At 41.1% G+C, this 57671-nt stretch carries 48 protein-coding genes (1 of these 48 running past the window's edge); 25 read left to right on the forward strand and 23 right to left on the reverse strand.

What is annotated here, in order from left to right:
* Positions 1–393: 393 nt before the first annotated feature.
* Together H6541_02895 and H6541_02900 are read left to right on the forward strand one after the other, a co-directional pair.
* Positions 394–585: a hypothetical protein gene (locus H6541_02895; protein ID MCB9014716.1), complete on the forward strand. Its 192-nt coding sequence runs from the start codon at positions 394–396 to the stop codon at positions 583–585.
* Between the two features lie 58 nt (positions 586–643).
* Positions 644–1258, forward strand: a complete 615-nt coding sequence (locus H6541_02900) for an ABC transporter ATP-binding protein (GenBank protein MCB9014717.1) — start codon at positions 644–646, stop codon at positions 1256–1258.
* 983 nt (positions 1259–2241) lie between these two features.
* On the opposite strand, the gene H6541_02905 is transcribed toward H6541_02900, so the two are convergent.
* Entirely contained in the window at positions 2242–3084 is an 843-nt protein-coding gene (locus tag H6541_02905; GenBank protein ID MCB9014718.1) for an MBL fold metallo-hydrolase, read from the reverse strand.
* 75 nt (positions 3085–3159) lie between these two features.
* Between H6541_02905 and H6541_02910 the strand changes: the two genes are divergently transcribed.
* Positions 3160–4257 carry a gamma-glutamyl-gamma-aminobutyrate hydrolase family protein gene (locus tag H6541_02910; protein ID MCB9014719.1) on the forward strand — a complete coding sequence of 366 codons (1098 nt, stop codon included), beginning with the start codon at positions 3160–3162 and terminating at the stop codon, positions 4255–4257.
* A gap of 115 nt (positions 4258–4372) precedes the next feature.
* Here the strand turns inward: H6541_02910 and buk are convergent, their stop codons facing one another.
* Positions 4373–5449 (reverse strand): butyrate kinase, encoded by a 1077-nt coding sequence (buk, locus tag H6541_02915; protein ID MCB9014720.1) that lies wholly within the window; start codon positions 5447–5449, stop codon positions 4373–4375.
* A 26-nt stretch (positions 5450–5475) separates the two neighbouring features.
* A complete protein-coding gene (locus H6541_02920) occupies positions 5476–6381 on the reverse strand; it encodes a bifunctional enoyl-CoA hydratase/phosphate acetyltransferase (GenBank protein MCB9014721.1) in 906 nt (301 codons plus the stop codon).
* A 482-nt stretch (positions 6382–6863) separates the two neighbouring features.
* Between H6541_02920 and lnt the strand changes: the two genes are divergently transcribed.
* Together lnt and H6541_02930 are read left to right on the forward strand one after the other, a co-directional pair.
* Positions 6864–8492, forward strand: coding sequence for an apolipoprotein N-acyltransferase (gene lnt, locus H6541_02925; protein MCB9014722.1), 1629 nt, complete (start codon positions 6864–6866; stop codon positions 8490–8492).
* A gap of 495 nt (positions 8493–8987) precedes the next feature.
* Positions 8988–10133, forward strand: coding sequence for an acyl-CoA dehydrogenase (locus tag H6541_02930; protein MCB9014723.1), 1146 nt, complete (start codon positions 8988–8990; stop codon positions 10131–10133).
* Between the two features lie 133 nt (positions 10134–10266).
* On the opposite strand, the gene H6541_02935 is transcribed toward H6541_02930, so the two are convergent.
* The 5 genes from H6541_02935 to H6541_02955 form a co-directional block, all read right to left on the reverse strand.
* Positions 10267–12807 carry a PKD domain-containing protein gene (locus tag H6541_02935; protein ID MCB9014724.1) on the reverse strand — a complete coding sequence of 847 codons (2541 nt, stop codon included), beginning with the start codon at positions 12805–12807 and terminating at the stop codon, positions 10267–10269.
* A gap of 104 nt (positions 12808–12911) precedes the next feature.
* The gene (locus tag H6541_02940; protein ID MCB9014725.1) at positions 12912–13787 is read right to left on the reverse strand and encodes a GNAT family N-acetyltransferase; all 876 of its coding nucleotides are present in this window, start codon (positions 13785–13787) and stop codon (positions 12912–12914) included.
* A gap of 56 nt (positions 13788–13843) precedes the next feature.
* Positions 13844–16108 carry a PKD domain-containing protein gene (locus tag H6541_02945; protein MCB9014726.1) on the reverse strand — a complete coding sequence of 755 codons (2265 nt, stop codon included), beginning with the start codon at positions 16106–16108 and terminating at the stop codon, positions 13844–13846.
* A 12-nt stretch (positions 16109–16120) separates the two neighbouring features.
* A complete protein-coding gene (locus tag H6541_02950) occupies positions 16121–17473 on the reverse strand; it encodes a hypothetical protein (protein ID MCB9014727.1) in 1353 nt (450 codons plus the stop codon).
* Positions 17470–18036: a sigma-70 family RNA polymerase sigma factor gene (locus H6541_02955; GenBank protein ID MCB9014728.1), complete on the reverse strand. Its 567-nt coding sequence runs from the start codon at positions 18034–18036 to the stop codon at positions 17470–17472. The genes H6541_02950 and H6541_02955 overlap by 4 nt, the downstream gene beginning before the upstream one ends.
* 469 nt (positions 18037–18505) lie before the next feature.
* Between H6541_02955 and H6541_02960 the strand changes: the two genes are divergently transcribed.
* From H6541_02960 to H6541_02980, 5 genes are all read left to right on the forward strand, one after another.
* Complete coding sequence (locus tag H6541_02960; GenBank protein ID MCB9014729.1) at positions 18506–19438, forward strand: hypothetical protein; 933 nt, start codon at positions 18506–18508, stop codon at positions 19436–19438.
* A gap of 110 nt (positions 19439–19548) precedes the next feature.
* A complete protein-coding gene (locus H6541_02965) occupies positions 19549–21039 on the forward strand; it encodes a T9SS type A sorting domain-containing protein (protein ID MCB9014730.1) in 1491 nt (496 codons plus the stop codon).
* Between the two features lie 438 nt (positions 21040–21477).
* A complete protein-coding gene (locus tag H6541_02970; GenBank protein ID MCB9014731.1) occupies positions 21478–22680 on the forward strand; it encodes a T9SS type A sorting domain-containing protein in 1203 nt (400 codons plus the stop codon).
* 12 nt (positions 22681–22692) lie between these two features.
* The gene (locus tag H6541_02975) at positions 22693–23928 is read left to right on the forward strand and encodes a T9SS type A sorting domain-containing protein (protein MCB9014732.1); all 1236 of its coding nucleotides are present in this window, start codon (positions 22693–22695) and stop codon (positions 23926–23928) included.
* Between the two features lie 11 nt (positions 23929–23939).
* Entirely contained in the window at positions 23940–24287 is a 348-nt protein-coding gene (locus H6541_02980) for a hypothetical protein (protein MCB9014733.1), read from the forward strand.
* Between the two features lie 358 nt (positions 24288–24645).
* Here H6541_02980 and H6541_02985 read toward each other — a convergent pair whose 3' ends face one another.
* The gene (locus tag H6541_02985; protein ID MCB9014734.1) at positions 24646–25122 is read right to left on the reverse strand and encodes a hypothetical protein; all 477 of its coding nucleotides are present in this window, start codon (positions 25120–25122) and stop codon (positions 24646–24648) included.
* Positions 25123–25458: 336 nt separating this feature from the next.
* On the opposite strand from H6541_02985, the gene H6541_02990 reads away from it, so the two are divergent.
* Complete coding sequence (locus H6541_02990) at positions 25459–26121, forward strand: T9SS type A sorting domain-containing protein (protein ID MCB9014735.1); 663 nt, start codon at positions 25459–25461, stop codon at positions 26119–26121.
* Positions 26122–26234: 113 nt separating this feature from the next.
* Positions 26235–26798 carry a phosphoribosylglycinamide formyltransferase gene (locus tag H6541_02995; protein MCB9014736.1) on the forward strand — a complete coding sequence of 188 codons (564 nt, stop codon included), beginning with the start codon at positions 26235–26237 and terminating at the stop codon, positions 26796–26798.
* Positions 26799–26899: 101 nt separating this feature from the next.
* Here the strand turns inward: H6541_02995 and H6541_03000 are convergent, their stop codons facing one another.
* Positions 26900–28189: a tyrosine--tRNA ligase gene (locus tag H6541_03000; protein ID MCB9014737.1), complete on the reverse strand. Its 1290-nt coding sequence runs from the start codon at positions 28187–28189 to the stop codon at positions 26900–26902.
* A 130-nt stretch (positions 28190–28319) separates the two neighbouring features.
* Here H6541_03000 and H6541_03005 point away from each other — a divergent pair, with 130 nt between their 5' ends.
* Positions 28320–29342 carry an NAD-dependent epimerase/dehydratase family protein gene (locus H6541_03005; GenBank protein MCB9014738.1) on the forward strand — a complete coding sequence of 341 codons (1023 nt, stop codon included), beginning with the start codon at positions 28320–28322 and terminating at the stop codon, positions 29340–29342.
* A 12-nt stretch (positions 29343–29354) separates the two neighbouring features.
* Here H6541_03005 and H6541_03010 read toward each other — a convergent pair whose 3' ends face one another.
* The 13 genes from H6541_03010 to H6541_03070 all read right to left on the reverse strand — a co-directional run bounded on the left by H6541_03010 (position 29355) and on the right by H6541_03070 (position 43497).
* Positions 29355–30794 (reverse strand): transporter substrate-binding domain-containing protein, encoded by a 1440-nt coding sequence (locus H6541_03010; protein MCB9014739.1) that lies wholly within the window; start codon positions 30792–30794, stop codon positions 29355–29357.
* 236 nt (positions 30795–31030) lie between these two features.
* On the reverse strand, positions 31031–32137 hold the full coding sequence (locus H6541_03015; protein ID MCB9014740.1) for an ABC transporter permease: 1107 nt from the start codon (positions 32135–32137) through the stop codon (positions 31031–31033).
* Between the two features lie 15 nt (positions 32138–32152).
* On the reverse strand, positions 32153–33247 hold the full coding sequence (locus H6541_03020) for an ABC transporter permease (GenBank protein ID MCB9014741.1): 1095 nt from the start codon (positions 33245–33247) through the stop codon (positions 32153–32155).
* 11 nt (positions 33248–33258) lie between these two features.
* Positions 33259–33993 (reverse strand): ABC transporter ATP-binding protein, encoded by a 735-nt coding sequence (locus H6541_03025; GenBank protein ID MCB9014742.1) that lies wholly within the window; start codon positions 33991–33993, stop codon positions 33259–33261.
* A gap of 62 nt (positions 33994–34055) precedes the next feature.
* A complete protein-coding gene (locus tag H6541_03030) occupies positions 34056–34997 on the reverse strand; it encodes an ABC transporter ATP-binding protein (GenBank protein ID MCB9014743.1) in 942 nt (313 codons plus the stop codon).
* A 7-nt stretch (positions 34998–35004) separates the two neighbouring features.
* Positions 35005–35493: a DUF2147 domain-containing protein gene (locus H6541_03035; GenBank protein ID MCB9014744.1), complete on the reverse strand. Its 489-nt coding sequence runs from the start codon at positions 35491–35493 to the stop codon at positions 35005–35007.
* 40 nt (positions 35494–35533) lie between these two features.
* Complete coding sequence (locus tag H6541_03040) at positions 35534–36424, reverse strand: HlyD family efflux transporter periplasmic adaptor subunit (protein MCB9014745.1); 891 nt, start codon at positions 36422–36424, stop codon at positions 35534–35536.
* 33 nt (positions 36425–36457) lie between these two features.
* Positions 36458–37735 (reverse strand): TolC family protein, encoded by a 1278-nt coding sequence (locus H6541_03045; protein ID MCB9014746.1) that lies wholly within the window; start codon positions 37733–37735, stop codon positions 36458–36460.
* Entirely contained in the window at positions 37732–38343 is a 612-nt protein-coding gene (locus tag H6541_03050; protein ID MCB9014747.1) for a TetR/AcrR family transcriptional regulator, read from the reverse strand. Before H6541_03050 ends, H6541_03045 begins: the two co-directional genes overlap by 4 nt.
* 126 nt (positions 38344–38469) lie before the next feature.
* Complete coding sequence (locus H6541_03055; GenBank protein ID MCB9014748.1) at positions 38470–39474, reverse strand: DUF4837 family protein; 1005 nt, start codon at positions 39472–39474, stop codon at positions 38470–38472.
* A 137-nt stretch (positions 39475–39611) separates the two neighbouring features.
* On the reverse strand, positions 39612–41459 hold the full coding sequence (locus H6541_03060) for a LysM peptidoglycan-binding domain-containing protein (protein ID MCB9014749.1): 1848 nt from the start codon (positions 41457–41459) through the stop codon (positions 39612–39614).
* A gap of 207 nt (positions 41460–41666) precedes the next feature.
* Positions 41667–42905, reverse strand: coding sequence for a TonB family protein (locus H6541_03065; protein MCB9014750.1), 1239 nt, complete (start codon positions 42903–42905; stop codon positions 41667–41669).
* 4 nt (positions 42906–42909) lie between these two features.
* Positions 42910–43497: a sigma-70 family RNA polymerase sigma factor gene (locus H6541_03070; protein ID MCB9014751.1), complete on the reverse strand. Its 588-nt coding sequence runs from the start codon at positions 43495–43497 to the stop codon at positions 42910–42912.
* A gap of 234 nt (positions 43498–43731) precedes the next feature.
* Between H6541_03070 and H6541_03075 the strand changes: the two genes are divergently transcribed.
* The 12 genes from H6541_03075 to H6541_03130 form a co-directional block, all read left to right on the forward strand.
* On the forward strand, positions 43732–45600 hold the full coding sequence (locus H6541_03075) for a mechanosensitive ion channel (protein ID MCB9014752.1): 1869 nt from the start codon (positions 43732–43734) through the stop codon (positions 45598–45600).
* Between the two features lies 1 nt (position 45601).
* The gene (locus H6541_03080; protein ID MCB9014753.1) at positions 45602–46504 is read left to right on the forward strand and encodes a mechanosensitive ion channel family protein; all 903 of its coding nucleotides are present in this window, start codon (positions 45602–45604) and stop codon (positions 46502–46504) included.
* A 297-nt stretch (positions 46505–46801) separates the two neighbouring features.
* Positions 46802–47479, forward strand: coding sequence for a TonB family protein (locus tag H6541_03085; GenBank protein MCB9014754.1), 678 nt, complete (start codon positions 46802–46804; stop codon positions 47477–47479).
* A gap of 169 nt (positions 47480–47648) precedes the next feature.
* Positions 47649–49970, forward strand: a complete 2322-nt coding sequence (locus H6541_03090; GenBank protein MCB9014755.1) for a TonB family protein — start codon at positions 47649–47651, stop codon at positions 49968–49970.
* Positions 49971–50315: 345 nt separating this feature from the next.
* Entirely contained in the window at positions 50316–50726 is a 411-nt protein-coding gene (gene mce / locus H6541_03095; protein ID MCB9014756.1) for a methylmalonyl-CoA epimerase, read from the forward strand.
* Between the two features lie 86 nt (positions 50727–50812).
* Positions 50813–52372: an acyl-CoA carboxylase subunit beta gene (locus tag H6541_03100; protein ID MCB9014757.1), complete on the forward strand. Its 1560-nt coding sequence runs from the start codon at positions 50813–50815 to the stop codon at positions 52370–52372.
* A 10-nt stretch (positions 52373–52382) separates the two neighbouring features.
* Positions 52383–53285 (forward strand): lamin tail domain-containing protein, encoded by a 903-nt coding sequence (locus tag H6541_03105; GenBank protein ID MCB9014758.1) that lies wholly within the window; start codon positions 52383–52385, stop codon positions 53283–53285.
* Between the two features lie 43 nt (positions 53286–53328).
* Positions 53329–53772 (forward strand): biotin/lipoyl-binding protein, encoded by a 444-nt coding sequence (locus H6541_03110; protein MCB9014759.1) that lies wholly within the window; start codon positions 53329–53331, stop codon positions 53770–53772.
* A gap of 3 nt (positions 53773–53775) precedes the next feature.
* The gene (locus H6541_03115; GenBank protein ID MCB9014760.1) at positions 53776–54939 is read left to right on the forward strand and encodes a sodium ion-translocating decarboxylase subunit beta; all 1164 of its coding nucleotides are present in this window, start codon (positions 53776–53778) and stop codon (positions 54937–54939) included.
* A gap of 169 nt (positions 54940–55108) precedes the next feature.
* Positions 55109–55723 (forward strand): uridine kinase, encoded by a 615-nt coding sequence (udk, locus tag H6541_03120; GenBank protein MCB9014761.1) that lies wholly within the window; start codon positions 55109–55111, stop codon positions 55721–55723.
* A gap of 197 nt (positions 55724–55920) precedes the next feature.
* On the forward strand, positions 55921–56352 hold the full coding sequence (locus H6541_03125) for an Hsp20/alpha crystallin family protein (GenBank protein ID MCB9014762.1): 432 nt from the start codon (positions 55921–55923) through the stop codon (positions 56350–56352).
* Between the two features lie 576 nt (positions 56353–56928).
* Positions 56929–57671 carry the 5' portion of a GIY-YIG nuclease family protein gene (locus H6541_03130; protein MCB9014763.1) on the forward strand. It continues 601 nt past the right edge of the window, so only the first 743 of its 1344 coding nucleotides appear in the window; its start codon is at positions 56929–56931; its stop codon lies off the right edge, out of view.

A 57671-nucleotide genomic window follows, 5' to 3' on the forward strand; every position in this document is an offset into this window, starting at 1 on the left:
ATACTTTATCCAACTCAATACCCTTTTCTGCTATTACCTTATATAATATTTGGTAAAGAGGCAGTGCATAAAAAAATGAACATCCTTGTCTTTAATTTATCCTTGTGCATTTTTCTATTAGAATTTTCGGGTTGTTTTGATTTTATAAATAGCTTAAGTGAATATCAATCTTATATCTAACATTTACGATATAATTATTTAAATTTCGAAAAATCGGAAAAAACCATTTATATTAGCAGCTCTATTTAATATAGCTATCAAAGTTACTTGTTAATATCTTAATATTATGACAAAGCGCTTATCCCCCCCCTTAACATAGGAGGACAAAGACACTTCTACCTGAATAATTTAAACTTGCAGCTATCTAATTGTATCATTGAATAAATGAGACTTATGGGCTATATTGAAAAGTCGGAAAAACTAGATTTTCTACTTGAAATAATAAAGAAAGGTAATTGTGGAAATGCTGCCTGTATGGCTGATCCAGAATGTGCTTTATTGTGCATGATTCTTGGCCCGGAGTGCGCAGCATCTGTTGCCATAGGTTGTTATATTTCAGTTAATAATGGAACTGCAGGTCATTGATTATCATTAAATGTGAAATCGGGTGGAGGCTTAACTCCTCCCTAAATTTTGGCCGATTATGATTAGAATCGAAAGCTTATCAAAGTCGTATGGATCGAAGAAGATATTTAGTCAATTATCTTTAGAAGTAAAAAAAGGTACCTTGGTGGTGATTTCTGGTTCAAATGGATGCGGAAAATCAAGCCTGCTTCTTTTAATTGCAGGGTTAACAACAAAGGATTGTGGCAGCATTTCTGTTTGTGGGTCAGACAACCCAATTGATTATAATGCTTTTTGTTCCTATCATTTTTCTGAAAGTATTTATTTTGATAACCGATCCGTTATTACGAACATCAAATTAATAAGCATATTATCCAAAACACCCTTAATAACTTTCATTAAAGAATTAGAAGATTTTGGGGTAATCGATTTAAGGAAAAAAGTTACAGAATTGTCTTCAGGAATGAAGCAAAAAATGAAGATAGCTATTGCTATCTGTAAAAAAGCAGAAGTTTACTTTTTTGATGAACCTACCTCAAACCTTGATGAGCATTCAGTTTTCGTTTTTATTGAAAAGATTAAAACCTTGATAAGAAACGGGTCAACCGTTGTAATAACAAGTCATAATATTGAACATTTTTTGTCTTTAAATCCCAAACATTTAGAATTTAATAACATCGCAAAGTTAAAATAGTATGAGGTACGCGTTCATTAAATATTTTGACAAATCAAAAGTTGTAATATTAATAGTTTATTGCATTTATTTATCATTTACCTTGATTTCAATTTACATACCTTTTAGTTTAGATGTAAAAATGTTTAAAGGTACTTTGACAGACCAGTCGATATCATCCCTCATCTCTATTCTTTCATTTACAATGTCTATATTGATATTATATCAATATACAAATGAGATAAAAGACAATAATTTCAGTTTATATATATGCTATAGCAAGAGCCCAAAATTTGTTTTAACTGACTTTGTCCTGACTTATACTTTATCACTGTTTATATTTATGCCTCCTGGTATATTGTTGGTGGGTGGATTACACACAATAACCAATACTGAATATTTATCGTCATACACCATTCTTGAGATAATGTATTCTGGCATAACGAGTACTTTTTTTTATTCCTTGCTTTCATTCCTTTTATGCTTCATCATTGAAAAATACCTTGTCTCATTCATACTTATTGTAATTATTAAAGTGATTGAAAATATTGTATACTTAAGATACTTCATCAAAACATCTGAGGATATTATTTTATATCTTCCTTTAAATGGAATAACAAAAGTCAAGTATTTTCATCAACATATGGAGTGCATATTGCCCTTAGTTTATATTATAATTATTTCTATATTTTTATACTTAATTGTTATAAAGCATTTCAAAAAACCTGAAATAAGGATAGATAGAGCAGGAATCTAATAATAATGAATTTTAAATTCCATATAAAATCCTGAGCCAATGATAAAGAACCTTCTTGGTTGTGAAGCTGGCATATTATTTAACAATGCTTTTTAAATAAACACCAGCACTTTACTAACTTATTGATTCTATAAAGCTCCTCCCATTTTTCCTGCATGGTTTAAGCACATTTGTATGATCGCATCTTCTCGCAAAGGTGATGATGGCATAAACAGCCTGACAGAATTAACAACTAAACCCCAATAGGTTAATATAGATCCGCCAATTTCATGGCCTTATCCACTTTTATCCCCTTTTCCGTTCTGACTAAAGTGCAGCATTCTGTATATAAATCATGTTCAAAAAACAATACATAGCCTTTGTCAACTGCTTCTTCCAGAAAACTTTCCTTTTCATCTAATGTAATCAGCGGGCGGGTATCGTAACTCATCACCCAGGGCAGGGGTAAGTGGGCCGTGGTTGGCAGCAGGTCGCTGGTAAAAACAATGGTTTTGCCTTTATAACTGATAAGCGGAATTGCCTGTCCTTCAGTATGCCCGTTGTAAAATCGCACTTCAATACCAGGGAATAATTCGCCCGGATAGTCAAAAACCTTTAGTTTTCCGCTTTCTTCAATAGGCCTGATATTTTCTTTCAGAAATGAAGCACTTTCGCGTCGGTTGGCATGCATGGCCCATTCCCATTGTGATGCACTAATCCAGTATGTTGCATTAGGGAATGTTGGCTCAAACCCACTCCGGTCAGAATTGTATTTTACACTTCCTCCGGCATGATCAAAATGCAGGTGTGTAAGAAACATATCCGTAATATCTTCAGGCTTGTAACCCACGGCAGCCAATGATTTAAGCAGAGTATCGTCACCGTTAAGGTTGTAATGACTGAAAAATTTCTCACTCTGCTTATCGCCAATGCCATTGTTGATCAGGATTTTACGGTCTCCATTAACCACCAGCAGGCAGCGCATTGCCAGGTTAATCAGGTTGTTTTCATCGGCAGGGTAGTGTTTACTCCATAATGATTTTGGAACCACACCAAACATAGCTCCGCCATCAAGTTTCAGATTTCCTGTCGGAATTGCAAATAGTTGCATAATTTAATACTTTAGCCTGATTAACAAGCGTAAGGGTGGTTTTGTTGAAATTTTAAGAACATAACAGGCAACATCATGAAGAGGTTAAGGATTGGAATATTTTTGCTGATTTTGAGTTTTACGGCCTCTGCGCAACATTATTTTGAAACACAGGAAGCAAAGCTGAAGCGATGTATTGTGCTGATGAATCCTACGATTAATAATCTGAAAACGATGTTCTTTCTTATTGATAACCGGATTTTTGATTTACCAGATCATTACAATCTTGTAGGGTTTTATCATCAGGCACAGGCCTATGATTTTAATCAATCGCTCGATTTTATCGTTGCTTCAGGCCGGAGTAATGTGTTTTTGCAGGTTTGTGAAGATAATACCGGACCCGCTGTTTATGGCGATAACCCTTGCAGCGATGATTTTCGGGTTGTTTTTACCGGCTCTGACGGTGTTGTTTTTTTTGGCGGACCTGACATCCCTCCCGTTTTGTACGGAAGTAAAACAAATCTCCTTACTGTTGTTTCAGATTATTACCGTCATACTTTTGAGGCTTCGTTTTTGTTTCATCTGCTAGGCGGTTATCAGAGCGAAAGTGTACCGTTGCTCGAACAAAAACCGGAATACAAAATTCTGGGCATTTGTTTGGGAATGCAAACCATAAATGTAGCTACCGGAGGAACGCTGATACAGGATATACCGACCGAAATTTACCATCAAAAAACAGTTGATGAAGTACTGGCCGCCGCTGAAGATAGCCGCCACAGAAATTACTATACAAATTACGGCACCGACGAAGAACTAATTTGGGGCCATTTTCACAAAATTAGTATAACTGCTTCCGGCCGGCTTCAATCAATTCTGAATGGCTCTGATAGCCTGCCTTTTGTGCTGAGCAGTCATCATCAGGGAGCCGACCGGCTGGGTAAGGGGCTTTTGGTCGCAGCTACCAGCACTGACGGTAAAATTGTGGAAGCCCTGATACATGACCGGTATCCGAATGTGCTCGGGGTGCAGTTTCATCCGGAACCGATGTTTCTTTATCAACAGGATTACACATTCAAAAGTGTACCAAATCAGACCGAACCGGACACATATATTGGCCTTTATGGAGGTGAAAAAGGTGAAACATTTAACAGGAATATCTGGAAATGGTTGGCAGATGGTTTATGGCAGGAATGATAAAGCTCAAAGTAAACCAGCGGTTTTCGGCTATGAGTGGTGTTGTAATTGAAAACACATCAAAGCATGAAAACAGTTTACCCTGAGCTTTATACCCCGAAGCTAAAGAAGCTAGTTATTTATATTCTTTCACTTCAACTTCACCATTAAGCACCATAAGGCCATTGATAGCCAGTGCGCGCATTTCATCTTCACCCGGATAAACATGCACGGGAGCGATTTTGTAAACGCGTTCAATTATTTGGTTAACGAACCATTTGCCGTGTGCAATACCACCTGTAATAAGGATGCCATCTACTTCGCCTTTCAAAACGGTGCTCATGGCTCCTATAGCTTTGGCAACCTGATAGGCCATGGCTTCGAAAATAAATTTAGCATATTCATCGCCGGCTTCAGCGCGTTTTTCAACTTCATACGCACTGTTGGTTCCCAGAAAAGCAGTCATTCCACCTTTGCCTTTGATCATCTGCAGAATTTCCTTTTGTGTGAATTTTCCGCTGAAGCAGGTGCGTACCAAATCTGCTGACGGGAGAGTACCACTGCGTTCGGGTGAAAACGGGCCTTCGCCGTCGAGTGCCTGGTTTACATCTACTACCATCCCTTTTTTATGAGCTCCAACGCTGATTCCTCCACCAAGATGCACCACAATCAGATTTAAATCCTCATACCTGCGCATGATCGATTTGGCATGCTGGCGGGCTGTGGCTTTCTGGTTGAGTGCATGAAAAATAGATTTGCGTTCAAATTCAGGGTGACCTGAAATGCGGGCAAGAGGTTCCAGTTCATCAACCACTACTGGGTCGGCAATAAATGCACGTGCATTGGGCAGGCTTTTGGCGATGTCATCGGCAATAAATCCACCAAGGTTGCTGGCATGCTCGCCCATCGGACTGTTGGCCATATCAGCTTTCATGGCTTCGTTTACTTCGTATACGCCTGATGGAATGGGCTTTGTAAGTCCTCCACGTCCAACTACAGCGCGTATATTCTCCAGCTCAATTCCGGCTTCCTCCAGTTGTTTATATATAATTTCTTTACGAAATGCGTATTGGTCAGTTACTTTCTCGAATTTGGAAAGTTCGTCAGTTGAATGCGTAATGGTGCGGACAAAAATCGGGTTGGCGCCACTGAAAACAGCAATTTTTGTGGACGTTGATCCCGGATTGATAGCCAGTATGCGGAGTTCTTCCATTTTTCTGTTGTCTTTTAATTGGTTGATTACTTCGCAATCATTGCTGCCAGGGCAATGCTGTACAATTTGGTCTGGGCACTGTCGCCACGTGATGATAAAACACATGGAACACGTGCTCCGGCAACAAATGCCCCGAGCTCAGCTCCGGCCAGTTTGGTGTTGGTTTTATAAAATACGTTTCCGGCTTCAATATTCGGAAATAGCAGACAGTCGGCGTCTCCGGCTACCGGGCCGCTTAGTTTCTTGATTTCAGCCGATTCTTTATCAATGGCAGCATCCAGCGCAAGCGGACCGTCAACATATGCACCGTTTATCTGACCACGGTCAGCCATTTTTGAAAGCAATGCAGCATCAACACATGAAGGCATGCCGGCAAGAACCTGCTCAGAAGCTGTAATAACAGCTACCTTGGGTTTTTCAATTCCCAGGGCTTTGGCCGTATTAACCAAATAGTTGAGGATGGCAATTTTTTGTTTGAATTCAGGCAATGGGATAATAGCAACATCACCAACTATCAGAAGTTTGTGGTAAAGCGGGTTTTCCATAACCGTAACGTGGCTCAATACTGCTCCCGGATCCATCAAGCCTGTTTCTTTATTCAGAATGGCTCTCATGTATTTATCGGTGCTCACCAAACCCTTCATCAGAAGGTCTCCCTCGCCACTGTTTACCAGTTTAACGGCTACTGCTGCAGCTTTGGCTTCATTGGGTTCGTGTACAAGTCTGAATTTTCCGGCATCTACGCCTAACTCAGTACATACTTTGCGCATGGTTTGTTCATCACCTACAAGTATTCCATCAATAATTCCCTTATCTACTGCTTCGCTTACAGCTTCAATGGTATGTGAATCATTGGCATACGCTGCTACAAGCCTCTTTTTTGTTTTTGATTTAAGGACCTCAAACATTTGGTCCAGTTTAGTAATTGCCATTTTTCCTCCGAAATGTGATTGTGGTTGGTTTTATAAATATCTTGATTATGCGATACTTGCATTTGAATTATGGCTGCAAAATTATTAATTCTGATTTAATTACCCATAAAATAAGTAAAACACGCAAAAATTATCAAACAGTGATTTATCAAACAAGGGTTTAGGTTAGTGTAAAATTTTGTATGTAGCTGTAAAACAGTATTTAATGCTTGTTTTTCTCTTTTTTGTGTGATTGAATTGAAAAGCCTTTCTGAGCTGATTGAAATACCCGGCCAGGTTCTTTATTATTCTGAAAGGATATTTAAGTATAAAGCTCTCTTTCCTTTCATTAATATCTGCTTCCGGGTCACTCTACTCAGGTATTTTTCATCAGCTTACACTTTGAATCATGAGGTTATGTTTTTTAATTTTTGTAATATTAACATGATGCATAAGTTACTATGCAGCATAAATAATAACTTTGTTGCCTATAAATTTCTGTTATGAACAGACGTCTGCTTTTACTTATGCCGGTTATCTCTGGTTTGCTGCTGGCAAGTGCCTGGCCAGCCCGCGGGTTTCCTCCTTTTCTGTTTATCGGTCTTGTGCCTTTGCTTTTTATTGAAGATCATTTGTTGAAAAACAGGCAAAAGCACGGAACATTTTATGTTTTTTTCAGCGTTTTCCCTGCTTTTACTATCTGGAACGCACTGACAACGTGGTGGATATATAATTCTACCCTGTTTGGTGCAGTAGTGGCAACATTGGTTAATGCTATTTGTATGTCGCTGGTTTTCTGGTTATTTCATTTTATACGGCGCAACCTTAAAAATCCTGAGCATGGTTATCTGAGCCTGATTTTTATTTGGATTTCATTCGAGTTTTTGCATCATCACTGGGATTTAAACTGGCCATGGATGAGTTTGGGTAACGGTTTTTCGGCATGGCCTTCGTGGATGCAGTGGTATGAGTATACGGGTATGTTTGGCGGCTCTTTGTGGATATTGCTTGTCAATATTTTGGTATTTAAAATGTTGAAAAAGTGGATGGAAGGTTCTTACCGGAAATGGCCTGTCAGACAATCACTTGAAATTGCCGCTGTTGTTATTGTTCCTGCAATCGTATCTATTACCATGTATTACACCTACACCGAAAAGTATGCTCCGGTTGATGTAGTGGTAGTGCAGCCTAACATCGACCCGTATGAAGAGCAATATGAGCTGCCTGCCATTCAGGTCATCGAAAATGCCTCAAAACTGGCTGAAACTAAAGCCGATAGCCTCACCGATTTTATTGTTTTTCCTGAATCCATGGTGCAGCCCGACTGGTCATCCGGACAGATGATATGGGAAAACGACATTGACGGCAATCCGACAATTCTATACTTTCGCGAGCGTTTGATTAGCAAATTTCCTAAAGCAGGACTGGTGGTTGGCTATTCAACCTACCGCTCTTATGCCGAAGGTGAGCCTGTGAGTAAAACTGCCCGTGAATTTCGCAATGGCGGGGGGTATTATGATGCTTTTAATACAGCGCTGCTCATTCGCAAAACACCTGATTTACAACGTACGCATAAATCAAAACTTACACCAGGTGTTGAACTTATGCCTTTCCCCTGGCTACTGAAGCCTTTGGGTGATTTTGCCCTTGATCTCGGCGGAACCGTTGGCCAGTTGGGGATTGATGCTGAACGCACGCCTCTCACTATCAACGATACGTTAAAAATTGCTCCTGTTATCTGTTACGAATCGGCCTATGGCGAATTTGTGGCCGGTTTTGTCCGCAACGGTGCCAATATGATTTTTGTGATAACCAACGACGGCTGGTGGGGAAACACGGCAGGTCACCGGCAGCACATGCTGTTCTCATCAGTAAGAGCTGTTGAAACGCGCCGCAGCATTGCCCGCTCGGCCAATACGGGCACCTCCTGTTTTGTAAACCAGCGGGGCGATGTGTTTCAGGCTACAAAGTACTGGGAGCCGGCCGCAATCCGTCAGAAATTGAACGCCAACGATAAAGTGACCTTCTATGTAAAGTACGGTGATTATATTGCCCGTGCATCGGTGCTGGGGATGATTTTATTCCTGCTGATTGCCATAAGCCACAGATTGCAAAGAAGAAGAGGGGTGTAGTTTTCAGTTTACCCGACAATAACTGGCCACTGTTAGTAGCTCAGAATTTTTGATTTGCGCCCAATCAGTGAATAGTTCCAATCAGCAGAATTGCAATTTACATAAAATCAATCTGTTGATTGACAAATATTTCCGCTTGTTTTATTGAGGTTGCCATTGCAAACCGGCAACAGGGTTTTTTACTTTGCTGTATTATTTCCAGTAGTATTTGCTGTTTGACAGAAGTCCTTCATTTTTATTATTTGAGCTTTCATGTGCAAGCGTTAGAAAACTATTTGTGCAATCGTTTGCAAAAAATCCTCCACATCGATATAAATATATAAATGAATATGTTATTTTAGCGCCATTATCCTCGTTTGTTTGTTTAAAGTGAGGCTTTTGACTATTTGTTTTTATATAATCTCAAGCAATAAGTACTTTTTTAAGTACATTTAAAGAAGTATTTACTGTAGGAAAGTTAAATCAGATTTATCAGAAATAATAAAACCAGGCATTATGAACTTTGAGTTTACCGAAGAACAGCTGATGATTCAGCAATCCGCCCGTGAATATGCACAGCGCGAACTGATTAAAGATGTAATAGAGCGCGATACTCATGCCATTTATCCGACCGAACACGTTAAAGCGTTGTCGGAACTGGGTTTTATGGGTATGCTTGTCGATCCGAAATACGATGGCGGTGGGATGGATACAGTCTCTTACGTTTTGGCCATGGAGGAGATTTCCAAGGTGGATTCATCGGTCAGCGTAATTATGTCGGTGAATAATTCGCTGGTTTGTTATGGTATTGAAAAGTTTGGCTCGGAAGACCAGAAAGAAAAATTTTTAAAGCCACTAGCCAGGGGCGAAAAAATTGGCGCTTTTCTTCTGTCAGAACCCGAAGCTGGTTCTGATGCTACTTCGCAGCGTACCACGGCCGAAGACAAAGGCGATCATTATTTGCTGAATGGCACAAAAAACTGGATAACCAATGGCCATACAGCCGGCACTTACCTTGTGATTGCACAAACCCATCCTGAAAAAGGACATAAAGGAATTAATGTGTTGATTGTAGACCGGCATTCGCCCGGCATTACCGTGGGGCCTCATGAAGATAAAATGGGAATGCGCAGTTCTGATACTCATTCGGTTATGTTCAACGATGTGAAAGTGCCCAGGGAAAACCGCATTGGCGAAGATGGATTTGGATTTAAGTTTGCCATGAAAACCCTTGAAGGAGGACGCATTGGAATTGCGGCCCAGGCTTTGGGTATTGCATCAGGGGCTTTTGAAAGATCTGTGAAGTATGCCAAGGAGAGGAAAGCTTTCGGAACCGAAATTGCCAACCATCAGTCAGTTGCATTTAAGCTGGCCGATATGGCGGTTAAGATTGAAAATGCGCGAAACCTCTGCCTGAAAGCTGCCTGGCTGAAAGATCAGGGAAAGCCCTACGGATATGCCAGTGCCATGGCAAAATATTATTCAGCTGAAATTGCAATGGAAGTTACTACACAGGCGGTGCAGATTCATGGTGGTTATGGTTATGTGAAGGAATATCATGTGGAGCGCCTGATGCGTGAAGCAAAACTCACCCAGATTTACGAAGGCACTTCCGAAATCCAGCAGATAGTAATTTCAAGGCAGTTGCTGAATGAATTTTAATTTTATCAGATTTGGTTTGGCCGTGTATGAGCAGGCCTGACCATGAGAACCGCTATATAAATAAACGCCAGAGCCCTGAATGTTAAGTTCAGGGCTCTGGCGTTTAAATGAGCAAAACAGCAGAAAAAGAGTGCTATTTTACAAATTTACGTTGAATTGGTTCGCGGCCTTCAGTGCTGACTCTGAGTATATAAGCGCCCTTTTTAAGCGAACCAACGGCTACATTTATACGTTCATTGCCAGTGTTTAGTTCCAGTTTTTCGTTGACAACAATCCGGCCCTGCAAATCCAGAATTTCAACGATGGCATTTGCTGATACGGGATTCATCACATCAAGATAAAGTGTTTCCCCTGCAGGATTCGGGTAAGGATTTCCGGCCTGAAGACCCGGCAATTCAGGTTCACTGGCCCCAAGTGCATAAATTTCGGTTGAAGAAACCACGAAGCTTACACTTGCATTGGCGGCTCCTTCAATCAGAGTTATCATTGTTGTTTCTGTATTCTTGCCGGTCATTTCAGCATGTACGGTATATTCACCCAAAGGCAGGTTATGGAATGCAAACATTCCCTCGTTATCGGAGAAAGTGCAGGCTACGGGCTGTCCGTTACTGTTGAAAAGAACAATTTCAACATCAGCAGCCGGTGTGCCTCCCGATTTAAACGAACCCGCCCAGTTAATGGTGCCGGTAATACTGGCATCACCCTGATTCCAGTTCGTATAAGTAACCAAACTGATGGGATACCATGCATTGGGTTCACCGGTGGTAACAATGGTTGCTCCCTGCCAGGTAAGTGAGTTTGTGTAGTAGGTTGGCAGATATTCAATTGAACCGTTTGAACCCGGAATCAACATCGCATACAAGTAGTATGACCCGGCAGGGATGCCGCCAAAGTTATAAAAGCCGGCTGAATCAATTACAGTAAAGTCGGTGTATGCATTATTGGCACCGATTAAAAGTACAATTCCCTCTGAAGCCGGAATGTTTCCTGCCAGTACTATACCTGACAGGGAATTGTTGCCGGGCATTTCACCCGCATATATTTCCATGCAATAGGAACTCTGACACATGCCTGTCGAATCATGAATGGTAAGGCAAACGGTATAAACACCTTCAGTGGCATAAGTATGCATTGGATTGGCTTCAGTTGATGATAAACCATCGCCAAATGACCACAGCTGACTGGTATAACCTGGCGCCGAGGTGTTGATAAACTGGTAGTTAAGTGAAGTAGGCAATGAATCGGCCGGGAATGCCATAAAAGAGGCCTCACAACCAGGCTGAATTAAATCTATCCAGATTTCCTGGCAGGTTTGATCCCAGCAATTGCTCAGGCTATCGCCGATTGTTAAACAGGCTATATAAATGCCCGGGCTTGCATACATGTGAACCGGATTGGCTTCAGTTGACTGCATTCCATCTCCAAAATCCCACATTCTGAAATTGTGTTCACCAGGTGTAAGATCTGCAAAATAGTAAACATAACCAGTTGAATCAGAAGTGGCTGACATGATGGCTTCGCACCCCGGATTTCCTCCGCCGGTAAAAATCAGCTGGCAGGTGGTTGCCACGCACGAGTCATTCAATAGAGCACCAGCAACAGTCGTAAGACAAACATTGTAAGGGAAGTCTGCATTCTGGAATGTATGACTAACCTGTTGGCCATTTGCTGATGAACCATCGCCAAAATCCCAGAAATAGTCTGCTTCTGCCCCCGAAAGAAGGTATCCGGCAAAGTTGAAAGTACTTCCATCGTTGCTGATAGCTTCAAAGTAATTTTCGCAGGGTGAAGGATTATAAATAAAAACATCCTGACATGAAATGGCTGTACATTGCAGGCTGTCGCCGTTGGTTCCAGTGGTTGTCAGGCAAACATGATAAATGGTGTTGGGGTCTGTATATAAATGTGTAACTACCTGACCGCTGCCGGTTGTGCCATCGCCAAAATCCCATGTCCATGCATCGGTTTGAACATTCAATGCCCAACCCTCAAAAGTTAAAGCACCTGCAGAGTCAGGATAGTAGGAGAAAAAGTTTACACATGAATCGGGCAATATAAATCCTGCTTCAACAGGTATACAAAAGCTGCTGCTGCAGGCACTGTCGTTGCTGCTGATGTACAGGCAGGTATTGTATAATCCCTGTTCAATGTAAGTGTGGGTAGGATTTTGCTCTGTTGAAGTGTTCCCGTCGCCAAAATTCCAGAACCAGTTATCGATTGATGCTCCCGGAGCTGTGCTGCTTTCATCAATAAAACTGAAGGTGAGCATATCGTTTGAAGCGGGAATAAATCTGAAAGCAGAAACACATGATGATGAAGAATTTCCACAAATATTAAAATCGAGTACTATTTGCTGAATGCCCGGATAAAATGCCGCTGAAGCGGATATAATGCTACCATTGCAATCATAGGTATAAACCATGATTAGACCTTGAGTGGCTATGGAAGCATAGGGGATTGAGTCAGTGTAAAATCCCGATTCATTGGTGGTTACCTGATTAAAATAACCCGGCGAATTGAGGCTGTCGATGACAATAAACATGGGTTGGCCAGCCATGGGAGATCCGTTTTCCTGATGGGTAACCATTCCCGATAGTACCATAAATGGCTGTTGGGCTGCCGCATATGCAAACAAAGCCAGTACCATTACCCAGGTAGTGAGTAGTTTTTTCATTGGTGTCCTTTCTTAATAGTTTCGATAAAAGTGTTGTTTATAAAAAGAAGACACGCAAAAATTAAATGGTTGCCTTATTCGGCCAGGAACAGCCCCGAAATTTTTTATCCCAATTCAAAACTTGTAACGCTGTAAACCTTTTCTGATTCAGTTTCGGGGAAACGGCCTGTGTACATTCTTGCGGTTTCAAAAACCTTCTGCATGCCAGTTTTTGCAACCATATTCAGGGCCTCGTGGTTATATTCCGGCACATCAATATAAAAATCGGTTCCGGTCGCCAGCTGGTTGAGTGCATAATGCAAAAGGCTTTCGGCTATTTCAGGTGAGTTGGCAAACAGAGGGCCTGTTTTATATCCCGATCTGCATCTGCGCAATACAATATATCCCTTGATTTGGTTATGCTCAACAAAAGTATATGCGTGGCTTTCGGGTTGAAACAGCCACTTTTTTAAAAACTGCTGCCTCACAGCCGGAAATATTTTTGCATCATATTGCAGAATGGCTGGGAAATTTTGCTGATTGATTGGATTTATATGATTGCTTTTAAAGGTATTTTTTTCACTTTTCCCTTTGTAACGGATGTTTCTGTAAGCTAAGCTGAATCCCGATTTTTTGTAATTTTCCTGCTGGTCAACCACGCCATCGAGGCCGATATTTGCTGAACCGGCATACGCGATGGCTTTTTCCCAAATCTCATAGCCATAACCGCAACCCCTGAATTCGGGCCGAACTATGTAGAAACCCAGAAATGCAAAACCGGGGTTGTATTTTACTACAGAGATACAGGAAACAGGCTTATCATCTAAAAACCCGATGAAGAAACCATGAGGGTCTGCTGAATAAAAGCTTTCGGAGTCATAAAGACCTGGATTCCAGCCCTCACTGTCAGCCCACTCCAACATGATCTGTTCTGTTTCAGCTTGGCTTGCCTGCCTGATTATCTGTTCTTTATGTGTTGTTTTCATCTCCAGCTGATTCATTAGCTAAATATAGCAATAATAGCTAACCTGACGATTTATCCGGTTGGGGAATCAGCTTATTTTTTCAGTAAACGAACGGTTGAGTAATCTCCGGGGATTTCAGTGGTACACATGATTAAATATAATCCGGAGGTGAGATTTTGGGTGTTATAGCTGAGGCTGTTGTCACCAGGCTGAAGCCTGATGCTGAGTTCTGAAACGACTGAGCCGCTTGCCGAAACAATTTTCAGATTGCAGGTTTCAGCTCTCAGTGTGCCAAGGTAAATGGTAATTTGATCTGTAGCGGGGTTGGGCGAAACAGCCAGTTTCAGATGGCTGTTTTCTTCAATTTCCTCAATGCCATAAATGCCCGATGCCGAAATCTCCACTTGTTGAAGCAATGCATTCATGTTGTTTTCCGATAAGGATACCGGAAGTGAACTACTGAAAAATCCGGCTATTTCGGCAACGATGGTGTAATTGCCATATGCTAAATTTGCAAATGAGAATGTGCCGTTTATATCGGTATAGGTCATACCGGCCACATTTCCTGCCGTTTTCAGAAAAACGAGCCTGTTGCTCAAATCGGTGATTGAATTGTCTATACAAACCAGGTTTCCATGAATACTTCCGCTGCCGTAAACATTATCAGGCAGCTGCTGCATATGCAGATTTGCTTCAAACAAGTCGATTCCTGAAAGCTGAACGATTTGTGCTTCCTGCCAGAATGGCGTTTCACCTGAATAAGCCGGAATATAATTGTTAAAGGCGCTGGATGTTTTTGTTAAAGCTGCATGTACTATATATTGGCCTTCAGGCACATCAAGAAAGTAGTAGTACCCGTATTCATGAAAATAACCCGAGGCAACCTGGCAGAGATGATTTCCCGATTTTCTGTACAAACTTACCAGTGCTGTATCGCCTGTATTGACAGGGTTGTTTATAGGAAAATTTCCTGCAAATATCTGGCCTCCCAGATGGCTATAGGCCGGTGTGGTGATGGTTTTGCATATGGTGCTTGTGCAAAAGCCGCCAGGGTCCTGCCCGCTGATGGTCAGGCAAACTTCGTAACTTCCACTTTCGCTGAAAGTTACTTCAGGGTTTTGAGCAAATGAAATCATGCCATTGCCAAAATCCCAAAACCAGCTGCTGATGTTATTTCCTTCAGACGCATCGTTAAACCAGTAATGATTCACATTTCCGGGAATTGAATCTAAATGGAAATTGAAGTTTGCCTGGCAGCCAGCGATGGTATCACCTACCATGATATTTTTGCAAATAACATCCTGACAATTGGTGTAATTGCTGATGATGACGAGGCAAACCTGATAAGTGCCGGCCTGCTGCCAGGTGTGAACAGGGTGTGTTTCATTTGAAAAAGGGGAGCCATCACCAAAATCCCAGATGGTCTGATCAAAGTTGCCGGTTGAAAGATTGGTGAAAGCAACTGTTAAATCCTGCAGGTTTTCATAAGTGTAATTGGCCTGGCAAACAGCAATGCTGTCGTTAACAGATATGGTGTAGCACGTGGTGCTTTCGCATTGGGTGTTGCTGTTCAGAATGGTTAAGCATACCGGAAAATAGCCCGACTGCGGCCAAATATGTACCGGGTTGGATTGTGTAGAAAAGGTACTGTCACCAAAATCCCAGAAGTATTGATCAGGCGAGCCTGTGGAAATATTGTTGAATTCAGTTGCAAAATCAGCCGTGTTCCAGGTAAAATCAGCATGGCAGCTTCCTGTAGAGTCAATCAGTATATCTTCACAGTAGGTGTTGACGCAATTGTTCAGACTGTCGGTCATAGTTAAACATACTGTATAAACCCCTGCTTGTTGAAATTCATGTGTTTCTTCAAATTCAGGGGAATCTGTTCCGTCGCCAAAATCCCAAAACCATGTGGTGGTATTGCTCACCGGATAACTCATATTGGCAAAGTAAACCAGTTGAGGGTTAAGTGGATCATAAAAATAATGAAAACCAGCCAGGCAGTTTGTTGCGATGGTACAGATTTCAAAATCGGCCCGTATCTGAAAGGCACTGTCGGTCGGAAATGTGCGGATTACAGGTTGTTCATTGCAATCGAACACCATCACCATCAGATTGGTTGCGGTATCGCTGGTGTTGTAGTGAAACTGCACGGCGTAATATCCGTTGGTGTCTGTTGTGGATATGGTGGGCTGTGAACCATCTTCAGTTCCGATAATCACCTCTTTGTACGATACCGGTGAGCCGTTTTCAATCGATAAAACAAATCCTTCAATAAAAACGGTTTGTTGTGCCGACACAAATGTTGAAATGAGTGAAAGCAATGTCAGAGACAGTATATTCCTAAGTTTCTTCATCTTCATGCATTTTTAAAACCGGTAAAGCAGGCCGGCTTTGATTCCGATGCTTTGAGGTTTTGTACGGTTATTTTGGTAAACAGGGCGCAGATAACTTTTATAAGTGGGTTCGGCCGTAAAAGTAAACCGGCGTGAGAGGTGCAATCCCATGCTCAGCCCTGCGGCAATTTGCCAGTTAGTCGAAATCCTGTCAGGGCTCAGGCTTTCAATAGATTGAAGGTTGGCTCCTTCTTGATGGAAGCTTACTGAAGGTTTATTTTCATTCAGCATCACTGAGAAAACCGGACCTGCTTTGAGGCTAACGGTAATCAGGCGATTACTGTAAATATGGTAGCCAATGGCGAATGGAATCTGCAGGTATGTGTAGCGGTTAAGGGTACTGGTTTCAAGATTGTGATCAATAGAATCAAATACACCGGTTGCTTCAGTGTTGAATTGAATTGTACCCGGATTGCTGGGGTTAGGACTAAATGAAATCACCCTGTTGTAAAAGCCAATACTGTCGAAAGAATTGTAATTGACCATAAAACGTCCGTTATCATCACTCAGGCAATACGCTGCACCGGTTTCAAAAAGCCAGGGTCCTGAAGAAGTTAAAAAGCTAAACCCAATAGCCTTGCTTTGTTTTTTAAAACCCTTGCCATAGTCAATAAGATCAAAAGCTGCATAAATACTGCCGATAACAGGTAAGCGCAGGCTTTTGGGTAAAGCCGGTTTTTGCGAAATTTTTAACCGCATGCTGAAATCCGATGCAGCATTTGCCGGTGCGAAAAATGCGGGTTGTGTACTGAGCCAGTTTAAGAAATCGCGGCGAAGGTTTTCAAGGCTTTGTTTATTTTGAAAAATCTGAGGTGAACCGTCAGAGGATGTGATGTTGTTTTCGTGAAGCGTATTACCGATGGCTGCCATGCTGCCTTCAGAAGTTTTTAAAGTTTTATTGGCCACTGTATGTGCCGCAGATTCAATAGATGGTTTGAATTTTATCAATGTTTCCGGTATGTTTACAATTGGTTGGGCAGATGTGGTCGTAGCAATTGTTTTGTCAGATTTATGGCTTTTGTTCAATTCCTCTGTTACATAGGGTGTAGATTGCCATTCCTCAGATTGCTGATTGGATTCCGGAAGCACTTGTTTATGAGCAGTTTGAGCAGAAAAATACCAAAGCACGGCTAAGCCTGATATTACAACGGCCGAAATTACAGCAATCATCCAGTAGGTTGAAGCAGAACCAGAAGTTTTCATTGTTTTTCCGGAGGGGGGGGAGGCTGCGTCAATCCGGCTCCAAAGCTCAGGCGGAGGTGTTGGGCTGTAATTGCCCAAACTATCGCTGAAAAGCTTATCAATATTTTTTCGTTCGTCTTTCATGACTTCACGCTTATATTTTGGGTGGCCATTTCGGCTTGAACCATTGCTCTTAATTTTTTCCTGGCCTTCATCAGCTGTGTTTTTGAGGTGTTTTCACTGATTTCAAGCATTTCGCCAATTTGCTGGTGAGGCAGGTTTTCAAAGACATACATATTAAAAACCAGGCGGTAACCATCGGGTAGCGATTGAACCATCTGCAACAACTTCTCCTTTGGGATTGCTGCATCAAAAAAGGAAGTCGTTTCTTCCTCAGGCGAAGGTTCCGGCGGCTCGGCGTAGCTGTTCACAAATAAGTGCTTCAGGTTATCACGCCTGAAATTGATCGCCTGGTTTATCACCAGTCTTTTTAACCAGCCTTCCAGTGAGCCTTTAAATTCAAAAGATTCCAGTTTTGTAAATATTTTTATAAATGCTTCCTGCAACAGGTCTTCCGCCTCGGCCCGGTTGCGGGTGTAACGAAGACAAATACCAAAAAGTACCCCCGAAAACCGTTGGTACAATTCGTACTGTGCCTGTTTATTACCTGATAAACAGTCTTTTACTAATTTGTCGTCATTCCGCATCCATTCCTTTATGTTAAGGAAGACACAAAAATACAGGTTGGGTTGCCTGCTGATGTAAAATATCAAAATAAATTATTGGACTTCAAGAAACAATGCGATTAATTGTAGGGACACGACATTTCGTGCCCCTACTTATAAACTTCCATTTGCTCATCTGAAATTGTCAGACAACCCTAAATATATTAATTTTCAATTTCAGCCAAACGGGCACAATATTGTTGTTATATTTGTGTTCTTAAATTAAAAATAATTGAATACTTGAAATATAATATGCAATATATATATGAATTTTACGAAGACCGGTTCAAGCCGCCTTAGTTAAGCAGATTCAAGCGGACATTAATAAATACTTTTATCAACAATAAATTACTATCATGAAACCCACATGAATTGCGTTCGCTAACACATATGAAATTAGTTTTCAAACATGAGGGTTCCATCAGACCTTTAAAATTAAAATTATTTACTGATGAAAAAATTACAGCATTTCTTAACTCTTTTCTTATTATGTGTCTTTGTGTTTACATCGTGCCAGAAAGATAAAGCAGAAATAAAAGACGAATCAACAAAAAACGAAGTTGCCAAAATAACCAGGCAATTGCAAATATTTAAACAAAACCTGCAATTAAAAAGTGGCGAAACCTTGCCTGCCGACAGTGCTGAATGGTATCTGGAAGGCTTGTTAAATTATGAGCAGGCTAATAATACCCATGAATTCATTCAGATTGAGTTTTTATACGATACATTGGTATGGCCAGCAAGCAATGGAGATATAAGCTATGAAGGCCTTCAACAGCTTTATGCATCGGTGAATGAGCTTACCCAAGCCGTGGTTCAGCAGAACGGAAATCCTGACTATACCTTCAATGTTATAGACCTTCAGTTAATTGAGCCAGAACATAAGAGCAGTGGCAAGCAACTTATAGTTGCACTTTCAGGTGGCCTTCCTGGTACCACACCAACTTATATTGGGTTTGCGACTGATGATTATTGGACAAGCGGAGGACTACAGGGAAAGTGTGATATGTATGAAGGACAATGCATTGGCCGCGATGCCACCACTGAACTTGAGTATCATTTTACATTTGCAGAAACTATCCCCGGTTATTATGTCTCGGTTAGTACTGTATCTGCCCATGCTATTGACTATGAAACAGATGATAATCCATACGGTTATTATATGATGTGGGTTGAAAATGAGAATCATTCTAATAATTGCCTTAGCCCCGGTGAATTAAACTACTACCTGAGCAAGTGGGATTATATTAAAAACATAAATAAGCCTGCGAACAAAACATTTATTACTGTTAATGTCATAAATAATTGCATTGTTGGTTCAGGCAATAACTTTTATACCTATGAATTAAAATACGGTGTAAATATTGGAAGTAACCCCAACTAAATTCACAATACATCCAGGAGCTATAATTATAGCTCCTGGATGTTGTTTTGAAACCTCCAGGCAAAAATTAAGTTCACCTCAATTAATCCGACATTTGAATAATTTACAAAATGAAACACAACTCTTTGTTCATTACAACGCTATTATTTCTCTTTTTTTTACAAGCGGTCAAGGCTCAGGAAACATTTTTAAAGAAATATATTTCACCTGATGATACACACATATACAGTATTATAGAAACTGACGACAACCATCTGATTTTTTGTGGTGTTATATGGCCTAATCCCGGTAGTGGAGCAGAAATTGGGACGATGATGAGAATTTCCAATAATGGTGAATTCGTTAGCGCCAAAACCTATGATTTGGTAAATGGAAATTCGCGTTTTGCAGAATTAATAAATTCTCCATTAACAACAGGACGCTACTTTTTAGCGGGTTATGAAGACTCAGTGTCCAGCCATAAAACATTCAATAAAGTATTTATTCATACCATTGATAATCAAATGAATATTGTAGAAAGGCGAAACTATGGTATGTGGTCGGAAAGTGCAAATTCTCCCTGGGATTTTGAAATAGTTGGTGATACCACTGCTTATATTTTATCTTTTTTCAAATACCATACATCACCGAGAGAAAACTACTCATTAATTAAGGCTGACCTATTGAGTGACAGTTTCGTTTTTTACAAGCCGGATGACAGTATTTACAGAGCTCCTTCAAGCCTTATAATAGACGAAATCAATGAGTTGGTAAAAGTCAATTACTGTGTATTTAACCTTACAATGTACCCATGGAACCCGGTTGCGAATATAAGTTATGATTTAACAAACGTTGAAGTCGTTATGCCAGATAATGATTTCTTTTCTCAAACAAAAATTGGTAAAAAAGACGATTCGACATATCTATTGTCAGGTGCCTTTATAGAAGATGTAGGCGTTCAAAGAGATTTGGGCGTTGCAGAATATAATTTGCAGGATTCACTTCTTCGACAAATAAGGTTTCCTGGTGGTGCTGATTCTACAACATACCCGGGAGCTGGCAGGAAAAATATACTTGTTACATCTGATTATATCTGGGTAATGGGATGGTACAATACGCTTGAATCTGGTTTCCCATGTCAAATGGAACAAACTTTTATTGTTTTAAACAAATTGAATTTCAACCTCGATCTCCAGGAACAGTTATTTTATGGTGGAGATGGAATGTACTGGCCCCGGGATATTATTGAAACCAGCGATCACCATATCGTGGTAGCCGGTGAGGTTTTAGATAATCTGACTGTTCCATTTGATTGCCATTTTGATCCTTTTGTTTTGAAAGTCAATGCTGAAGGCTTAATCGTAAGCACTGATAATCCTGACCAACCGATAGCGCAGGAAGCGATCGTATTTCCTAATCCGGGTAGCGATTACCTTCAGGTAAAACTGGCTATTCAGCATAAGTCAGCCCAGATTCAACTGTTTGACATTGGAGGTCGCCTGGTGCTTGAAACTGACCTTACCAGTGATTTGCAAAGAGTTGAAACCAGCCAGCTTGGCCCCGGCACGTTTATTTACCGCATTACTGTTTCAAACCGGATTATTGGCAGCGGAAGTGGGTGAAACAATAGCCTGATGGTGTATTTTTTTGCGGGGGCACGATATTTCGTGTCCCTTTCACTTTCTTACGTAATAACTATTTAATTCACTTTCAGCCAAACATGCACAATATTGTTGTTATATTTGTGTTCTTAAATTAAAAATCAATGAATAAATGAAATATAATATGAAATATATAAATATATAAATATAGACTTCCTGAAGACCGGTTCAAGCTCCCATAACTATACATTATAGAGTGGACAATTATTAAGATTTTATCATATTTTTGGTAAGCCAATCAGAAACTTTAACATTTCAGGCAAAAAAAACCAAACATGGGACGGTACCAATAGCAATGGCATTAGGGTTAAAGATGGTTTTTATCTGTACAATATAAGTTGCGAAAATTATTTTTCAAAGTTCAATAAATTATTAATCATTGATTAAAAACGAGTGGTTATGAAAAACATTGTGTTTTTTCTTATACTTTCCTTTCTTTTTGCACCAACGGCAAAGGCTCAAATAACGCGGGGTGCTGTATCTGGCGAACTCTTTATCTCCGGCGAATGGTATGTTGAAAACAATAGCAATCTACATTATGCCATCTTCCACTCCTATGACAATGGGAAAAACATCTCACTTAAATACCAAAACATACCCGGCGAAATGCTAGTTGGTAATGTTATTGGCGACGCTACTCCCGGGGCAATATACAATTATGGTAATTATGAATTGTGGGTGAGTTTTGATTATGGGGAGAGTTGGACGTACAGAGAACATTTAGGCAATACCAATTATTTGAGTGGCCAAAATAGTGGAACAATTTTGAGACGAATTGGAGCAGAACTCTCAATAAGCAATGATTATGGAAGTAGTTTCGCAATTATTACAAATCCCATAAATTGTCCAATTCGAGAACCTGGTTATAATCAAGGAGAATTTTATGGTATTAATGGAGATATCGGTATTGGTTTATTCTTAAATCATACTCTAGATTATGCTAATACATGCACAGAAATTCCAATAGATAGCACTATAGCTTTTTGGTCTCCCAGTGGCCAGTACCCTCAATTAAGTCGGGGGACATCACCTGGTGAAATTTATCTGATCTCCTGGACACCCGAACTGCACTACAAAATATTTTATAGCGCTGATACCGGAAATACCTGGACTGAACATTTTGAATCGGATTATATCGATATTTATTACTGGGGTGTACAATTTACCGCCGGAAGGGAACCAGGATCATTTTATGTGAAGCGTGCCCGTATCAATCCTGAAGGCGACCATGTTTGGCTTTATATTGATTACAGCCATGATTACGGGAAAACTTTTACCACATTCTTCCACGACCTTGACTCAACAATAACAGGTACAATCACTCATGTATCAGATAATATTGAATTATCAAATTATCCTAATCCATTTACTGATTATACCACCATTTCATTTGATGTTTCAGAGAACTACCGGACCCCAATGCTGAATATTTATGATATTTATGGTAAGCCCATCAGAAACTTTAACATTTCAGGCAAAAAGACTCAAATATGGGACGGTACCAATAGCAATGGCATTAGGGTTAAGGATGGTTTTTATCTGTACAATATAAGTTGCGAAAATTATTTTTCAAAGTTCAATAAATTATTAATCATTGATTAAAAACGGGTGGTTATGAAAAGCATTGTATTATTTCTTTTGCTTGCCTTTCTTTTTGCACCAACGGCAAAGGCTCAAATAACTCGGGGTGCTGTATCTGGCGAACTCTTTATCTCCGGCGAATGGTATGTTGAAAACAATAGCAATCTACATTATGCCATCTTCCACTCCTATGACAATGGGAAAAACATCTCACTTAAATACGAAAACATAGAAACCCCGCCACCCAGCGAAATGACAGTTGGTAAAGTTATTGGAGACGCTACTCCCGGGGCTTTATACAACTATGGTAATAATAAACTCTGGGTAAGCTTTGATTATGGGGTGAGTTGGCAATTTATGGATGGACCTTTTTCAATGCTTTATTATTTCTCAGGTTTTGCAAATGGAGAAGTATTTAAGACATGGACAAATGAATCCCTTTGGCAAGTAGAATTGTATAGAAGTGAAAATTTTGGATTGTCTTTTGAATTAATAAATGAGTCTATAGATGTTGGTTTATTAGAAGTTGGCAATTTTGATGGTGAAATTTATGGACTATCAGGAAGTGCAGGGACTGGATATAATTTACATTTTAGCACTAATTATGGTGTAAGTTTCATTGAAACTCCAATTGATAGTACTGTTGCATTTTGGGCACCAAGTGGTCAATTTCCAGAAATCAGCAGAGGGACAGCGCCAGGTGAAATATATCTGGTCTCATGGACGCCCGAACTGCACTACAAAATATTCTACAGCGTTGATACCGGTAATACCTGGATAGAAAAATATGAATCGGATTATATCGATATTTATTACTGGGGTTTACAATTTACCGCAGGTAGGGAACCCGGCTCATTTTATGTGATGCGTGCCCGTATCAATCCGGAAGGCGACCATGTTTGGCTTTATATTGATTACAGCCATGATTACGGGAAAACTTTTACCACATTCTTCCACGACCTTGACTCAACAATAACAGGTACAATCACTCATGTATCAGATAATATTGAATTATCAAATTATCCTAATCCATTTACTGATTATACTACCATTTCATTTGATGTTTCAGAAAACTACAGGAATCCAATGCTGAATATTTATGATATTTATGGTAAGCCAATCAGAAACTTTAACATTTCAGGCAAAAAGACTCAAATATGGGACGGTACCAATTTTAATGGTATTAAGGTTAAGGATGGTTTTTATCTTTACAATATAAGTTGCGAAAATTATTTTTCAAAGTTCAATAAATTATTAATCATTGATTAAAACGAGTGGTTATGAAAAACATCGTGTTTTTTCTTGTACTTTCCTTTCTTTTTGCACCAACGGCAAAAGCTCAAATAACCCGAGGAGCTACTGCGGGAGAAATCTATATCTCTGGCGAATGGTATCTTGAAAACCACAGTATTTTACATTATGCAATTTTCCATTCCAATGACAATGGCCAAAACATCTCACTTAAATACGAAAACATAGAAACCCCGCCACCCAGCGAAATGACAGTTGGTAAAGTTATTGGAGACGCTACTCCCGGGGCTTTATACAACTATGGTAATAATAAACTTTGGGTAAGCTTTGATTATGGGGTGAGTTGGCAATATATTGAAACTGTTAAGATGGTCTAATCCTTTTGGACAGTATTTTATACAAATATAATTGTTATTATTACGAGGTCAGACCATAACTCCCATGATTTGTTGATAACTCATGCAACCTCCTGAAGCCTTATTTGGCGCACATCCCCGATAGAGGAATGGTCCGTTTTGGTATAATATGAATAAACTGTTTACAAACATTGTGTAGTTCACCACCAGTTTCAGGCCCAAGTAAATCTTATCATATTTTATGGTGCGGAAGACGTTCAATCAAAACATTATCTGTGGCTCTCCTTTTCCATCCATTGATAGATGAACTGTTTCGGCCCTTCACGAAATTCACGTATTCATCAGAGGTAAACTGGCTACCCTGGTCGAATTGATAATCTCAGGCTTGCCATATTCTGCTACCATGCGCTAATGTATTACAACCATTCCGCTTCCATGGTATTCGTAAGCTCCAGCCTACAATAAATCGGCTATAAATATCCATGATTGCCAACAATACACCTTTAGGCATAGGTATGTAGTGATATCCAGTGACCATACCTGATTGGGTCGGTAATTTTTCAGATTGCGCAACAGATATGGGTATTTGTACTAAGGATCTGATATCGTTGTACGTGGCAGGCAATAAACCGTTTTCAAGCGCATGATACGCATTAAACTCCGGACATGAGCGACCAATTGTAAACTTCGGCTCTTGGCCATTCTGGGTTCGGTTGGTCTTCAGTATCGTTCCTGCATAATCCCAAGCAAGATCATGAAGCTTTTGTGGGTCTATAATAAGCGTACTGCACAACAACCATGAATACTCATCGACTGTCACCGGTTTCTTACTCCTTGGCATTTCCAACGGAATCATAGTACCTTTTTTTAACCAGTTATTATCCACCGTCAATTGGTCGCTGAATAAGTTCTTCCTTTTCCTTTTCGAGCTTTCTGATTTGGTTCAGTTTCTTCTTTGCCACTATCAAATACTTTGGTGGCATTCAACAAAAACTCCTTCTTCAGAGACCTATCAGGTTGGGATGAATCTGTAAATTTGAGCCAGCTCAGAGGTAGGTTTTATCTTTAATCGCTTCAATACACTTTGGTTGATTCAGCACTAAATGTTCTTCTTGATCTTTTCATAGTACAGAAATTTTAAAGTTAGTAATTTCGTCCAGTTTACTAGACCATCACAGAGGATCAAAGAGATTTGGGTATTGCAGAATATAATTTGCAGGATTCACTTCTTCGACAAATAAGGTTTCCTGGTGGTGCTGATTCTACAACATACCCGGGAGCTGGCAGGAAAAATATACTTGTTACATCTGATTATATCTGGGTAATGGGATGGTACAATACGCTTGAATCTGGTTTCCCATGTCAAATGGAACAAACTTTTATTGTTTTAAACAAATTGAATTTCAACCTCGATCTCCAGGAACAGTTATTTTATGGTGGAGATGGAATGTACTGGCCCCGGGATATTATTGAAACCAGCGATCACCATATCGTGGTAGCCGGTGAGGTTTTAGATAATCTGACTGTTCCATTTGATTGCCATTTTGATCCTTTTGTTTTGAAAGTCAATTCCGAAGGCTTAATTGTAAGCACTGATAATCCTGACCAACCGATAGCGCAGGAAGCGATAGTATTTCCTAATCCGGGTAGCGATTACCTTCAGGTAAAACTGGCTATTCAGCATAAGTCAGCCCATATTCAACTGTTTGACATTGGAGGTCGCCTGGTGCTTGAAACTGACCTTACCAGTGATTTGCAAAGGGTTGAAACCAGCCAGCTTGGCCCCGGCACGTTTATTTACCGCATTACTGCTTCAAACCGGATTATTGGCAGCGGGAAGTGGGTGAAACAATAGCCTGATGGTGTATTTTTTTGCGGGGGCACGGGATGTGGTGCTCCTGCAAAAAAAGCACCTGTGTCAGGGTGAACCATCATTTCTCCTTAACTTTGCAGTTGAATTTCCTGCAAATGAAAAAAATTGCCATTTTCGCCTCAGGCAGCGGAAGCAATGCCGAACATATAGCTAATTATTTTGCCAAAGGCAACATAGCGAGGGTAGAAGTCATTTATTGCAACAACCCAAAGGCTTTTGTGATTCAGAGAGCTGCCAACCTCCGCATTCCGTTGGTGCTCTTTGACCGTGAAAAGTTCTATGCAACCGAAACCATACTTCGCGACCTTAATGCCCGTAATATTGATTTGATTGTTTTGGCCGGTTTTCTATGGCTGATTCCCGAAAATATTACCCGTAATTTCAGTGAACGGATTGTAAATATTCACCCCGCTCTTCTGCCTTCCTATGGTGGCAAAGGGATGTATGGAATGATTGTTCACAAGGCTGTGATTGATGCCGGTGAAACAGAGTCGGGCATAACCATTCATCTGATAGATGAGGTGTATGACAAAGGTAAGACCCTGCTACAGGTGAAATGCCCGGTAACCATTGACGATACGCCCGAAAGTCTGGCCCAAAAGGTGCATCAGCTGGAGTATGAACATTTTCCGAAAGTTATCGAAAAGCTTCTTCAGTAAGGGAAGGTTTATCGCATATACGCACACAAATCTCCCTGAACTCAAAACAGATTTTTAACTTTTTGAATTCTCCATAAACCAACCCAGATATTCAGGATAAACTATCGGGCAATCAATAGATAATAGTTTTTCTTTCCTTTTTGAACCAGCATATATTTCCCGCTGAGCAGGTGCTGTTCATTTGCGCCAAAATCTTCACCCACTTTGGCTTTGTTTACTTGAACTCCGCCATCTTTCAGCATACGGCGGGCTTCACCTTTTGATGGGAAAATGGCTGTTTTTTCAGCCACCAGTTCAACAATGCCAATACCCTGGTTCAGTTCGTCAAGGCTGATTTCAAATTGAGGAACGCCCTCAAATACCGAAAGCAGTGTATCTTCATCAAGTTTATGCAAGGCTTCGGCGGTACCTTTTCCAAAAAGAATTTCTGAAGCTTCTACTGCTGCCTGAAAATCGGCTTCGGAATGCACGCGAATAGTGATGTCTTTGGCCAGTGCTTTTTGCAACACGCGCAAATGTGGTGCGGTGAGGTGTTCGGCAATCATAGCCTCAATTTCTTCTTTTCCGTAAAGCGTGAAAATACGGATATATTTTTCGGCATCGGCATCGGAAGTGTTTAACCAGAACTGATAAAACTTGTAGGGCGAAGTTCTTGCAGGGTCGAGCCAAACATTGCCCGATTCAGTTTTGCCAAATTTTCCTCCATCGGCTTTGGTAATGAGCGGACAGGTAAGCGCAAATGCTTCGCCTCCCGTTTTTCGGCGGATCAGTTCAGTACCGGTAGTAATATTTCCCCACTGATCGGAGCCGCCCATCTGTAATTTGCAATTGTTATGCTGATATAAATGCAAAAAATCGTAACCCTGAACCAGCTGGTAGGTAAATTCAGTAAACGACATGCCATCGCCGGCTTCACCGGTCAGGCGTTTTTTTACTGAGTCCTTGGCCATCATGTAGTTAACTGTAATATGTTTCCCAATGTCGCGGATAAACTCAAGAAACGAAAATTCCTTCATCCAGTCGTAATTGTTCACCATCTCAGCTTTATTGGCATCGCTGGTGTCAAAATCGAGCAGTTTCATCAACTGGGTTTTCAGGCACTCCTGGTTATGGCGCAGGGTAGCTTCATCGAGCAGGTTGCGTTCTTCTGATTTTCCTGAGGGGTCGCCAATCATACCGGTAGCTCCGCCAACAAGTACAATGGGTTTGTGGCCGCAACGTTGCAGATGTTTGAGCATCATTACACCAACAAGGTGACCAATATGCAGAGAATCGGCAGTGGGGTCGATGCCCACATATGCCGATATCATTTCTTTTTGCAATATCTCTTCAGTTCCCGGCATCATGGTGTGAATCATACCACGCCAGTTCAGTTCTTCAACAAAATTCATAGGTTTGATTTTTTGCAAATTTACGCTTATCCGTTCAATTGACCAAAGGTGGAAGTAATTACAGGGTCAGTCATTACAAAACTGAACTGCAGAAACCTGAATCTTTTGTGTATTTTCTTAGCTTTGCATTATGATATTAGTTACAGGAGCCACAGGCCTGGTAGGTTCTTACCTGCTTCACGAATTACTTAAATCAGATGAGCCGGTGCGTGCTTTGCTGCACAATCCATCGAGCCTGAGCCATACCCGTAAGATTTTTGCCAGTCTGGGTGCAAATCCTGATGAACTCGTCGGCCGCATTGAATGGATGGATGGCGATGTACTCGATTATTTTTCTCTGGCCGATGCTATGAAAGGCGTTCAGAAGGTGTACCATTGTGCGGCCATTGTTTCCTTTGATCCGCGCGACCATGAGTTAATGATGAAAATTAATGTGGAAGGTACTGCCAATGTAGTTAACGCTGCTCTCGAGGCTGGCGTTGAAAAACTTTGCCATGTGAGTTCAATTGCTTCTCTGGGCCGGACCGAAAACAGCAATATCATTGATGAAAAATCGCAGTTCAGGACCTCATCCTACAATTCAAAATATTCTTTGAGCAAATTTGCCGGCGAACGTGAAGTATGGCGCGGTACTGCCGAAGGGCTCAAGGCTGTAATTGTTAACCCTTCGGTTATTCTGGGTTACGGTTTCCCTGAAAAGGGGAGTACTAAAATGTTTACCACCATTTACCGCAATTCATGGTTTTATGGCAAGGGAATCAATGGCTTTGTTGATGTGCAGGATGTGGTAAGAGCTATGACCGGGCTTATGGAGAGCCAGGTGTTCAATGAGCGGTTTGTTGTTTCAGGGGGCGATTATAGCTATCGTGAAATATTTACGCTTATTGCCAAAGGATTTGGGAAAAGCGCACCAAAGTTTGCTGTTCCGAATCTGGCATTGGAAATAGTTTGGCGTTTTGAATGGCTCCGCGGCAAGTTAACAGGGTCAAAGCCATTGATTACCAGGGAAACTTCCCGTACTTCGAAGGGAAATTTTTATTATGCTACCAGCAAACTGCATTGTACGCTTAACTTTGAGTTTACCCCTATTGAAAAAGTAATCAGCCGGACGTGCCGGCTGATTAAGGGAGATATGATGAGTAATGGAGATTAAAAGCTGAAAGGCCTATTCACTTGCAATCATCCTGTATTGGTCATATTTTTCAAGTACATCTTTCACAAACTTCTGGGTTTCTTTTCCGCTTACGCGACCATACCTGGCTACAGGATCGTTATAAAATTCAGGATTGGCTTTCGATAATAAGCAGTATTCAACGTTGTCTTTCCAGATTCTGGGATTTTTGTTGTGCTTCACGGCCAGATTGTATGCATCCAGCACATGGGCATACCCAATATTGTAAGCAGCAAGCACAAACTTTTTTCTTTCAACAGGGTCGGGAACACGACTCGAAAACTCTTTGTCAAGGTATTGTATCAGACGCATACCCGCTGTTATTTGTTCCTGGGCTGTTGAGCCGGCATGTGCACCAAAACTTCTGGCAGTTGCTGGCATAAGCTGCATCAGACCAAAAGCGCCAACCCGTGAAGTTACATCTGTTCTGAACTTGGATTCATGATAAATTAAAGCTGAGAGTAAACGCCAGTCCCAACCTGTATTTCTGGTGGCCTGTTTAATAATATCATCGTAATCCGAAATGGCCTGTTTTTTAACGGGTATACCTAATGCAAGATGAACATAACGCGGATTTTCGAAATATTTTGTGAACTGATATTTAAAATCACGTGATTGTTGTTTCTGATCTATCCATTGGTTAATGGCTTCGCGCAGGTTAACGGCTCCTTTGCGAACGGCCCAGCCAACGCCAATTTCAGGGCTGGTTTCTGTTCTTACATCCAAATCGCTGTATATCATTGCAAAAGCATTGGCTGTATTTTTATAAGCGAGCGTATAGTCGGCTTTTCCCGATGCAACGGCTTTTATCAGGCCTGCTACATTTCTGGTTGCATCGGTTTTTACCAGAATATTCTGGCCAGTAGCATCCTGCAAATCGTTGAGGTAGTACTGTTTCCTAACGAGTGCTGACAGGGTAAGGGTCCGGCCTTCCATTTGATTCAGGTTCTTGACCAGATGTGATTCAACCGTTTTCATATCGTGCATGCGGCGCCAGTTGTCGGGTTTGCGCTGCACAAGTACCTGCCGGGTATAAAAGAGTGGTTTGGTTTGTTCAATCGCATAGCGGGGATCGGTTACCGGCGGAAGATCCATGGCTACAATGTCTACTTTTCGCTGTTGCAGATATTGTAATGCTTTGTGGTAGTCGGGCTCAACAACAATTTCAAGCTGAACATCCATGTCATTGGCAAATTGCTGCAGCATTTCAAATTGGTAGCCGCGGGGTTCGCCATGTAAATCAAAATAATTAAACGGGCTGTCGTCGGTAAGTGCTACAATTTTTCCGCGCTGGATAATGTCTTTTAATACACCTCCGGCAAGTTCTGTATTAAAAAAAGATTTTCCTGATGAAACCGAGCAGGATATGGGTACCAGCAGGATAAACATCAGGAGAAATATACTTACGGAGTTATATATTATTTGCTTACGCATTCAGGTTGTTTTGGTGAATCAATGGCCAGTTTGGAGTAATTTTCAAACCGGCTTTTGTTAAGTGCCTCACTATTAATATAAAGAGGTATCTGCACACCCCCTTACAAACGGTGTGCCAAAATGCTATTTGTGTTTAAGCCAGTACCTGAATGCAACTCATTTACAGCATGATAAATGTGTTGTTCAGCCCAAAATGCAGAAAGGGATTTAACTGACAAAAAGTGCAGGGAAGATGATCAGGTTGTTTTTCGGTATCGCCATACAGAGAGCGAAAGTATACTTATTCCATAAATAAAAAGGATGCCCAGAGGCTTGTAAATATGCTGTAAACCAGAGCCTTTCAACATAACCATTCTAATCATGGCAATAAAATAGGCAATCGGATTAACCACATTCAGGTCTCTGGCCCATTGAGGCATACTTTCTACGGGTGTAAATAGTCCGCTCATCAGAATGAAGATAACAAGTACAAACCAGGCAAGGAACATTGACTGTTGCTGTGTGTCGGTGATTGTTGAGATAAAAAGCCCGATGCTCATCACCACAAGCAGATAAACCGATGCAATGAAAAATATGAGGAGAATATTACCCAAAAGCGGGATGTGGAATGCAAAACGGGCGACCAAAAGGCCGATGGCAAGCTCGAAAAGTGCTATTACCCAAAAAGGAATCAGCTTTCCGGCGATAAACTGATACTTCTTGATGGGGGTTACATTTATTTGTTCGATGGTTCCGATTTCCTTTTCACGAACAAGGTTCATTCCTGATAAAAACATCCCGATAATGGTTACCAGTAAAACAAGGATTCCGGGAACCATATACGTTTTATAATCCAGTTCGGGGTTAAACCAGAACGACCAGTTTACCTTCATGCGGGAGCCGGCCTCAGGGTTTGCCTCAGTGATAATATCTTGATTAAAATTACTGATAATTGAAACAGAATAGGCGTTCATGAGGGCTGCAGAACTACCGTTGATGGCATCGTTAACAATTTGAATATGCGCCGGAATGCCTTTGTTCAGGTTTTTTTCAAAGCCGGGCAGCATCACCAGCATCTGATGAGCCTTGCCCTGGTGCAGGTATTCCATCGCCGTTTTTGAATCGGCACTCTGTCCCACAATGTGATAAAATGGTGATGACCTGAAATGCTCAGTTAAACTTCTTGAGCTAACGCTGTTGTCATTGTCAACAATGTACAGGTTTATATTCTTGATTTCGAAGGTTACTGCATAGGAAAGGATGAGCAACTGAACCACCGGAATAACGAAAATGATAGGCAGCATCATGCGGTTTCTGAATACCTGCAAAAACTCTTTCTGCACTATGTAGAAAATTGTCCTCATGTTGTGGAATTTGACTCAGGCCAGCCTGATTTTAAACTTTTTTACGCTGGCCACAATAAATACAGTGGTCATAATCAACAGAATCAGTGTTTCTTTCCAGAAATAGGCGATACCGGTTCCCTTGAGCATAATTGATTTTATAATGATGATAAACCACCTTGGCGGCATAATGGCGCTGAACCATTGCAGCGGCAGCGGCATATTCTCAATCGGAAATATAAATCCCGAAAGCAGGATGGTAGGCAACATCAGTGCAAACATCGAAAGCATCATGGCCGTTTGCTGATTATTGCTGATTGTTGAGATGAAAATGCCCAGTGAAAGTGCCAGAACAATAAACAGGATGCATTCGGCCATTAAAAGTATCAGACTGCCTTTTACAGGCACGCCAAAAACAAAGTAGCTCAGCAATAGAATAGTAATGGCATTGATAAAGGAAAGCAAAACATAGGGCATGACTTTACCTGCCACAATATGCAAGGGCTTGAGTGGCGAAACAAGCAGCACTTCCATGGTTCCCAGCTCTTTTTCACGGGCAATTGAAATGGAGGTCATCATGGCCGAAACCAGCATCAGCAAAATGGTGATTACACCCGGCACAAACATATAAACACTTTTGAGTGCCGGATTGTACATCATCCTGATTTCCGGTATGATCACTGCTCCGTTTGCCTGAACCAGAAGGCTTTGGTTGTACCCTGAAATGATGTTGCTGGCATAACTTACCAGCAGATTGGCTGTATTGGGATCCGATGCATCTGCAATCAGTTGAATGGTCGGTCTTTCGCCCCTCTCAAGTTTTTGGGCGAAGTTGCTTTCAAATACAATCACCATTTTATTCTGGCCCTTACGGAAACTTTCTTCAATTTCGTTTTGCGCAAAAAGCTTTTCGCCCTTTAAAAAATATCCCGAAGCAAACAGCTTATGCTGAATGGCGGTTGTAACAATATCGTTGGAAGGGTCGACCACCGAAACATTTACATCTTTGACCTCGTTGGTGATGGCAAAGCCGAAAAGTAAAACCTGTACCAACGGCATCCCGAAAAGGATAACCATTGAACGCACATCGCGGAAAATATGAAGGAACTCCTTGATTATAAATCGTTTCATTGTTATGGATTTTATCCGGCTTTTCGGGCCAGTTTCAAAAAAACTTCATTCATATTATCAGCGCTGTACATTTCTTTAAGTTTGGCGGGCGTGTCGAGGGCTTCAATTTTGCCATCAACCATAATTGAAACACGGTTGCAGTACTCAGCCTCATCCATGTAATGAGTTGTTACAAAAACGGTGATACCCGATGCAGCAGCTTCATATATCATTTCCCAGAATTGACGGCGGGTTATCGGGTCAACGCCACCGGTGGGTTCGTCAAGAAAGACAATTTCAGGGGTATGCATGATAGCTACCGAAAAGGCAAGTTTTTGTCTGATACCTAATGGGAGAGAGGCAATTACAGTATTCTCATATTTTAAAATATCAAGCCGGTTGAGCATTTCGGATGTTTTTAATTTGATGTCAGCCCTTTTCATGCCGTATATTCCGCCATAAAAACGAAAATTTTCGGACACGGTGAGGTCTTCGTAAAGCGAAAAACGCTGGCTCATATATCCTATGCGACGTTTTATGCTTTCTGTTTCAGTAAAAACATCAAAACCAGCCACCCTGATTTTTCCTGATGTCGGCTTTGATAAACCACATAAAATCCTGATGGCTGTGGTTTTTCCGGCGCCATTTGCACCCAGAAAACCAAAAATCTCACCCTTGTCAACAGAGAATGTCAGGTGATCGTTGGCTACAAAACTGCCAAATTTTTTAACCATGTTTTCAGCCTCAATGGCGTGGGTTGGTTTCATTTTATATTGAGTGATATTTTGAAAGTAAGTTTAAATTAATACCGGATTTCAGGAATTCAGCCTCATGCAGGAGTTTTATCTGATTGAACGTGCATGCGCATCAGATCAATAAAACAGTCTTCAATATCAGGTTCGGATTCACTTACCTGCGGTTGCCCCAACCCTTCATTCTCAAGAAAGGCACTGATTTCTTCCGTACTTAGTTTCCCGGTTTCAGCGGTGGCATGAACAAATTCGCCAAACATATCGGCACTGTGAATTTTGGGATGTTGCTTCAGTTTGCCCAGCAGGCTTAAGGTATTGCTATGATGTATGCGGAACAATTGCCAGGGAAAAGCATTGATGATAGCTGCGGGTGCATCGGTGGCCAGAATTTTTCCGTGCTGAACCAGCGCCACCCTGTCGCATAACATAGCTTCATCCATATAAGGGGTGGCTACAATGATGGTGATGCCCTCTTTTTTCAGGCGAATCAGCATTTCCCAGAATTCGCGGCGCGAAACAGCATCAACTCCTGTGGTAGGTTCGTCAAGTACCAGCACCACCGGTTTGTGTATAAGTGCGCACGAGAGCGCCAGTTTTTGTTTCATTCCTCCCGATAACTTGCCTGCCCGGCGATGAGCAAAAGGGGCAATCTGATCGTAAATTTCACTTATCAGATGATAGTTGGCTTTAATATCGGCTTTGAAAATACCCGCAAAAAAACGAAGGTTTTCCTCTACTGTCAAATCCTGATAAAGTGAGAACTTGCCAGGCATATAACCCAGTATATTCCTGAGCTTTTTGTAATCTTTTACAACATCATAACCTTCAACTGAGGCCTGACCTGCATCGGGAAGCAACAGGGTAGTGAGAATTCTAAAGAGGGAGGTTTTTCCGGCTCCATCAGGACCGATAAAGCCGAAAATTTCTCCTCTTTTTACCGAAAAGCTCAGATTATCAAGCGCCAGTGTGTTACCATAGCGTTTGCTTATTCCATTACAACTAATTGCCAGATCCGACATGATTTTGTTATTTTCTGATGGCATCTTCTTTTGTCCATACCGCTGTTTTTCCCAGTCCCATCCAGGCTTTTCCGATGTATCCCCTGATTTTGAGCGATTTGGCGCTTTCAAATTTCATATAACAGCTATAAGTTTTGCCACTACTTGGATTGTAAATGGTGCCTTCGCTCCATTCATCTTCACTGGCATCGTAAGTAAAATCCTTTAAAATCTGAAGTCCTATAATTTTCCGTGACTTCAGCCTGGACTCAGGATTGTTTTTGTCAAGCTTTTCTTTACCATTAGGGTCTTTGGGTTCTTTAAGCCATACAATTTCACCCACATATTTCCCATTGCTGGTTTTGTGAATGTTTACCTGTGACTTTTCCTTACCTGTTTCGTCGTCATAAGTCAAATAAATGCCAACAATCCTGTCGGCTTTGCTGTTTTGTGCCCTGGTAACTGATGGAACTGAAAGCGCAACAGCCAGTATTGCAAAAATTAAAATCTGTTTCATGTGTACATAGGTTAATGGGTGAATATGAACCGAAGATAATCTATTTGATGAAAACTACTTCAGCTGGCATGGCAATTTTAAGGCGTCCGTCATTCTCAACACTCAGTTTTACTGCATACACAAGGTTTATTCTTTCTTCACGGGTTTGAATGATTTTAGGTGTAAACTCAGCCATAGGCGAAATCCAGGTGACCACTCCTTCAAGCTCGCTCATTCCGTCTGCTTCATCAATCATTACTTTTGCCTTTTGCCCTGTTTTTACCTGAGCCAGCATATTGCCACTAATGTAAACTCTTAGGTCCATGGTCTTGAGGTTGGCAATTTTGTAAAGTGGTTTGCCAAAGGCAGTTACTTCGCCAGTTTCAGCAAAGCGGTTGAGGATGGTTCCTTCAACCTTATTCACAAGGAAGCAGCGTTTCAGGGCTTCTTCAACCTGGGCAATCTGGGCATCAAGGGCTTTTAATTCATCGGCTACTGCGGTTAATTGTGAGTTTACGCCTGCTATCTGTTTGTCAGCCACTTCAACAGCTCCTTTTATATCGTCATACTGTTTGGGCGTGGCAGCCTGGTCTTTTAACAGGTTTTCAATTCGGGTTTGATCAATTTTCAGATTGCTTTTTTGTTGCTGATAAATGGCTGCCTGGGCCTGTATACTGGCAGCTTTACTTGCAACTGCTGATTTTTGAGCCTGAAGCTGTATTTTTTTGTAATGCAAATCTGTGGTATCAATTAATCCTACAGTATCGCCTGCTTTCAGCAATTGACCCTCAGTCAGGTTGAGCCATATAATCCGACCGTTGGCTTCACTTGAAATGGTGGTTTCAACCGCTTCGAAATTCCCGTAGGCATCAGAAACCTGTTTGTTTTGATTACATGATACGGTGAGTGCTGATACCATTGTCAGAAGTATTAATTTTTGAATTGTTTTCATTTTGAAATATTTATACAGCGTTTGTTTTATTATTTATTTGAGTAAGCCCATGGTAGACAGGTAGTTGAGCCTTGCATACTGGAGTTGTATGCTGTGAAGTGTCTGATTGATTCGGACTTGTGTCAATGCATTTTGTTCGGTTAGAAATTCTGATGAAGTAATTGTTCCCTGTTCAAGTTGTGCACCCGATGATTTAACGACTGATTCGCGCAGTTTGACAATACGGAAATCGGCTGCCACCAGGGTTTCGTTTTTTACAATTTCCTCATGCTGATTATTGAGCAAAATGCGCTGATTTCGCTCAAAGTTTTCTTTTTGTGTTTCTATAATCTCTTTCTGGATGCCGATTATGCTGTTTTCTTTTTTGTGTTCATTCCAGTTCCAGAGAGTCCAGCTTGCTCTGGCTCCAACCATTGCGTAGGTATCAAACTGGTTTGACAGCATATTTAACCCGGGTTTGCCGTATCCCAAACTGGCAAAAGCTGAAATGCGCGGCATTACTTTCAGGCTTGTTATTTTTTGTTGTGCTGTGAGTTTATGCTGCTGAAGCTCAAGTAGCTGATATTCGGGTCTTAAACGGGTGTTTAGTTCCGGTAGGTCTTTAAACTGTGGTTGTTCAAATTCGGTTTGCTCGTCTAATATGATGCCCGTAATTTCCGACAAGCGAAAAATGGCCGCTGCCTTGTTATGGTTAACCTCAGTAATTGATTGTTCTGTTTTGATGATTTCAGCTTCAAGCACTTCTGCATTAGAAGGCAGTAGGGTTCCGTTGGCCACACCTGCCCTGATTTTGCCCAGCCGCGATTGAATTTCCGACATACTTAGCTTGAGCAGTTTTTCGTTTTCCTGCAACAGCAGAATGCTGAAGTATACCTGGTTTACAGTTTCTTTCATGCGGTAATTTTCCGCTTCAACAGTTTGCAGGCTGATAAGGAGTCCGGCTTTTTCCAGTTCTTTTTGTTTCTGAACAATTCCTCCGTTCCAGATTAGCTGATTAACATCCAGATATAGTTTGTAACTGTCTTTATCAAGTGAAGGAATTTGAACATTAGGAAGACTGATGGGAAGCGAAGTTACATCAGACTGCCAGCTAACTTGTCCGCCGAGCGAAGCCTGCGGCAACTTATGGGTGTTGAGCGCCGATTCCTGCAATTCCCACACCGATTGATACAGTTTGCTTTGCTGCGCCGTTGGATTGTGTTCAATTGCCAGCAGGTAGCATGAGTCAAGGGTGATATGATTGATTTTTTGTGCAGAAACAAAACACCCTGTAAAGAAAAATACAATGGCTGCTAAGCTTATTTTTTTCATTGGACGATTCTTAATGATTGAATAATGGTTTGTGGAACAATCTTTTTTCTTTCTTCGAGAAATGCCTGGTATTGTTCATCAGTATAATTCATCATTCCCATAAGCACCGGACGGGCAATTACGGGGAAAACACACATGGAAATAAGGTTGGCTACAAAATGTCCGGCTTTTATCGGAATGATATTTCCCGCAGCAATTTCCTGCTGTAACTGGATATCAATCAGATTTATATCGGCCCCCATTTCTTTGATATTTCCAACCAAACGATGAGGATTTACACTGACTTCATGAATAACAAATCCGGCTATATCCGGATTTTGAGTCAGAATATCGATGTAGCGTTCGGTAAAAAGTGTGATTTTTTCGAAAAGAGACAAATCAGAAGTCAATACTGATATGATACGTGGAAAAAAGGTGGTGATTACTTCTTTAAAAATGGCTTCAAACAGTTTATCCTTACTGCGGAAATAATAATGTAGTAAGGCTTTATTTATGCCGGCTTCATCGGCAATTTCCTGCATTCTGGCTCCGTCAAAGCCCTTATGCGTGAAAACTTTCCGTGCAGCTTTGAGGATAATTTGTTCTGTATTTGAATCTTTTTCAGACATTTACGGTTTATCTAAGTGGTTTAACTAAAAGGATTAACCAGATGGTCAAAAATAGAACAAAAAATAACGCACTGCAAGTTTTTCGGAAAAAAATCGGAAAAAAATTACAGTGCGCTACGTAAGATGTTATTTATCAACAAATTCGAACGACAATAAGATAGACTGAACTTGTTTAACGAGGTCGCGTTTTTCTTCATTCGGGGCATAAACGTAACCGTCAAGCGAGATAACCATATTGTTTTGCTTGTCAACAAAAGTATAGTTGATAAAAGGGCCACCCATGAAATCCTTTTTTACTTCCCACAAACCACGAATTTCTACGGCAAGTTCTTTTTTCAGGCTTAAAGTGCGGGCAACAGGCTCAATAAATTCAGGCGCAACAATCATGTAGGAACTATCGCTGGGCCCCGGAACATACAGTTCAGTAAACTGGTTTCTTACGGATAGTATCTTCAATGGGTTGAAGGCCACGGTATCGGTATAAGGATAGCTGTAAATGAGCAATCCCTGGCTGAGCATGTTGGCTTCGCGACGCAACCAAACGAAGTTGTCTTTATCAACGGCAACATAATAATCAGCCGGAATATCCATTGAAAGGTTGAACTTTTTCTTAATCAGTTCAATGGCTTTTATGTTGTATGATTTGGAGTAAAGTTTATTAAGTCTCTCGATTTCAGCGTTGTCGTAAAGGTTGAGAATTTCATTTTTTCTTTCTGCAAAGCTGTTTTTAATGGCTTCGATAGAGGCTCCGCTGATTTTAACCACCCGCTGAGGAGAGGCCCATATATCATGACGCAGTTCAACCAGGGGTTTGGCCATGCTGCTGTCAATGGTCATAATAAAAACATTGCGGTGTGATTTCAGAAAGCGGTTAAACTCATCTTCTTCAACCTGTACAATTTTGTAAAGAGGTTCGGGCTGGGGCAGGCCAACGGCAGGTCCGGCAAAAAACCGGCGAACAGAATCCCCTGCAGAACTTTTCCAAAGACCTTTTTCACATACAACCAGCACTTCGGAAGGTTTTCCGGTAGAGGAGGCCATTACTGATTTGTCGCTCTGTTTACATGAGCTGAAAACCGATACTAACAACAATGAAGTCAGCAGGAAACCCGATAATTTTTTGAATTTCATATTACTGGTAAGTTTATGATTTTATAACTGTTGCCCGATGAGTTTATTATTCAATGAGTTAAAAAATTAATAAACCCCGGTTCAAACCACTAAAGTACGACATGAAATCATTTTTGCAGATCGTCAAATCTGCCTTGCTATGAAACTACAGCAACTTTTATTTTCTGGCCGGGTTTCAATGATTTCTCATTAGATATATTGTTAAGCTTTTTGATTTCTTCTACCGATGAACCTTCATACTTCTGGGCAATTTTCCATAGTGTATCGCCTTGCTGAACCGTGTAGTATATAAAATCCAGATCCTGAGCTGTTTGTTTGGCTTTAGGTTTAGCAGCTTCTTTTTTTACCGGAACTTTTTCTGCAATTTCTGTTTTTCCTACGATAAGTTTCTGACCGGGATGAATGGTTGAACCTTTAATTTTATTCCAGGATTTTAAGTCGGCAACTGAGGCATTATATTTATCGGCAATACGGCCGAGCGATTCTCCCGATTTTACTCTGTGGTATTTATTCTCAACGCGGGTTTTTACTGTAAAGTCTGTACCGTTTTCATTTTCAGATTTTTTATTATCTGCAACAGCCACTTCTTCTGATGTTTGTTTGCCGGCTGCTGCGGCAGCTGAAGTGGTATCAGCTTCTTTTTTGGGTGAAGTTGTTTGTTTAGCTACAGCAGCGTACTGTACGGGAGATGCACTTTCGGGCCTTACAATCAATCGTTGCCCGATTTTCAGATTGGTCGATCTGAGCCTGTTCCATTTTTTAAGATTACTAACCGTACAGTGATACTTACTGGCAAGTCCGCCTAATGTTTCACCCCTTTTTACCTTGTGATACTCGGCTTGAGTTACTGTTTTCATCATGCTGAGTACCTGTTCTTTTTCCAGCTCCGACTGAGCGCGGAAAGCATACAACTGGGCTTCGTTGTTGACAAAATCAGGAATATTCTTTTTTTGCAAACGAAGGATGTAGGCATTGCCGCTCGTTGCAGGTATGATTCCGTTTTTATAAGAGGGGTTCAGGAATTGAATTTCTTCAAATGGCACATTCAGTTTTTCTGATATTTGTGAAAACGACAATACGTCCTTGACCATAACCGTATCAATTTCGTAATGATTGAAACGGGGTTCAACAGCACGCAGGTTGTGTTCAGCTGCATAACTCATTACATAAGTAACGGCAATAAAAGCAGGTACATAGCCGCGTGTTTCCTGCGGAAGGAAGGGGCGTATTTGCCAGAAATCCATTTTTCCGCCTGAACGTCTGATGGCTTTATTTACATTGCCTGCTCCTGAATTATAGGCAGCAAGTACCAATAACCAATCGTTGTACATTTTATACAAATCGCTCATATGCTGACAGGCAGCGATGGTTGCTTTCAATGGGTCACGGCGATCGTCAACCAGTGAAGTAACCTTTAAATTATACATTTTGCCTGTTCCGTACATAAATTGCCACAACCCTGAAGCTCCAACAGGCGACTTGGCTACCGGATTTAATGCAGACTCCACAATTGCCAGGTATTTCAACTCTAGAGGCATATTATATTTGTCCAGCTGCTCCTCAAACAAGGGAAAATATATCTGAGCCAAACCCATTACCCTTTGTGTAAGTGCTCTTTTTTTATTGGCATACAAGTCGATATATTCACGCACATATTGGTTGTAAGTCAGATTCATGGGTGAACCGGCGTCGAGTTTCTTCAGGCGGTTGTAATAAACCGAATCGGCATAAACAGGCACAAAACCCGGTGTAAATCCAAAAATATTTTCAATTTCTTTGCCTGAAGCACATTCATATCCATCGAAATACATGAGATTGGCCAGACTGTCAAGCGAAGCAACAATAAAGTCGTCTTTTACAAGACCGGCGTCTTCAACTATTGAATCGGACGGGCTGTCGGTAATCCCGTTTTGCCCATAAGATAATGAAAAAGAGATGATGAATATAAAAGAAAGCAGGAATCGAATGGGTTGATTGGTTCTCATTTATTTTAAACGTTTATTTTAGACAGTTGTCCAATATCAAATGCTTGCTTAGATGCAGAAGATTGCAAAGCATGTTGGTTTTGTCATAGATAATTAAATTAACACAATTAATGCACCTGGCATGCAAGTGATTATCCCTGAATGTGTCACCCGCAAAAATATAGTTAATTTTTTAAACAGGGAAACATTTAACATTTTTTGCAGCAACTATTCTGCCAATGTAAATTTCACCGGTAGGATATATTGCACACGCACCGGTTTGCCGCGTTGCCGACCGGGAATCCAGCGCGGCATTTGCTTCACAACTCTTACGGCTTCTTCATCACAGCCGCCGCCAATTCCGCGTAAGACCTTGATATCATTGATGATACCATCGTTTCCTACCACAAAACTCAAATAAACAGTACCTTGTATGGCTGATTCGCGGGCTGATGCAGGATATATTAAATTTTCTTTCAGGAATTTATGAAGCGCTTCATCACCTCCGGGGTATTGTGGATTTTCTTCTACAATGGTAAAAATCTCACTTTCTATTACTTCTTCTTCTTCAACCAGCTGATCGATTGGCTGAACCGATTTCCTCTCAATGGCTTTTTTTGAAATTGCACCTGCAGGCTGAATTTCTGGCTTTTCAGAAGACGACAGGGTTTCTTGCGGGCCTGCATTTGCATGCATTTGCGCTGCAACCAGATCTTCTTCTATATTCAAATCATCTTCAACTATGGCATTATCGACAACCGGCAGTATAATATGCTGATTCTTTGATGTTTCTTTTTTGGGGGCTCCGGATTGTGGAACTGGAGGAGAAGTGGGCATCTGCTCATCTTTTTCTCCGGGCAATCCGGCTGCCGGAGGCAGTGTGGTCAATTCCTGTATTTTGCGGGCAGAAGTGTCTTCCTTCGTGGTTATAGTGGCAAGTTCGCCGGATTGTTCAGCCTTGTTCATCCGGAAGAAAATCTGCCAGCTCCCGATAGCGGCGAGTAATAGTATACTTGCAGCGGCCAGCTCAAACCGGTATTTTCTGAAGAATGGGGGTTTTATAGATTTTTTTTCAACTTCTGATTCGGAGTGAGAAGCGGTTGAATGGGCGGCACTCTCCTTCACACTTTTTGTAAATTCTCTGATTTCTTCCTGACTGAGCCGGGGGAATCGGGGCCCTTCAAATGCTGCCTGACCGCTTATTTCTGTTTCTTTTGGTTGAGCTTGATTTATGGTGAAAACATTATCGATGTGTTGATTCAGCAAATCTATATCTTCGTCTGCCTGGGCAGAACCAGCAAGCATAAGTCCTTCAAGGGCCATGTTGCATAGCTCGCATGAAAGCAGGTGATGATGCACCTGATCAACTTCTGCATCAGTAAGCAGACCATTCACAAACAGAGACATTCCTTCTGCACTGAGGCATCCGGAAGGCATGAAGAGCTTATTTTTCCGTTTGTTATCCATTGTTTTAAAAAATTGATTGCTCCAACAGGTTTTTCAGGTTGCGTTTTCCGTTTTGAATATGACTCTTAACTTCATTAAGCCCCAAACCGGTTGTTTCGGCAATTTGCTGATATGATTTACTGTCAAAATAGAACAGCAATATGCAGTGTTGCTGGCCTGGCGATAATTTTCTGATTGCCTGATTAAGTTTTCTGATGCGCTCCTCCTCTTCGTCAGCAATGTTATGATGCGTAAATCCGCTATTTTCCATAACTTCTGCCAAAAGATTTTCCTCCCAGCGAATGCTTGTTCCTTCTTTTTTCCTGTTACGCAGTAATTGGACACACTGACTTTTGGTGACTGTAAAAAGCCATGCCTTAAAATTCAGGATCTCATATTTGTGTAATGAAGTAAACAAGCTTTCGAAAACATTCATGGCTACATCGCGGGCATCTTCACGATCATCAAAATACTTATAACAAACACCCAGCACCAAATGCGTATATCGCTTAAACAGTAACCCAATAATTTCTTTATTGCCCGTGCGGCGGAATAACTCAACCAGTTCTTCATCACTATGATGGTCGGTTGGTTTTCCTTCGGTTATTTTCATAGGGCATTCAGAGAGTTTTCTTTTACAAATGTAAGGATTGACGCGCTAATCTGCTATAAAAAATCAATCATCATCTGATGGGGCACTATTATAAATATACCGAACGAACTCACTTTCATCCTGTTTTTTACGAAAAACCAGGGCTGGCTGACAGCCCAAACCATAGGATTACACGCAATTCTCTGATATTGGTCTTCATTTTATTGTATATTTACGATATAAAATCCAACTATAATGAGAAACCATGGCGCAATATTCCTGTTAGCAGTTGCTCTTTTTCTGAATTTGTCATTATTCGCGCAAAAGGACAGTTCAGCAATTGCCAATGATTCTGTAAACGTCGAAAATCTTCAGATATATACCAGTAAACTGGCTGAAATAGAAAAGCAACGCGTTGCTGATTCCATTGCCAGGGCCAGGCTTGAGTTACAGTTGAGTTCACTGAAAACAACAGATAATTTAAAGAAAGAAGACCTGCTCCGCCAGCTGGAGGAAATTAAACTGAAAGAGAAACAGAATATTGCCGATAAAAAACAGCGAATAGATTCATTAAGAAATATAGCAGCGGGCTATCCTGTTATTGGTGTTTTAAAAGACACTTTGTTCCTGATCTATACGAAAATTGGTGCATTGAGTCCGAAAGAAAGAGCGGCAAATGTTTCAGGCAAAATCAGAAAACTATACAACGACGACTTTTTGAAAACAGACTCACTCATTGTTGTCAAATCTGAATTTACCTATGATATTGTTTACAGGGAAAATATTATTATGAGTGTATCGGAAACAGATGCATTATGGTATAATAAAACGATGTTTGAACTGGCGAATGAATTTAATCTGATTATTCGCAATTCCATAGTCAAGGCACGGGAAGAAAACAGTATACAAAAATTACTTCTCCGCATTGGATTGGTGATTCTGGTACTTGTCATTGCCTGGTTTATTATCAAACTGATAGGAAAAGCAAATATGTGGTTGTTCAACTATATTGAGCTGAAGAAAGACCACCTGATCAGAGATTTGTCATACAAGGATTATACTTTTCTGACAGCCGAGCAGGAAATGAAAATCATTGTTTTGTTGGTAAAGGCAATCCGGTGGTTTACTTATGCCTTGCTGGCTTATATAACCTTGCCGGTAATCTTCAGCATTTTTCCTTTTAGCCGCAACTGGGCCGATACGCTCTTTCATTTGATTTGGTCTCCCTTTAAAGGTGTTTTGATTGCTGTGTGGAATTATATGCCTAACCTGTTCAGCATTCTGGTTATTTATTATGTAATGAAGTATTTTATCCGTTTTGTCAGGTATATTTTTAGTGAAATAGAATCAGAAAAACTTAAAATATCAGGATTTCATGCCGATTGGGCCATGCCCACCTTTAGCATTGTTAAATTTCTGCTGTATGCTTTTATGTTTGTGTTGATATTTCCTTACCTGCCGGGCTCTGATTCCAATATTTTTAAAGGTGTCTCTGTTTTTATCGGGGTGTTGTTTTCATTAGGTTCATCAACAGCTATTGCTAATATGGTGGCTGGTTTGGTTATTACTTATATGCGGCCCTTTAAAATAGGCGATCGCATAAAAATAGGCGATTTTTCAGGAGATGTGATGGAGAAAACATTGTTGGTAACAAGACTGAAAACCATTAAAAACGAGGTAATTACAATTCCAAACTCGTCCATTCTCTCAGGCAATACCGTCAATTACAGCAGCGAAGCAGCAACAACAGGTTTAATTCTTCATACTACTGTAACCATTGGCTATGACATTCCGTGGAAACTGATGCACGAGGCATTGCTGAATGCAGCCGAAAGAACTGAAATGCTGCTTAAGGATCCCAAACCATTTGTACTGCAGACCAGCCTCGACGATTTTTATGTGTCTTATCAATTAAATGTTTATACAAAGGAGGCCAGTAAACAGGCTGCCATTTATTCGTTGTTACACCAGAATATTCAGGACTGTTGCAATGAGGCTGGCATTGAGATACTTTCACCTCATTACAGAGCCGCCAGAGACGGCAACGCCACCACAATACCCGCCAGTTATCTTGACAAAGATTATACAGCCCCGAATTTTAACATCAACATTCATAAGGATTAGTATGGAAGAACAGATCAGAAGTTTATTATTTAATCCGGTAATAGGAAAGCTTGTTACAGTTTTCCTGGGAATTGCAATTATATGGCTGTTAATTAAATTGCTGCAGCGTAATCTTTTCTCAAAAATCAAAGAAAATAACAGTCGTTACAGGGCAAGGAAGGTTTCTGGCTTTTTGGGTTACTTTCTTACTATCGTGCTGGTAACTTTAGTTTTCAGCGATAAACTCGGAGGGCTCACAATTGCTCTTGGTGTTGCTGGGGCTGGTATCGCATTTGCCCTGCAGGAGGTTATTGCTTCATTTGCAGGATGGATGGTTGTTATGTTTGGAGGATTTTATAAAACTGGCGACAGGGTTCAATTGGGTGGTATTAAGGGAGATGTAATGGATATTGGCATTTTAAGAACCACTATTATGGAAACAGGCCAATGGGTAGATGGCGATCTTTATAACGGACGTATTGTTTTGGTCGCCAATAGCTTTGTTTTTAAAGAACCCGTATATAATTATTCAGGGGATTTTCCTTTTTTATGGGATGAAATCAAAATCCCGATTCAATATGGAAGTAATTATGAGAAAACAAAAAATATTCTGCTAAATGTGGGAAAGGAAGTAATTGGGGATTTTTCTGAAAAATCATTAGAAAAATGGACTTATCTGCAAAGTAAGTATCGCCTTGAGGATGCCCAAACCGAGCCAATGGTCTCTCTTGTTGCCAATGATAACTGGGTTGAGTTTACATTAAGATATATTGTAAATTTTAGGCGTAGAAGAACAACCAAAAGTGAGCTCTTTACGAAAATCCTTACTGATATTGAGGCAACTGAAGGTGAAATTAAATTTGCATCGGCGACTTTTCATCTGGTTGAAGCTCCTGAATTTAAAGTGAAAGTTACTAATGCATAATCCCCCCCTTCTCAGTTAAATAGTAATTTGGATTATGCTTTACTCTTTTTTTATTGAGGTCAAAAAGTACTCGCAAATGGAGCTGTTTTGTCTATAATGATATTTATTTAGGCAATAAGCTTTTGATATTGAAACTGAGTCTTTCTCAGTGTCAGATGATGTGTCTAAAGAATTGTTTACATGAATTCAACCAATTAATTATTAAACTTTTCAGAAGTTTTTTATTGATTTTATGGATTTGAGAAGTTTTGTGCATCTCTATAACAAAACCAGTTCTCACTTCTAAAACAAAAAGCCATGGAATCAAGGAAAACCAACAGCGCTGACCTTGAAAGGAAACGCACCGTTTTTTTTCAATTAGGTCTTATCATTGCCGTAAGTACTGCACTTGCTGCTTTTGAATGGAAAACGCCGGATTACAGCCGTGTTCAGCTCCCTGAAAGGTCAGCCATTGAGCCTGACGAAGAATGGATCAATATAATTGTTGAGAAAAAACCGGAACCGCCCAGGCCCGTGAATACAACCCTGATGAAAACCGTTGAGGATAATCGCACCGTTCTGGTTGATATTAAAGTGGTTTCCGAAATTGATCCCGCCGATTTCGTTGAACCCTATGTGATGCCTGAATTGGTACCTGAAGAACCTGCTGACAATGCTGATCCGTTTGTTGTTGTGGAACAAATGCCTGAATTTCCCGGAGGCGATATCGCACTCAGAAAATATTTGGCTGAGCATACAGTTTATCCGCGTATGGCAAAAGAATCAGGCATTTCAGGAACAGTTTATGTCACATTTGTTATTGAAAAAAGCGGTAAGGTTTCGTCTGTGGATGTATTGCGAGGCGTTTCAGGGGGTTGCACCGAAGAGGCCGTAAGGGTTGTTAGCGAAATGCCCGATTGGAATCCAGGCCTGCAACGGGGCAAACCGGTAAGAGTCAGACTGAATCTTCCGGTCAGGTTTATGTTGCTCAATTAATGGCTTCTTTCACCTGTTCTATTCCCGGTAACAGATGATTGTCTTTTTCCGGTGTCTGTTTTTTCATTTCACTTCTGATTGTTTTTTTTCCTCTGCACACCGGCTGAGCCACTGATGGTATGTCAGAATTTAAAATAAATACAGTTAAACTCATTCAAACACTTCAACCATGAAACTCCAACTTCATTTCAAACCCGATTACCTCTTTTTATTCGTAATCGTTACGTTCATTATATCAGGCATCAGCAGTTTATCTGTTGGACAGGAGGCCGGTTCCGATAAGCCATCTGCACCTTTTTTTATAATTCCTGATAATGAAACAAATGAATCGCTGCCACTTTTATCAACCGCTGCCGATATTCAGGTTTCAGGTGTCATTGCGCTGACAACTGTAAAACAGGTTTATTGCAACCGTGGGTTAAAAGCCATCGAGGCGGTTTACGTTTTTCCAGGTTCAACTGGCGCTGCGGTCCATGCGCTGAAAATGAAAATTGGTGAACGAACCATTATGGCTAAAATTGAGGAGCGTGAAAAAGCCCGGCACGATTATACCCAGGCATTGAATGAGGGGCATTCTGCAGCTCTGCTCGAGCAACACCGGCCCAATGTTTTTCAGATGAATGTGGCCAATATTATGCCAGGCGATCTGGTGGAGGTTGAACTGATGTACACCGAGGTACTCGTGCCCCGCGAGGGGATTTATACTTTTACTTTTCCTGCTGTTGTCGGACCCAGATATGAAAGTGAAAGCGGAAACGGGATACAAAACCCCGGGTGGAACGAAAACCCGTATCTCAATGAAGGAGAACTTCCATCCTATACTTTTAAACTTTCCTGCAATATTGCTTCTGCAATGCCTCTCAAACAGGTAAAAAGCACTTCGCACAGAATAAACGCAGATTTTAAAGATAAAAAATCGGTAAATATTCAACTGGATGAAAGTGAAATGTATGGCGGCAACCGCGATTTTATCCTTCAATACCGTCTGGGAGGCGAAGGCATTGAAAGTGGGTTGTGGCTTTACAGCGATGAAAAGGAAAATTATTTTATGGCAAGCATTCAGCCGCCCGACAAGATCGCACCCGGGATGGTTCTTCCGCGAGAGTACATATTTATTGTAGATGTTTCAGGGTCTATGTATGGCTTTCCGCTGAATGTTTCAAAAAGGCTTATCAACGAGCTGCTCAGCGGCCTTAAAGCTTCCGATTGCTTCAATATTCTCTTTTTTGCCGGAAGCAACAATTTGTTTGCCGATAAACCGGTTCCGGCCACTGCCGAAAATGTGAAAAAGGCCATCAGAATGCTTGACAGCCAATCGGGGAGTGGCGGCACCGAATTGCTTCCTGCATTAAAACGGGCTTTATCAATGGAAGCCAACCCTGAATATGCCAGAACATTTGTAGTAGCGACAGATGGGTTTGTGAGCGTTGAGAAAGAGGCCTTCGGACTTATTCAATCAAACCTGAACAAAGCCAGCTTTTTTGCATTTGGAATCGGTTCTTCGGTAAACCGGTATCTTATTGAAGGCCTGGCTCATGCAGGCGCAGGTGAGGCTTTTATCATTACAAATGAAACAGAAGCCAATGCTAAAGCAGCCGAATTTGTGAAGTATATCAACTCACCGTTGCTTACAGGTATTGATGTGTCATTCAATGGATTTGATGTTTATGATGTGGAGCCTGTTGCTGTTCCTGATCTCTTTTTATCGAGACCGGTTGTTATTTTTGGCAAATACCGCGGGAATGCTACAGGTAATATTACACTCAGAGGCCACCATGGTTCAGGTCTTTTTCAAAAAACAATATCTGTAGAAACGGAAAAACCATCTGCCGGGAATCAGGCTCTTAAATATTTATGGGCGCGTGAAAGAATCAGGATGGCCGATGATTATGCGGGTGAAAGTGATGGTGTTCCCGATGAAATAAAAGCACAGATTACAAAACTTGGGTTGGAGTATAATTTGCTAACAGCTTATACATCTTTTGTGGCTGTTGATAGTGAGCAGCGTAATATCAATGGTGCTTTTTCCACTGTTAGGCAGCCATTGCCACTGCCTCAGGGCGTGAGCCATTATGCAGTTGGCAGTTCGGCAACGGGTGGTTCAGCTTTGAAACTGAGCAGGAGAAATTCAGATGCAGCCTGTATGCCTCTGGTTGAAGAAACTGAAGCGTTGTCAGATGACGAGGCTGTGTTGATGGTAAATGAATCAATGCCTGAATTTCCGGGAGGCCCCAAAGCCATGGAACAATTTATGAAAACCCATATTAAAATTCCTGTTGAAGCGTTAAAGTACCTGATTTCTGGCAAAGTAGTAGTGCAGTTTACAGTGAATACTGACGGAACAATCAGCGACATACAGGTGCTCAGGTCACTCGGCTATGGTTGCGATGAAGAGGCCATCAGACTCATAAAATCAATGCCCGCCTGGAAACCGGGGAAACAGCATGGTGTGGCTGTCAGAACAAAGATGCAGCTGCCGGTCAGTTTCTGATTTACCGATATTTACATGTAATATAAACAGCAGAACCATCTGTTTCGTGGTTCTGCTGTTGCCTGTTTTATAGTCGCAGTGATGGTTTGCAGTGAAGCCATTCCATTGGTATTTCGCTTTAAACATATGTAAGTCTATGTATGTGAAAATCAAAACCTTAATTAGAATGATTATATATTGGAAACGGTAAGATAATTTCTTCAATATCCTTCACTATTAACAAATTAGTATATACTTTTGCCGAAAATTTCAGGCACCTGAAAAAGCCCCTGTGCACAATTTTTAAATTAAGCGTTTGTTTCAGGGGAAAATAATGTATTGAGCTGAAACAATAAACATTTTAAGATGAAACCAACACATATCGAACACATTGGCATTGCCGTTAAAAGTCTGGAAGAAAGCATTCCTTACTATGAAAACGTACTTGGACTAACTTGCTACGCTGTTGAAGAAGTAAAAGATCAACGGGTGAAAACTGCATTTTTTATGGTAGGTCAGACCAAAATTGAGTTACTTGAATCAACCGATCCTGAGGGTCCAATTGGTAAATTCCTGGAGAAAAAGGGAGAGGGTATCCATCACATGGCATTTGCCGTTGAGAATCTGGAACAAGGGTTGGCCGAAACTGCAGAAAAAGGCATACAGCTGATCGATAAACAGCCCCGTATGGGTGCCGAGGGTCTGCATATTGCATTTCTTCATCCAAAATCCACATTTGGAGTGCTTACCGAACTGTGTGAAAACAAAAGCAAATAATAAATTACTATATAAACAACCAAAAGCGAAATTGTAACTACAGGCCCATCAGGGCTTTTAGTTTTTCGCTCAAAATCAACAGTTAAATGGCTTTTGAAGACAAGATTAAAGAACTTCTCGATAAAAGAGAACAGGCCAAACTGGGCGGCGGCCAGAAAAGGATTGATTCACAGCACGCCAAGGGAAAATTAACAGCACGTGAACGCATTGAACTCCTGCTTGACGAAGGCAGTTTCGAAGAGTTTGACATGTTTGTAACCCACCGCTGCACCAATTTTGGAATTGAGAAGCAGGAATTTCTTTCTGATGGTGTAGTTACAGGCCACGGAACCATCGACGGCAGGGTGGTTTATGTTTTTTCACAGGATTTCACCGTTTTTGGCGGCTCACTTTCCGAAACCTTTGCCAATAAAATCTGTAAAGTAATGGATCAGGCTATGAAAGTTGGTGCACCACTTATTGGTATCAACGATTCCGGCGGAGCCCGCATTCAGGAAGGAGTGAACAGTTTGGCCGGATATGCTGAAATTTTTGAACGCAACATTCTGGCTTCTGGTGTTATTCCGCAGATTTCAGCCATTTTTGGCCCTTGTGCAGGCGGCGCTGTTTATTCACCGGCTCTCACCGACTTTATTGTTATGAGTAAAGGTACCAGCAATATGTTTGTTACCGGACCCAAAGTTGTTAAAACTGTTACCGGCGAAGTAGTGACTGAAGAAGAACTGGGCGGCGCTATGGTGCATGGTTCCAAATCAGGTATTTCACACTTTGTTGCCGACGATGAAAAAGAAGGCATCGGACTTATCAGAAAGCTTATCAGCTTCCTGCCGCAGAATAACCTTGAAGATCCCCCATTGGCCAATTGTACCGATCCGATTGACAGGCTCGACGAATCATTAAACTATATCATTCCCGATAATCCTAACAAGCCTTATGATGTAAAGGATGTTATTCATTCTATTGCTGATTACGGCGAATTTCTTGAAATCCAGCGGCATTATGCGCCTAACATTGTTACCGGTTATGCCAGGTTTAATGGTATTTCAGTAGGTATTGTAGCCAACCAGCCTAACTATCTCGCCGGCGTACTCGATATCAATGCTTCGCGCAAAGCGGCCCGTTTTGTAAGATTCTGCGATGCTTTTAATATTCCGATTCTTACCCTTGTTGATGTGCCTGGTTTCCTTCCGGGAACTGCTCAGGAGTACGGTGGAATTATCATCCACGGTGCCAAGTTGCTTTACGCATACGGCGAAGCTACAGTTCCCAAAGTTACTGTTGTGCTGCGCAAAGCATACGGCGGAGCTTATTGTGTTATGAGCTCGAAACACCTGCGCGGAGATATCAACTACGCATGGCCGGGAGCTGAAATCGCAGTTATGGGACCCAAAGGTGCTACAGAAGTACTGCAGAGTAAAAAACTGGCAGAACTGACTGATCCGCAGGAACGCGAAGATTTTGTTCGCAAGAGCGAAGATGAGTATAAGGACAAATTTGCCAATCCTTACAATGCAGCCAAATATGGTTATATTGATGATGTGATTGAACCGCGCAATACACGTTTCCGCATTATCAGGGCATTGCAGGCTTTAGCCACCAAAAAGGATGTGAATCCGCCCAAAAAACATTCAAACATTCCTTTATAATCCGGCAGTAATGACAAAAATCAATAAAACAATCAGATACTCAGGTGTTTTTATTGCACTTGTGCTCGTGTTGTTTGCCGGTAATACCTATTCGCAAAGTACACGCGACCTCAGAATCAATGAAATTCTGGCAGTCAACGACTCCAATTATGTGGATGACTATGGTCAGCGCAGCGGATGGATTGAAATTTTTAATTCGGCTTACAACACGGTTGATATAGGAGGTTCCTATATTTCAAATGACCCTGCAAATCCCAGGAAGTATTATATTCCCAAGGGAGACCCTATTACAAAAATTGCACCCAGAAATTACCTGGTATTTTTTGCAGATAATATGCCTACAAGAGGAATTCTTCATCTGAATTTCTTACTTAATGACTCCTCAAACCATATTGCCATTTATGAAGGCAATGGCAAAGTTCTTATTGATGCAGTTAAACTGGGACCACAGCTTCCAGATGTATCTTACGGCAGGTTAGAGGATGGCAAAAGTGAATGGGGTACGCTTGAAAAAACAACTCCGCTGGCCAATAATTATACAGGAATTTTAGTTTCAGCAGGTGAGAAATTTGTTGAAATGGATCCTTTCGGTGTAGGGATGGCAACAATTGCGATGTCGGTTGTATTTACCGCTTTGCTTTTGTTATACATTGTATTTAAAAACACCAAGAGAATTTACGGCATTAACCTGAAAAAAGTATTCACCAGGGAAAGCAAGAAAGAACCTGTGGTTGTGAAAGTTACTGAAGAGGAAATTTCAGGCGAGGTAAATGCGGCTATTGCCATGGCATTGCACCTGTATATCAATCAGCTTCACGATTATGAAGAAACGGTGCTTACCATTAAAAAAGTGGCCCGTACCTATTCGCCATGGAGCTCAAAGATTTATGGTCTGAATAAATTTCCACGATAGTTCTTTCTGTTTAAGTCCTGAAATCATTTAAAAGTTTTAAAGAATGAAAAAATTTAAATTCACTATAAACGGCAATGTTTACGAGGTAGATATTCAATCTATTGAAGATAATATAGCCGAAATCGAAGTTAATGGTACTACCTATCAGGTTGAGGTTGATAAAATGGTTCAGTCAACCAAAACGCCAAAACTGGTAAGGTCGGTAAGTGTTCCTTCAACTGATTCGGAGCCCAGCATTGCCAAAACGTCAAGCCCGGCTACTCCCAAAGGAACCGGAAGCATTAAATCACCGCTGCCTGGCGTTATTCTTGATTTGCATGTACGCGAAGGCGATGCCGTTAAGGTTGGTCAGAAACTCATTACCCTTGAAGCTATGAAAATGGAAAACAACATCAATGCCGATAAGGAAGGTAAAGTGGTTTCGTTGAAAGTTCATAAAGGCGATTCTGTCATGGAAGGTGATGTTCTTATTGTAATAGGAGATTAAAGCATGGAACATTCCGGTAACTTTCTAACATTTATCTTAGAGCATCTTCAGCAGTTCTTTTCCTACACCGCTTTTGCAAATGTAACCGCAGGCCACCTGATTATGATTGGTGTTGGCCTTATCTTTATTTATCTTGCCATTGCCAAGGAATATGAACCTATGCTCCTGATTCCCATCGGATTTGGTATTTTGGTGGGAAATATCGCCTTTATGCCCGGTCTTAAAATTGGTATTTACGAATCGGGTAGTGTACTCAACTATTTGTATTTTGGTGTTTTGCAAGGAGTTTATCCTCCGTTGATTTTCCTGGGTATCGGAGCTATGACCGATTTTTCGGCCCTTATATCCAATCCCAAACTCATGTTGATTGGTGCAGCCGCTCAGTTTGGAATTTTTGGTGCATATGCGATTGCGCTTTTGCTCGGATTTTCTCCTTCAGAAGCAGGTGCTATTGCCATTATTGGTGGTGCCGACGGTCCTACTGCTATTTTCCTTTCATCTAAGCTGGCTCCTGAATTAATGGGTGCTATTGCTATTTCGGCATACTCTTATATGGCACTGGTTCCGGTAATTCAACCTCCTATTATGCGTTTGCTTACCAATAAACGCGAACGCTTAATCCGTATGAAACCACCGCGCAGTGTTTCGAAAGTCGAAAAAATCCTTTTCCCCATTATCGGAATGTTGCTGACAACGTTTATTGTTCCCTCTGGTCTACCCTTGCTGGGAATGTTGTTCTTTGGCAACCTGTTGAAAGAGAGCGGTGTAACCAAGCGTTTGGCTGATACTGCCAAAGGCCCGATGATTGATATTGTAACTATTCTTATCGGTCTTACCGTGGGGGCGTCAACACAGGCCACAACGTTCCTTACTACAAAATCAGTGGGTATTTTTGCACTGGGTGCAGCTTCTTTCGTTATTGCAACCACTGCTGGTGTATTATTTGTTAAAATATTCAATATTTTCCTGAAAGAAGGAAATAAAATCAATCCGCTTATCGGAAATTCAGGTGTATCGGCTGTGCCCGACAGTGCCCGTGTTTCGCAGATAGTGGGTCTTGAATATGATAAAACCAATCACCTGCTGATGCATGCAATGGGCCCCAATGTGGCCGGTGTGATTGGCAGTGCTGTTGCTGCTGGTATCCTCCTTGGATTCCTTTCGTAACCGAACAGTCTTTTTTTATACATTTGAAGCCGGAATGCAGTACCTGTGTTCCGGTTTCCATTTTTGGGAGAATAGATGACTGATACATTAATGATTCCTGGAATCCGGCATCTCATTTTTTTCTCAGATGCACGCTTTTAAATGAACAAAATCAATCAAAAATAAGCTCATGCTCATTATCGGAATTGCCGGAGGCTCTGGCTGCGGAAAGTCAACTGTTGTCAAACAGATCATTAAAAAACTCCCTAAAGATTCAGTTGCAGTTATTGCCCAGGACTCTTATTATAAGGATAACGGACATCTGAGTCCTGAAGATCGCGCTAAAATTAATTTCGACCATCCTTCATCCATCGAATTTAATTTACTGGTTAAGCATATTGATATGCTCAAAGAAGGGCAGACTGTGGGTATGCCCATCTATAGCTACCTTACTTGTGCCCGCGCCAAGGAAACGATTCCGGTACAACCGCGTGAAGTGGTGATTGTGGAAGGTATTTTAATCATGTCAAATCCGCGTTTGCGCGAACGGATGGACATTAAAGTTTTTGTCGATGCCGATGCCGACGACCGACTGATGCGCATTATCCGCCGCGATATAGAAGAACGTGGCCGATCATTTACCCAGGTGCTTGACCATTATGATAAATTTGTCAAACCTATGCACCTTCAGTTTATCGAACCTACCAAACGCTACGCAGATATTATTGTACCCCAGGGTGGTGCCAATCATGTGGCCATCGATATTCTTACATCCAGAATCAAGATGAACCTGAAGATGATTTAAACTGGTTTTTCTCTTGTTTTTTTTTGGGAATGGCGCAATAATTTGCCAGAATGGCATTTTATAATGCCATATTGTACTTTGTTCAAGACAAAATGACATCTGATATTTCAAATTATATCTATTTTTGTCGATGGAATGAAATTTGAGTATTTTGTTTTGAAAATAAAGTTTAACCCAAAACAAAAGGAGGTAAAACCATGTTACCGATCTTAAAAAACAGAGATTTCTTCCCCAGCATTGTGGATGAATTTTTTGGCCGGGACTTTTTGCCCGGTATGTTTGAATTCCAGACAGGAATCAATATGCCTTCGGTAAATATCGTTGAAGGTAAAGATGATTTCCGTATTGAGGTTGCCGCTCCTGGTTTGGATAAAAGCGATTTTAAAATCAACCTCGAAAATAATGTGCTCACCATTTCGTCTGAGAAAGAGGAAAAGAGCGAAAAGAAGGAAGAGCGCTATATGCGTCGCGAGTTCAGCTATGCATCTTTCCGCCGGTCATTCAGCCTGCCGGGAAGTGTAGATGCTGAAAAGATTTCGGCCAATCACAACAACGGGGTGTTGAGTATCACCATCCCCAAAAGAGAAGAAGCCAAAGTGAAACCAGCTAAGCAAATTGAGATCAAATAAGGCTGGCAACTTTCAGGTAAATTACGATTAACCCGGCACTAAGCATTTTTGAGTACCGGGTTTTATTGTGCTTATGCACCAGTGTTTAACTTAGAAACTGTTTGTTATACATTACCCCCCCATAATTTATTCACAATTCTAACCCATATAAGACTCTGTTTGCAGGTTTGCAAATGATATGATTATAATGGATGATATAACTCTCCGGGCAGGCAAGGAAACCATCTATAATGTTAATGAAAGTCTGGATAAATAAAAACGTATAGGTTCTAAATTTTATCAGAACACCCACGTTTATAATGCTGTTACAATCATTGGAAGCACGTGTCGGGGAACGTGTGTCAACAGTAGAAAAAGATTTAGCTTCGAAACTTCTTTAGATAGATTTCAGCAACTAACAATTATTAATCCAGTTGCATTTGTTGCTTGAATGCAGCGACTTATAACGGTTAATAATCTAAACCAAGGCCTCTATTTGCCATGTAAAACCGGCGGTGAACAAACAATACATAAGTTTATTACTTTTCGCTGTTTAAAGCTACACTTTTTAATTCATCCTCACTACATTTGTACCCTATGTATGCGGTTATTGATGTAGAAACCACCGGAGGGAGTTTTGTTAACGAAAGGTTGACAGAAATAGCTATTTATCTTCACGACGGCGAACGTATTGTTGACGAATACAGTACCCTGCTGAACCCTGAGCAGCCTATTCCTTATATGATTACCCGCATAACTGGCATCAGTAATGAGATGGTAGCCGATGCGCCACGCTTTTGTGAAGTGGCCCGTAAAATAGTTGAAATGACCGAAGGGGCTACTTTTGTAGGACACAATGCTTCGTTTGATTACAACTTTATCAGGCACGAGTTTAAACGGTTGGGTTACAATTATAAGCGACCCACCATTTGTACGGTTAAAATGAGTCGCGCACTTTTACCCGGGAAACAATCGTACAGCCTCGGAAAACTGTGCCAGGAGCTGGGTATAATGATTGAAAACCGTCACAGGGCGGCTGGTGATGCCTTGGCTACTACGCGTTTGCTGGAGCTTTTACTGCAAACCGACCGTTTGGCCATTGAAAAACAATCGGGCCTGGGGATTCCCGACATGGTGAAAGAAGTGCCGGAAGAAACCGGTGTATATTATCTGCACGATGCAGAAGGTAAGACCATATACATTGGCAAAAGCAACAATATGTATGAAAGGCTGGTGCAGCACTTTCGCAACAATGAAACGGTGAAAGCTGTTGAGATGCGCAGCCGTATAGCATCCATCAGTTATGAAATAACTGGCAGCGAATTGCTTGCGCTCCTTTT

The organism is Lentimicrobiaceae bacterium (genome assembly GCA_020636745.1).
Taxonomy (GTDB): domain Bacteria; phylum Bacteroidota; class Bacteroidia; order Bacteroidales; family Lentimicrobiaceae; genus Lentimicrobium.

Bases quoted from the DNA above. Each gene is read 5' to 3' on its own strand.
- H6541_02920 (MCB9014721.1), bottom strand. From the start codon at position 6,381: ATGGCAATTACTAAACTGGACCAAATGTTTGAGGTCCTTAAATCAAAA.
- H6541_03100 (MCB9014757.1), top strand. From the start codon at position 50,813: ATGGCTTTTGAAGACAAGATTAAAGAACTTCTCGATAAAAGAGAACAG.
- H6541_02900 (MCB9014717.1), top strand. From the start codon at position 644: ATGATTAGAATCGAAAGCTTATCAAAGTCGTATGGATCGAAGAAGATA.
- H6541_03070 (MCB9014751.1), bottom strand. From the start codon at position 43,497: ATGAAAATAACCGAAGGAAAACCAACCGACCATCATAGTGATGAAGAA.
- H6541_03050 (MCB9014747.1), bottom strand. From the start codon at position 38,343: ATGTCTGAAAAAGATTCAAATACAGAACAAATTATCCTCAAAGCTGCA.
- H6541_03040 (MCB9014745.1), bottom strand. From the start codon at position 36,424: ATGAAAACAATTCAAAAATTAATACTTCTGACAATGGTATCAGCACTC.
- H6541_03045 (MCB9014746.1), bottom strand. From the start codon at position 37,735: ATGAAAAAAATAAGCTTAGCAGCCATTGTATTTTTCTTTACAGGGTGT.
- H6541_03035 (MCB9014744.1), bottom strand. From the start codon at position 35,493: ATGAAACAGATTTTAATTTTTGCAATACTGGCTGTTGCGCTTTCAGTT.
- H6541_02970 (MCB9014731.1), top strand. From the start codon at position 21,478: ATGAAAAACATTGTGTTTTTTCTTATACTTTCCTTTCTTTTTGCACCA.
- H6541_03080 (MCB9014753.1), top strand. From the start codon at position 45,602: ATGGAAGAACAGATCAGAAGTTTATTATTTAATCCGGTAATAGGAAAG.
- H6541_03125 (MCB9014762.1), top strand. From the start codon at position 55,921: ATGTTACCGATCTTAAAAAACAGAGATTTCTTCCCCAGCATTGTGGAT.
- H6541_03075 (MCB9014752.1), top strand. From the start codon at position 43,732: ATGAGAAACCATGGCGCAATATTCCTGTTAGCAGTTGCTCTTTTTCTG.
- H6541_02975 (MCB9014732.1), top strand. From the start codon at position 22,693: ATGAAAAGCATTGTATTATTTCTTTTGCTTGCCTTTCTTTTTGCACCA.
- H6541_03065 (MCB9014750.1), bottom strand. From the start codon at position 42,905: ATGGATAACAAACGGAAAAATAAGCTCTTCATGCCTTCCGGATGCCTC.
- buk (MCB9014720.1), bottom strand. From the start codon at position 5,449: ATGGAAGAACTCCGCATACTGGCTATCAATCCGGGATCAACGTCCACA.
- H6541_02980 (MCB9014733.1), top strand. From the start codon at position 23,940: ATGAAAAACATCGTGTTTTTTCTTGTACTTTCCTTTCTTTTTGCACCA.
- H6541_03005 (MCB9014738.1), top strand. From the start codon at position 28,320: ATGATATTAGTTACAGGAGCCACAGGCCTGGTAGGTTCTTACCTGCTT.
- udk (MCB9014761.1), top strand. From the start codon at position 55,109: ATGCTCATTATCGGAATTGCCGGAGGCTCTGGCTGCGGAAAGTCAACT.
- H6541_03115 (MCB9014760.1), top strand. From the start codon at position 53,776: ATGGAACATTCCGGTAACTTTCTAACATTTATCTTAGAGCATCTTCAG.
- H6541_03090 (MCB9014755.1), top strand. From the start codon at position 47,649: ATGAAACTCCAACTTCATTTCAAACCCGATTACCTCTTTTTATTCGTA.
- mce (MCB9014756.1), top strand. From the start codon at position 50,316: ATGAAACCAACACATATCGAACACATTGGCATTGCCGTTAAAAGTCTG.
- H6541_02905 (MCB9014718.1), bottom strand. From the start codon at position 3,084: ATGCAACTATTTGCAATTCCGACAGGAAATCTGAAACTTGATGGCGGA.
- H6541_02995 (MCB9014736.1), top strand. From the start codon at position 26,235: ATGAAAAAAATTGCCATTTTCGCCTCAGGCAGCGGAAGCAATGCCGAA.
- H6541_03015 (MCB9014740.1), bottom strand. From the start codon at position 32,137: ATGAGGACAATTTTCTACATAGTGCAGAAAGAGTTTTTGCAGGTATTC.
- H6541_02985 (MCB9014734.1), bottom strand. From the start codon at position 25,122: ATGATTCCGTTGGAAATGCCAAGGAGTAAGAAACCGGTGACAGTCGAT.
- H6541_03000 (MCB9014737.1), bottom strand. From the start codon at position 28,189: ATGAATTTTGTTGAAGAACTGAACTGGCGTGGTATGATTCACACCATG.
- H6541_02895 (MCB9014716.1), top strand. From the start codon at position 394: ATGGGCTATATTGAAAAGTCGGAAAAACTAGATTTTCTACTTGAAATA.
- H6541_03060 (MCB9014749.1), bottom strand. From the start codon at position 41,459: ATGAGAACCAATCAACCCATTCGATTCCTGCTTTCTTTTATATTCATC.
- H6541_02950 (MCB9014727.1), bottom strand. From the start codon at position 17,473: ATGAAAGACGAACGAAAAAATATTGATAAGCTTTTCAGCGATAGTTTG.
- H6541_02940 (MCB9014725.1), bottom strand. From the start codon at position 13,787: ATGAATCAGCTGGAGATGAAAACAACACATAAAGAACAGATAATCAGG.
- H6541_03110 (MCB9014759.1), top strand. From the start codon at position 53,329: ATGAAAAAATTTAAATTCACTATAAACGGCAATGTTTACGAGGTAGAT.
- H6541_03105 (MCB9014758.1), top strand. From the start codon at position 52,383: ATGACAAAAATCAATAAAACAATCAGATACTCAGGTGTTTTTATTGCA.
- H6541_03020 (MCB9014741.1), bottom strand. From the start codon at position 33,247: ATGAAACGATTTATAATCAAGGAGTTCCTTCATATTTTCCGCGATGTG.
- H6541_02945 (MCB9014726.1), bottom strand. From the start codon at position 16,108: ATGAAGAAACTTAGGAATATACTGTCTCTGACATTGCTTTCACTCATT.
- H6541_03030 (MCB9014743.1), bottom strand. From the start codon at position 34,997: ATGTCGGATCTGGCAATTAGTTGTAATGGAATAAGCAAACGCTATGGT.
- H6541_02910 (MCB9014719.1), top strand. From the start codon at position 3,160: ATGAAGAGGTTAAGGATTGGAATATTTTTGCTGATTTTGAGTTTTACG.
- H6541_02930 (MCB9014723.1), top strand. From the start codon at position 8,988: ATGAACTTTGAGTTTACCGAAGAACAGCTGATGATTCAGCAATCCGCC.
- H6541_02955 (MCB9014728.1), bottom strand. From the start codon at position 18,036: ATGCGGAATGACGACAAATTAGTAAAAGACTGTTTATCAGGTAATAAA.
- lnt (MCB9014722.1), top strand. From the start codon at position 6,864: ATGAACAGACGTCTGCTTTTACTTATGCCGGTTATCTCTGGTTTGCTG.
- H6541_03085 (MCB9014754.1), top strand. From the start codon at position 46,802: ATGGAATCAAGGAAAACCAACAGCGCTGACCTTGAAAGGAAACGCACC.
- H6541_03025 (MCB9014742.1), bottom strand. From the start codon at position 33,993: ATGAAACCAACCCACGCCATTGAGGCTGAAAACATGGTTAAAAAATTT.
- H6541_02935 (MCB9014724.1), bottom strand. From the start codon at position 12,807: ATGAAAAAACTACTCACTACCTGGGTAATGGTACTGGCTTTGTTTGCA.
- H6541_02965 (MCB9014730.1), top strand. From the start codon at position 19,549: ATGAAACACAACTCTTTGTTCATTACAACGCTATTATTTCTCTTTTTT.
- H6541_03010 (MCB9014739.1), bottom strand. From the start codon at position 30,794: ATGCGTAAGCAAATAATATATAACTCCGTAAGTATATTTCTCCTGATG.
- H6541_02960 (MCB9014729.1), top strand. From the start codon at position 18,506: ATGAAAAAATTACAGCATTTCTTAACTCTTTTCTTATTATGTGTCTTT.
- H6541_03055 (MCB9014748.1), bottom strand. From the start codon at position 39,474: ATGAAATTCAAAAAATTATCGGGTTTCCTGCTGACTTCATTGTTGTTA.